General features: G+C 40.2%; 51 protein-coding genes and 1 tRNA gene (2 of these 52 only partly in view). 40 read left to right on the top strand and 12 right to left on the bottom strand.

What is annotated here, in order from left to right:
- The 27 genes from PLZ15_08560 to PLZ15_08690 form a co-directional block, all read left to right on the top strand.
- Positions 1 to 19, top strand: a tRNA-Glu gene (locus PLZ15_08560) (it extends 153 nt beyond the left edge of the window).
- Positions 20 to 92: 73 nt separating this feature from the next.
- Entirely contained in the window at positions 93 to 890 is a 798-nt protein-coding gene (locus PLZ15_08565; GenBank protein ID HOI29794.1) for a lysophospholipid acyltransferase family protein, read from the top strand.
- Positions 891 to 1,037: 147 nt separating this feature from the next.
- The gene (locus PLZ15_08570) at positions 1,038 to 3,827 is read left to right on the top strand and encodes a TonB-dependent receptor (GenBank protein HOI29795.1); all 2,790 of its coding nucleotides are present in this window, start codon (positions 1,038 to 1,040) and stop codon (positions 3,825 to 3,827) included.
- Between the two features lie 73 nt (positions 3,828 to 3,900).
- Positions 3,901 to 6,747: a T9SS type A sorting domain-containing protein gene (locus PLZ15_08575; protein ID HOI29796.1), complete on the top strand. Its 2,847-nt coding sequence runs from the start codon at positions 3,901 to 3,903 to the stop codon at positions 6,745 to 6,747.
- A 125-nt stretch (positions 6,748 to 6,872) separates the two neighbouring features.
- On the top strand, positions 6,873 to 8,525 hold the full coding sequence (locus PLZ15_08580) for a M28 family peptidase (GenBank protein ID HOI29797.1): 1,653 nt from the start codon (positions 6,873 to 6,875) through the stop codon (positions 8,523 to 8,525).
- Positions 8,526 to 9,356: a phosphate ABC transporter substrate-binding protein gene (locus tag PLZ15_08585; protein HOI29798.1), complete on the top strand. Its 831-nt coding sequence runs from the start codon at positions 8,526 to 8,528 to the stop codon at positions 9,354 to 9,356.
- A 71-nt stretch (positions 9,357 to 9,427) separates the two neighbouring features.
- Positions 9,428 to 10,108: a phosphate signaling complex protein PhoU gene (gene phoU, locus PLZ15_08590; protein HOI29799.1), complete on the top strand. Its 681-nt coding sequence runs from the start codon at positions 9,428 to 9,430 to the stop codon at positions 10,106 to 10,108.
- 162 nt (positions 10,109 to 10,270) lie between these two features.
- On the top strand, positions 10,271 to 11,212 hold the full coding sequence (locus PLZ15_08595) for an LD-carboxypeptidase (GenBank protein ID HOI29800.1): 942 nt from the start codon (positions 10,271 to 10,273) through the stop codon (positions 11,210 to 11,212).
- A gap of 199 nt (positions 11,213 to 11,411) precedes the next feature.
- On the top strand, positions 11,412 to 11,543 hold the full coding sequence (locus PLZ15_08600) for a hypothetical protein (GenBank protein HOI29801.1): 132 nt from the start codon (positions 11,412 to 11,414) through the stop codon (positions 11,541 to 11,543).
- Positions 11,543 to 12,604, top strand: coding sequence for a [FeFe] hydrogenase H-cluster radical SAM maturase HydE (gene hydE, locus PLZ15_08605; GenBank protein HOI29802.1), 1,062 nt, complete (start codon positions 11,543 to 11,545; stop codon positions 12,602 to 12,604). The genes PLZ15_08600 and hydE overlap by 1 nt, the downstream gene beginning before the upstream one ends.
- Before the next feature lie 64 nt (positions 12,605 to 12,668).
- The gene (locus PLZ15_08610; GenBank protein HOI29803.1) at positions 12,669 to 13,175 is read left to right on the top strand and encodes a tetratricopeptide repeat protein; all 507 of its coding nucleotides are present in this window, start codon (positions 12,669 to 12,671) and stop codon (positions 13,173 to 13,175) included.
- Entirely contained in the window at positions 13,175 to 14,083 is a 909-nt protein-coding gene (locus tag PLZ15_08615) for a DUF58 domain-containing protein (protein HOI29804.1), read from the top strand. The genes PLZ15_08610 and PLZ15_08615 overlap by 1 nt, the downstream gene beginning before the upstream one ends.
- 305 nt (positions 14,084 to 14,388) lie before the next feature.
- On the top strand, positions 14,389 to 17,712 hold the full coding sequence (locus PLZ15_08620; GenBank protein HOI29805.1) for a PDZ domain-containing protein: 3,324 nt from the start codon (positions 14,389 to 14,391) through the stop codon (positions 17,710 to 17,712).
- 678 nt (positions 17,713 to 18,390) lie between these two features.
- Complete coding sequence (locus tag PLZ15_08625) at positions 18,391 to 18,963, top strand: hypothetical protein (GenBank protein HOI29806.1); 573 nt, start codon at positions 18,391 to 18,393, stop codon at positions 18,961 to 18,963.
- A gap of 206 nt (positions 18,964 to 19,169) precedes the next feature.
- Positions 19,170 to 20,705 carry a hypothetical protein gene (locus PLZ15_08630; GenBank protein ID HOI29807.1) on the top strand — a complete coding sequence of 512 codons (1,536 nt, stop codon included), beginning with the start codon at positions 19,170 to 19,172 and terminating at the stop codon, positions 20,703 to 20,705.
- A 211-nt stretch (positions 20,706 to 20,916) separates the two neighbouring features.
- A complete protein-coding gene (locus tag PLZ15_08635) occupies positions 20,917 to 21,894 on the top strand; it encodes an HNH endonuclease (GenBank protein HOI29808.1) in 978 nt (325 codons plus the stop codon).
- 194 nt (positions 21,895 to 22,088) lie between these two features.
- A complete protein-coding gene (locus PLZ15_08640; protein ID HOI29809.1) occupies positions 22,089 to 22,979 on the top strand; it encodes a phospholipase D-like domain-containing protein in 891 nt (296 codons plus the stop codon).
- 194 nt (positions 22,980 to 23,173) lie between these two features.
- A complete protein-coding gene (locus PLZ15_08645) occupies positions 23,174 to 23,485 on the top strand; it encodes a hypothetical protein (protein ID HOI29810.1) in 312 nt (103 codons plus the stop codon).
- A gap of 311 nt (positions 23,486 to 23,796) precedes the next feature.
- Complete coding sequence (locus PLZ15_08650; protein ID HOI29811.1) at positions 23,797 to 24,165, top strand: hypothetical protein; 369 nt, start codon at positions 23,797 to 23,799, stop codon at positions 24,163 to 24,165.
- 25 nt (positions 24,166 to 24,190) lie between these two features.
- On the top strand, positions 24,191 to 24,604 hold the full coding sequence (locus PLZ15_08655; protein HOI29812.1) for a hypothetical protein: 414 nt from the start codon (positions 24,191 to 24,193) through the stop codon (positions 24,602 to 24,604).
- Between the two features lie 45 nt (positions 24,605 to 24,649).
- Positions 24,650 to 25,195, top strand: coding sequence for a hypothetical protein (locus PLZ15_08660; GenBank protein ID HOI29813.1), 546 nt, complete (start codon positions 24,650 to 24,652; stop codon positions 25,193 to 25,195).
- A gap of 161 nt (positions 25,196 to 25,356) precedes the next feature.
- The gene (locus tag PLZ15_08665) at positions 25,357 to 26,646 is read left to right on the top strand and encodes a tetratricopeptide repeat protein (protein ID HOI29814.1); all 1,290 of its coding nucleotides are present in this window, start codon (positions 25,357 to 25,359) and stop codon (positions 26,644 to 26,646) included.
- 140 nt (positions 26,647 to 26,786) lie between these two features.
- On the top strand, positions 26,787 to 27,254 hold the full coding sequence (locus PLZ15_08670; GenBank protein HOI29815.1) for a hypothetical protein: 468 nt from the start codon (positions 26,787 to 26,789) through the stop codon (positions 27,252 to 27,254).
- 50 nt (positions 27,255 to 27,304) lie between these two features.
- A complete protein-coding gene (locus PLZ15_08675) occupies positions 27,305 to 28,060 on the top strand; it encodes a class I SAM-dependent methyltransferase (protein HOI29816.1) in 756 nt (251 codons plus the stop codon).
- Between the two features lie 11 nt (positions 28,061 to 28,071).
- Positions 28,072 to 28,830 (top strand): NADAR family protein, encoded by a 759-nt coding sequence (locus tag PLZ15_08680; GenBank protein ID HOI29817.1) that lies wholly within the window; start codon positions 28,072 to 28,074, stop codon positions 28,828 to 28,830.
- Positions 28,831 to 28,865: 35 nt separating this feature from the next.
- Complete coding sequence (locus tag PLZ15_08685; GenBank protein ID HOI29818.1) at positions 28,866 to 29,288, top strand: DUF3788 family protein; 423 nt, start codon at positions 28,866 to 28,868, stop codon at positions 29,286 to 29,288.
- Positions 29,289 to 29,425: 137 nt separating this feature from the next.
- Positions 29,426 to 29,638: a hypothetical protein gene (locus PLZ15_08690; GenBank protein HOI29819.1), complete on the top strand. Its 213-nt coding sequence runs from the start codon at positions 29,426 to 29,428 to the stop codon at positions 29,636 to 29,638.
- Between the two features lie 2 nt (positions 29,639 to 29,640).
- On the opposite strand, the gene glmM is transcribed toward PLZ15_08690, so the two are convergent.
- Entirely contained in the window at positions 29,641 to 30,996 is a 1,356-nt protein-coding gene (gene glmM, locus PLZ15_08695) for a phosphoglucosamine mutase (protein ID HOI29820.1), read from the bottom strand.
- Positions 30,997 to 31,072: 76 nt separating this feature from the next.
- On the opposite strand from glmM, the gene PLZ15_08700 reads away from it, so the two are divergent.
- The 13 genes from PLZ15_08700 to atpC all read left to right on the top strand — a co-directional run bounded on the left by PLZ15_08700 (position 31,073) and on the right by atpC (position 47,565).
- Positions 31,073 to 31,786: an endonuclease III gene (locus PLZ15_08700; GenBank protein ID HOI29821.1), complete on the top strand. Its 714-nt coding sequence runs from the start codon at positions 31,073 to 31,075 to the stop codon at positions 31,784 to 31,786.
- A 177-nt stretch (positions 31,787 to 31,963) separates the two neighbouring features.
- Entirely contained in the window at positions 31,964 to 33,367 is a 1,404-nt protein-coding gene (lpdA, locus tag PLZ15_08705) for a dihydrolipoyl dehydrogenase (GenBank protein ID HOI29822.1), read from the top strand.
- Positions 33,345 to 34,055 (top strand): lipoyl(octanoyl) transferase LipB, encoded by a 711-nt coding sequence (gene lipB / locus PLZ15_08710; protein HOI29823.1) that lies wholly within the window; start codon positions 33,345 to 33,347, stop codon positions 34,053 to 34,055. Before lpdA ends, lipB begins: the two co-directional genes overlap by 23 nt.
- A 70-nt stretch (positions 34,056 to 34,125) precedes the next feature.
- Positions 34,126 to 36,210, top strand: coding sequence for a dehydrogenase E1 component subunit alpha/beta (locus PLZ15_08715; protein HOI29824.1), 2,085 nt, complete (start codon positions 34,126 to 34,128; stop codon positions 36,208 to 36,210).
- An 83-nt stretch (positions 36,211 to 36,293) separates the two neighbouring features.
- Positions 36,294 to 37,898 carry a 2-oxoglutarate dehydrogenase, E2 component, dihydrolipoamide succinyltransferase gene (sucB, locus tag PLZ15_08720; protein ID HOI29825.1) on the top strand — a complete coding sequence of 535 codons (1,605 nt, stop codon included), beginning with the start codon at positions 36,294 to 36,296 and terminating at the stop codon, positions 37,896 to 37,898.
- Positions 37,899 to 38,025: 127 nt separating this feature from the next.
- Positions 38,026 to 38,928: a lipoyl synthase gene (lipA, locus tag PLZ15_08725; protein HOI29826.1), complete on the top strand. Its 903-nt coding sequence runs from the start codon at positions 38,026 to 38,028 to the stop codon at positions 38,926 to 38,928.
- Positions 38,929 to 39,263: 335 nt separating this feature from the next.
- Complete coding sequence (locus tag PLZ15_08730; GenBank protein HOI29827.1) at positions 39,264 to 39,551, top strand: ferredoxin family protein; 288 nt, start codon at positions 39,264 to 39,266, stop codon at positions 39,549 to 39,551.
- Positions 39,548 to 40,618 (top strand): 3-methyl-2-oxobutanoate dehydrogenase subunit VorB, encoded by a 1,071-nt coding sequence (locus PLZ15_08735; protein HOI29828.1) that lies wholly within the window; start codon positions 39,548 to 39,550, stop codon positions 40,616 to 40,618. Before PLZ15_08730 ends, PLZ15_08735 begins: the two co-directional genes overlap by 4 nt.
- Positions 40,615 to 41,454 carry a thiamine pyrophosphate-dependent enzyme gene (locus PLZ15_08740; GenBank protein ID HOI29829.1) on the top strand — a complete coding sequence of 280 codons (840 nt, stop codon included), beginning with the start codon at positions 40,615 to 40,617 and terminating at the stop codon, positions 41,452 to 41,454. Before PLZ15_08735 ends, PLZ15_08740 begins: the two co-directional genes overlap by 4 nt.
- Position 41,455: 1 nt before the next feature.
- The gene (locus tag PLZ15_08745; protein HOI29830.1) at positions 41,456 to 42,010 is read left to right on the top strand and encodes a 2-oxoacid:acceptor oxidoreductase family protein; all 555 of its coding nucleotides are present in this window, start codon (positions 41,456 to 41,458) and stop codon (positions 42,008 to 42,010) included.
- 292 nt (positions 42,011 to 42,302) lie between these two features.
- Positions 42,303 to 45,614, top strand: coding sequence for a PAS domain S-box protein (locus PLZ15_08750; GenBank protein ID HOI29831.1), 3,312 nt, complete (start codon positions 42,303 to 42,305; stop codon positions 45,612 to 45,614).
- A 134-nt stretch (positions 45,615 to 45,748) separates the two neighbouring features.
- Positions 45,749 to 47,161: a F0F1 ATP synthase subunit beta gene (atpD, locus tag PLZ15_08755; GenBank protein HOI29832.1), complete on the top strand. Its 1,413-nt coding sequence runs from the start codon at positions 45,749 to 45,751 to the stop codon at positions 47,159 to 47,161.
- A complete protein-coding gene (gene atpC, locus PLZ15_08760) occupies positions 47,158 to 47,565 on the top strand; it encodes an ATP synthase F1 subunit epsilon (protein HOI29833.1) in 408 nt (135 codons plus the stop codon). The genes atpD and atpC overlap by 4 nt, the downstream gene beginning before the upstream one ends.
- A gap of 76 nt (positions 47,566 to 47,641) precedes the next feature.
- Here the strand turns inward: atpC and PLZ15_08765 are convergent, their stop codons facing one another.
- The 11 genes from PLZ15_08765 to PLZ15_08815 form a co-directional block, all read right to left on the bottom strand.
- Complete coding sequence (locus PLZ15_08765; protein ID HOI29834.1) at positions 47,642 to 48,253, bottom strand: superoxide dismutase; 612 nt, start codon at positions 48,251 to 48,253, stop codon at positions 47,642 to 47,644.
- 115 nt (positions 48,254 to 48,368) lie between these two features.
- Entirely contained in the window at positions 48,369 to 48,722 is a 354-nt protein-coding gene (gene erpA / locus PLZ15_08770; GenBank protein ID HOI29835.1) for an iron-sulfur cluster insertion protein ErpA, read from the bottom strand.
- Between the two features lie 11 nt (positions 48,723 to 48,733).
- Entirely contained in the window at positions 48,734 to 49,030 is a 297-nt protein-coding gene (locus tag PLZ15_08775; protein HOI29836.1) for a hypothetical protein, read from the bottom strand.
- A gap of 123 nt (positions 49,031 to 49,153) precedes the next feature.
- Positions 49,154 to 50,668 (bottom strand): NADH-quinone oxidoreductase subunit N, encoded by a 1,515-nt coding sequence (locus tag PLZ15_08780; protein ID HOI29837.1) that lies wholly within the window; start codon positions 50,666 to 50,668, stop codon positions 49,154 to 49,156.
- An 8-nt stretch (positions 50,669 to 50,676) separates the two neighbouring features.
- A complete protein-coding gene (locus PLZ15_08785) occupies positions 50,677 to 52,278 on the bottom strand; it encodes an NADH-quinone oxidoreductase subunit M (protein ID HOI29838.1) in 1,602 nt (533 codons plus the stop codon).
- Positions 52,279 to 52,374: 96 nt separating this feature from the next.
- Positions 52,375 to 54,462: an NADH-quinone oxidoreductase subunit L gene (nuoL, locus tag PLZ15_08790; GenBank protein ID HOI29839.1), complete on the bottom strand. Its 2,088-nt coding sequence runs from the start codon at positions 54,460 to 54,462 to the stop codon at positions 52,375 to 52,377.
- A gap of 3 nt (positions 54,463 to 54,465) precedes the next feature.
- Complete coding sequence (nuoK, locus tag PLZ15_08795) at positions 54,466 to 54,777, bottom strand: NADH-quinone oxidoreductase subunit NuoK (protein HOI29840.1); 312 nt, start codon at positions 54,775 to 54,777, stop codon at positions 54,466 to 54,468.
- 59 nt (positions 54,778 to 54,836) lie between these two features.
- Positions 54,837 to 55,334, bottom strand: a complete 498-nt coding sequence (locus PLZ15_08800) for an NADH-quinone oxidoreductase subunit J (GenBank protein HOI29841.1) — start codon at positions 55,332 to 55,334, stop codon at positions 54,837 to 54,839.
- A 10-nt stretch (positions 55,335 to 55,344) separates the two neighbouring features.
- Positions 55,345 to 55,899: an NADH-quinone oxidoreductase subunit I gene (locus PLZ15_08805; GenBank protein ID HOI29842.1), complete on the bottom strand. Its 555-nt coding sequence runs from the start codon at positions 55,897 to 55,899 to the stop codon at positions 55,345 to 55,347.
- 4 nt (positions 55,900 to 55,903) lie between these two features.
- Positions 55,904 to 56,971, bottom strand: a complete 1,068-nt coding sequence (gene nuoH / locus PLZ15_08810) for an NADH-quinone oxidoreductase subunit NuoH (protein ID HOI29843.1) — start codon at positions 56,969 to 56,971, stop codon at positions 55,904 to 55,906.
- Positions 56,971 to 57,671, bottom strand: the 3' portion of a protein-coding gene (locus PLZ15_08815) for an NADH-quinone oxidoreductase subunit D (protein ID HOI29844.1). The gene runs 415 nt beyond the window's last position; the window shows 701 of its 1,116 coding nt (coding positions 416-1,116); its start codon lies off the right edge, out of view; its stop codon occupies positions 56,971 to 56,973. The genes nuoH and PLZ15_08815 overlap by 1 nt, the downstream gene beginning before the upstream one ends.

Genomic DNA, 57,671 nt, shown 5'->3' on the forward strand with positions numbered 1-57,671 from the left:
TCGAATCCCCTTGGGGTCACTCTTGTCAGTGCTTGACTCATTTATTAGTTTTCATAATCTTTGTCCCATCCAAAATCGATTCATAATTAATTATGCATTCCTATAAAAGATTTTTGCCGGCTGAAGACCAGTACAAAACCGGAATTAAGAATACAAGAAGAATTTTCCCTTCTCTCTATTTTTACCTTGTCCATGTCCTCAGGATAATTCTCTACTCTAACAAACAGGCAAGAAATAATAAGTATGACGAAATTAACTGGGTTAATTCATCGCTCGATATACTTGAGAGCATTGAAAAAGCAGGTGTTAGAATTACTGTAACAGGAATAAACAACATAAAAAAAGTTGAAGGTCCGGTTGTATTCGTTTCGAATCATATGAGCATCCTGGAAACTTTTCTATTCCCCTCATTCATTCACCAGATTAAAAAAATAGTTTATGTAATTAAATCTGAACTCGCCACGTTTCCTTTATTCGGACCGATCGCAATGGCCCGTCATCCCATAGTTGTTGGAAGAGAAAATCCGAAAGAGGATTTGATGACTGTCCTGAATGTTGGAAGCGATAGAATTAAAGAAGGATTTTCTGTAATTATTTTCCCTCAGAGAACCAGAAGTAAAATATTTGATCCGGAAGGATTTAATTCACTCGGAATAAAACTCGCAAAACGGAACAACATTCCTGTAATTCCGGTTGCTATTGTAACAGACGCCTGGCAGAATGGAAAAATCATTAAGGAATTCGGTCGTATCGATCCTGATAAAGAGGTTCACATAGCGTTCGGTGAACCGATGACCGTCACAGGCAACGGAACAGAACAGCACGATAAATCAGTGCAGTTCATCCTCAATTCACTCAAATCCTGGAACAGAGCTGATCTGATTAAATAAATAACAAAACCCACTTATCCCTTCATTTTTTAAAGCTTTTTCCGCAACATTTCTTAACAATTCCTTAACACACCCTTAACATTAAGGTAATATTCAAGTCTTACTTTTGTCCCGGAGAGAAAAATTTTTAATTGTAAGGAGAGAGAGATGTACAAATCAACAAATTCATCCATGGGGTGGGTCATATTACCCAAAATAAAAAATATTTTAGTATTCCTAATTTTGATTGCAGGTCTGGCAACGGCTCAATCGAAAGGAACAATATCAGGGAAAATTATTGATGCATCCAATAATGATGTTCTTATTGGGGCTAATATAATTGTTTTAGGTACAACAACCGGGACTTCATCGGATCTAGACGGATTCTTCTCTATTAAAGGTCTGGACCCAGGTATATACTCTGTTAAGTTTTCTTTTATTTCTTACCAGTCGGTTACTGTTGAAAATGTTAAGGTAGAGGCAGGTCAGGAAACAAAACTGAATGTTCAGCTCAAGCCTGCCACTACAGAAATCAGTGAAGTAGTTGTTACTGCGGAAGCTTTGAAATCGACTGAAGGCGCGATACTCAATATTCAGAAGAACTCACTTAATATAATAGACGGACTAAGCGCAGAACTCATAAGCAAGAACAACAGCTCAGACGGTACGGATGTTCTAAAAAGAATGACAGGAGTTACAATTTCGGAAGGGAAGTATGCTTTCGTTCGCGGAGTTGGCGACCGTTATAACAATACAATGCTTAACGGATCCAATCTTCCGAGCACCGATCCGGAGAAAAAAAGTTTTTCGTACGATCTCTTCCCGGCAAGTTTGATAGAGAACGTCCTCACATCTAAAACCTTTATACCCGATAAACCTGCCGACTTTACCGGCGGATTGGTTGAAATCAATACGATAGAATTTCCTTCAAAATTCATTTTTGATATAAGTGCTTCATCGAGTTACAACACCAGATCAACATTTAAAAATGTTAATACGTATAGCGGCGGCGCAAGGGATTTTCTAGGTTACGACGATGGCACAAGACAGCTCCCTTCGCTTATACCCGGTGCAAGACTCGACAGGACATATTCGCCGGCCGACCTCCAGAAGTACGGACAGTCATTCCAGAATAACTGGAGTACTTCAACTGCAAAAGCACCTGTGAATGGAAGCTTTAAGCTCAATCTCGGCAATCAGCTCTCTTTGGGGAGCGGACTGCTCGGCTACATCGCATCTCTTACTTATTCCAGCTCTAATGACATTAAAGAGATGGAACAGGCAAGTTATACTTTTGAAGGACCGAGATATCAATATAACAGCGTTGTAAACAGCTACAATGTTATGTGGGGCGCTCTGCTTAATGTAAGCTATAAATCTGGCAGGGATCATAAAATCAGTTTCAAAAATATTTATAATCAGACTGCGGATGATGAAACAACGATATATGAAGGATTTCATAACTATTCTTCACAGTATAGAAAGACAACCGCACTAAGGTTTATCTCCCGTTCGCTTCAATCCTCCCAGCTCCTAGGAAGTCATAATTTTAATCTTCTCAACGGTTTACTGTTCGATTGGAATTTAAATTACGCGCATTCAGAGCGGGACGAACCCGATGCCAGACGATATATCTACGCACGTTATATGGACGATGAGACTGAACCGATGAGACTCCTGTTAGACCAGGGACTTTTTACAAGGTATTTCGGAAATCTGAATGACAATAATTACGGTGCCAATTTCAATTTCAGTCTTAAACCGTTCGGGAATCCGGATCTTCCTTCAATCAAACTAGGCTACACTTTCGATGCAAAGGACAGGGATTTTAATGCGCGCATCTTCGGCTTCCGTAATATCCCCGGTGGAAATTTTATGGAAGAGGATAGAATAATTCAGCAGAGTATCGATAAAATATTCGCTCCGGAAAACATTAATCCTACATTTATTGAATTGACTGAAGTTACACAGCCGACCGACAGTTACTCGGCAGAGCAATCGATTCACGCCGCATACGCTATGGTAGATTTCCAGCCGCTCGATAACGTTAAAATCGTAACCGGTGTACGATATGAAAATTCGGTTCAAAAACTTGTTTCCAAATCACGTACCGGTGAGCCGATTAATATTAACGCTAAATACAATGATATTTTCCCGAGCCTGAACGTTACTTATCAGCCGTCCGATAATATTAACCTTAGATTTGCATTAAGCAGAACTCTCGCGCGTCCTGAATTCAGAGAATTGGCTCCATTCACTTATTTCGACTTTGTTACAAATGAGCTTGTACAGGGAAATACCAATCTTAGAAGAAGCTTAATTTCAAACTATGATCTTCGCTTTGAATATTATCCTGCTCCGAGAGAATTATTCTCTGTGAGTCTCTTCTATAAAAAATTCAATGATCCCATCGAGCAGGTTCTTGTTTCTTCATCATCTTTCGATCCGATCAGAACATATGAAAACGGTAAAGACGCAAGAAACTTCGGTATAGAATTCGAATTGAGAAAAACTCTCGGATTTATGGGATCCTTACTTGACAATTTCTCCTTGATAAGTAATCTCAGCTTGATCGATTCCAAAATCGAACTGGAGGATAGAGGATTTCAATTAGCCGAACGTCCTTTGCAGGGACAGGCAGATTTCATTTTGAATCTCGGACTCTATTATGAACAGTTCGAGAGCGGTTTCTCCGCGTCATTAGTCTATAATAAAGTTGGTCAGAGAATTTCGCGTGTAGGCTTCGGCGGACTTGGAGACGTAATCGAGTTGCCCAGAGACCAGGTTGATTTTTCTCTTTCCGCAAAAATTTTCAGCAGTCTTTCAATAAAAGTCGCAGCAAAAGATCTGCTTGCTCAGGATATCAAGTTTATTCAAAAAACTCCAGATGGCGATAAACCATCGGAAATTGCTAAAAGAGGTCAGACATTCTCTGTCGGTTTCACCTACAACTTATAGAATAATAAGTAGCCGCGTTTTTGCCTGAGAATGATGACCGATGAAATGAATTTATTAATTAAATGGAGGTAAGATGAAGAAGTTGTTTCTATTTCTGCTTGTATGGATGGCGGCTGTTAGTTCTATTTATTCTCAGGATGTGGTTGTATCGGGAGATATCACCGCGAACACAACATGGACTTCGAACAATACTTATATGCTGAACGGGATTGTGAGAGTTCAGTCTGGTGCTACATTAACAATTCAGCCCGGTACAAAAATATATGGTCAGAATTCTACACAGGGTTCTCTTATTATTAAGCCGGGTGCTAAAATTATGGCTGAAGGCACTCAGAGTAATCCAATAGTATTTACAAGCGAGTTTACCAAACAAGGCGCAGTAAGACAACCTACTTACGGAGACTGGGGCGGAATTATAATCTTAGGTAACGCTCCAATTAACGTTCCGGGTGGAACTGCAGCAATTGAAGGTCCCGGTGATACTTACGGCGGCAACAATGAAAATGATAACAGCGGAGTGATGAAATATGTAAGAATCGAATATCCTGGAATAGCATACTCACTCAATAATGAAATTAACGGTTTGACTCTCGGCGGTGTAGGACGCGGAACAAAGCTGGAGTATATTCAGGTAAGCTACTCAGGTGATGATTCTTTTGAATTCTTCGGCGGAACAGTTAATGCGAAGTATTTAATCGCTTACCGCGGCTGGGATGATGATTTCGATACTGATTTCGGTTACAACGGTAAGTTGCAATTTCTACTTTCTGTACGCGATCCTCAGATTGCAGACCAATCGCAATCGAATAGTTTTGAATCCGATAACGACGGAAGCGGTTCAACCAATTCACCCAGAACAGGACCAACTTATTATAACGTAACATTGATTGGTCCGGCAGCAACAACATCATCAAATTACAACGCACTCTACAGAAGGGGAATGCACTTAAGAAGATCATCCCAGAATAAAATTTACAATGCGTTAATTATGGGTTGGCCGGACGGTGTGTTGATCGATGGAACCAATACTGTTGCTGATGCAAAAGCGGGAGTAACTTTCCTGAAGAACAGTATTATTGCTGGTTCGGTATCCGGGCATTTGAAATCCACTGATGCAGCATTCCAGACAGATATGCCGACATGGTTTACAACAACAAACAACGGACGTACATACGCTACAAACGCTGAAGTCGGTCTAGCAGATCCTTTTACAATAGCCAATCCGAATCCGATGCCTACAATTGGTTCACCTGTTTTTACCGGCGGTGCAACTCCTCCGGCCGATGGCTTTTTTGATGCTACGGCAAATTATGTAGGAGCATTCGGCTACAGAGACTGGACATCAGGTTGGAGTTCGTTTAATATAGTTGTGCCGGCAAAGCCTGCAGAAATTATTGCGGGCGATATTACGACTGATATTACACTTACCCGTGATAAAGATTATACTCTGGTAGGAATTGTCAGAGTTCAGAACGGCGGGACATTACGAATCGAAGCTGGTACAAAAATATACGGACAAAATTCAACTCAGGGTTCATTAGTTGTTAAACCGGGTGGAAGAATTTTTGCAACCGGCACAAGAGAAAATCCGGTTGTATTTACTAGTGAGTTTACAAAATCCGGTTCTACACGTCAGCCTACTTACGGCGACTGGGGCGGAATAATAATTCTTGGTAATGCACCTATCAACGTACCGGGTGGAACTGCAGCAATTGAAGGTCCCGGTGATTCTTATGGTGGAAACAATCCGGATGATAACAGCGGTGTAATGGAATATGTCAGAATTGAATACCCCGGTATTGCTTATTCTCTGAACAACGAAATAAACGGATTAACTTTTGGCGGTGTGGGACGCGGAACCAAAATTGAACGTATTCAGGTCAGTTATTCCGGCGACGATGCCTACGAATTTTTCGGCGGAACCGTCAATGCAAAATACCTGATTGCATTTAGAACATGGGACGATGATTTCGATACTGATTTCGGTTATAACGGTAAGTTACAGTTCCTGTTAGCAATAAGAGATCCGCAGATTGCAGATCAATCGCAATCGAACGGATTCGAATCCGATAACGACGGAAGCGGTTCAACCAATTCACCCAGAACAGGACCAACTTATTATAACGTAACATTGATTGGTCCGGCAGCAACAACCACATCAAATTATAACGCACTATATAGAAGGGGAATGCACCTTAGAAGATCATCACAGAATAAAATTTACAATGCGCTTATTATGGGCTGGCCTGACGGAGTACTAATAGATGGAACCAACACAGTAGCTGATGCGAAAACTGGAGTAACATTCCTGAAGAACAGTATTATTTCAGGTTCGGTATCGGGTCATTTGAAATCGACCGACGCGACATTCCAGACGGAAATGCCTGCATGGTTTACAACCACTAACAACGGCCGAACATATGCTACAAACGCTGAAGTCGGCCTGGTAAATCCTTTCCATGCGACTCAGCCAAATCCTTTTCCGCAGCCTAATTCGGTTGTATACACAGGAGCAGCTACACCTCCCAATGACGGATTCTTTGATGCTACGGCAACATTTATTGGTGCTTTCGGATACAGCAACTGGGCGGCAGGTTGGAGTTCGCTCGAATTCATTTCGACAGACCTGAAAGATGAAGGAAACGGGATTATTCCTGACAAATATGAATTATCTCAGAATTATCCGAATCCGTTTAACCCTTCGACTTCAATCAATTTTTCAATTCCCGCAGCTGGAAATGTTAAACTCGCTATTTATAATGTCCTCGGTCAACAAGTAGCCGAACTAGTTAATGATTATAAGCAGGCAGGTTCCTATACATTAAACTGGAACGCAAATAATCTTTCAAGCGGTATTTATATCTATCGGCTGGAATCCGCCGGACAGGTAATAACTAAAAAGATGACACTATTGAAATAATTCTCTCTCTCTCCCTCTTCTCCGGGCGTCGTAAGGCGCCCTTTTTTTTATTCTCTTGGAGATCACTTTTTCATCATTAACTCATTTTTACTATTTTCCGAATGAGTTTAAGTTTGATGAGATAAATGAAGTCAGGATATTTAACAATACTTCTAATTTTAATTCAGCAGTTTCTTGGCTTTGCCCAGGTTAGAAATTCTGTTATTGATCCGTCTCAATTCAGCAGTTCCGAATTTTTTCGCCACGTTAATTTTTTAGGAAGTGATCTTCTCGAAGGCCGGGGCACAGGAATGAACGGAGGCAATCTGGCAGCCCGTTATCTGGCACTTGAATTCAACAGGATCGGACTCAAACCTGTCGGAAACGATAATACCTTTTACCAGAATATCCCGATGCACGAAAGCAGAGCTTTACCTTCCTCAAAATTGATTCTTCATTTTAATTCTACTCAATCCGATCTGAATCTATTTGATGATTATCTACTTTATCAATCCGGGTCTCAGAATTTCATACCGATACCTACTCCCCTTGTGTTTGTTGGATACGGCATAATTGCACCCGAGTATGATTACAATGATTATCAGTCGGTAGATGTTGAAGGCAAGATTGTTGTTTTTATAGATGGCGAACCTTACTCCGAAGATGAGGATTTTTTCCAGGGGTCTTTACCCTCTGTCTACAGTTATGCGGAGTCAAAACAAAGGATTGCCATTTCCCGGGGCGCAAGAGGTAGTATTTTAATACCCGAGTACGGAAACGATAAAAAAAGTTTCTGGGAAAAATTGAAGAAGGATTTTTCATTCGAGAGTATTTCGCTCGCATATTCCGTCTCTTCAAATTTCAGCGCAATCATAAATTATGAAGCCGCTGTAAAACTCTTTAATAATTCCGGCTATTCTATTGAAGAGATCCGGATGATGCAGGCCGGAAACAGGATTAAAAGTTTTCCTCTTTCTACCAGTTTGTCATTTAAAGGTCATTACCAGACAAGGGATTTCATTGCCCAGAATGTTATCGGTATGATCGAAGGGAATGACCCGATGCTGAAAGACCGCTACATAATCGTAACAGCTCATTACGACCATCTCGGAATCGGCCCTGCTGTAGACGGCGATTCGATCTACAACGGTGTCTTCGATAACGCTTCGGGTACTGCGGCACTTCTCGAGCTTGCTTCGTATTTCAGCAGGAACAGTTTTTTACTCCGCCGGTCTATTGTCTTCCTTCTTCTTACCGGTGAAGAATCCGGACTTCTCGGTTCCCGTTATTATACCGATAATCCGGTCTTTCCTCTTTACAAAACTGTTGCTAATGTAAATATCGATGGTATTGCTTCGTTCGATAATTTTAAAAGTATTATTGGTATCGGTAAAGAATATTCCACTTTAAAAAATTTTCTTGAGAATACTGCCAATAGTCTGACCCTTGAAATAACTGGTATTCCCCCTCAGTTTGCATACAGCGAATCTTTTTCAAGATCAGATCAGGTCTCATTCGCTAATGCGGGAATCCCTTCGATTCTTGTTTCAGAAGGACTCGACTATGCAAATCTGAGCAGGGAGGAAGGATTTGAAAAATATCTGGAATACTCAAAAAAATATTACCACACTCCCTTCGACGATCTTAATCAGAAAATAAATCCTGATGCTGCAATACAGCATATTACAGTCCTTGCATCATTGATAATTGATCTATCACAAAACGAAGTGGAACCCGAGTGGAACAGGGGTACCCCTTACCTTAACATCCGGCTCAGGTCGATAGCGGAGAAGAGATAGATGAAGATGAGAATAGTTTTTTTGGTCATTCTTCTTGTGATGTTTGCCGGATGTTCCGCAACTCCTGTTCAGGTTGCCTCGATCCGGATAAAAGGTTCCGATACGATGTATCAACTTACAAGCATTCTTGCCCAGGAGTATATGGAACAGCATCCGGGAATCTCTGTTTATGTTGACGGCGGCGGAACAACATCCGGCGTGCGGTCTCTTATTAAAGGTGAGATCGATATTTGTACAGCGTCTAGAAATCTTGAGCCGGAGGAAGTTAAACTCCTTGCGGATAATTTCGGATCGATCGGTATAGCTTACCTTATCGCAAAAGACGGGCTCTGTATCTACCTCAATAATGATAACCCGGTTAGCAATCTATCCGTTGAACAGCTGCGCGATATTTTTTCATGCAAAATTAATAACTGGAAGGAACTCAGCGGAAATGACATACTTATTGAAAGAATAAACCGGACACCAAGTTCCGGGTCCTATCTCTACTTTAAAGAACATATTCTTGAAGGAAGCGAGTATTGTGAAAACAGTTCGGTTGGACTTACTACCGAGGGTGTCATCTCCCTCGTGAGAAAGAATCCCGCAGCTATCGGTTACGGAGGTATTGCATTCAAATCCGGTGTAAAATTTGCGGCGATTAACAATGTAATACCGAATGAAGAGACAATCAGGAACGACCGTTACCCGATTACCCGTTATCTCTACTTTTATACACTTAACCAGCCGTCCGGCCCGCTCAAGGATTTTATTGATTGGGTCTTGAGTCCTAAAGGTCAGAATATTATTAAGGAGAACGGATTTATTTCTCTCTTCGAAGTTAAGTTCTGATTTTCTTATTTGAATTACTTATTCCCAATGAAATTATTAAGTTTGCTATGAAAATTGAAAAGGATCTATAAATGAAACCGAATCTGAGTCAGGAAATTGAAAGCTTAAAAACGAATTTGATCAAGATGGCATCCATTGTTGATGAACAGGTTGAAAGAGTAATTTATGCTCTCGAGACTGGGGAAGTTGATCATTGCAAAGGAATCAAAACCCGTGACCTTGAAGTGGATGCATACGACAACCTGATCCAGACTCAGTGCGAAAATCTTTTAACACTCTTCAGGCCGCTCGACTCTGATCTGAGGTTTATCCTCTCCTCGCTTATTATTAATAATCAGCTCGAACGCTGCGGCGATATAGCTATAAATGTTGCGCAGCATCTTAAGAAAGCTAATGCGCAGAACGAACTGATTATCGAAAGCAGAATTTATGAGATGGGTCAGAATGCCCGCAAGATGCTCAAGCAGTCGATCGACTCATTCATTCACCAGGATTCCGATCTTGCAATGCTCGTAATTCAGAGCGATGATAAAGTCGATCAGCTTAACCGCGATACATTCAAATTCCTCATTAAGAAGATGGAGACGGATATAAAACTAATTGAACCCTGTTCGCATCTTCTTATTCTTACTAGGAATCTTGAGCGGCTTGCCGATCATGCGACCAATATTGCCGAGAACCTACTATTCTTTGTCGATGGCCAGATAATAAGTCACCGCAAGAATATCGATAAACTGCCGAAGGTTGAATAAGTCCGGATAGCTCAAAATCTTCTTTTTCAGCCTGAATTCTAATTATTTGCCGACCTATGATCCTCCTCAAATTTACAGGCCGGAAGATCAAATTATTTATCCGACTAATTTATTTTAATTGAATGAATTACTATATTGAACACGAGTTACTTGACATAGTTGATGCGAATAATCAAACCAAAAAAACTGAAACCCGGGGACGTGATTGGAATTATTTCCCCGGCATCTTCACCTGACGATCTCTCCAAAGTAAACCGCGGCGTTCAATACCTTGAAAAACTCGGATATCGTGTTGAAGTCGGTAAACATGTCGGTATTCAGGAAGGTTATTTAGCCGGTACTGATCAGCAGAGAATTACAGACATCCATTCGATGTTCGCTAACAAACTTATTAAGGCAATCTTCTCAATCAGAGGCGGTTACGGCTCCGGAAGACTCCTCGATAAACTCAATTACAACCAGATCCGCAATAATCCGAAAATATTTGTCGGGTACAGCGACATCTGCGCGCTTCAGATGGCGTTATTTGTAAAATGCGGATTAATAACATTTGCCGGACCGATGGTGGCGGTCGATTTCCACGACGAGGTGAGCAAGTTCACCGAAGAAGTTTTCTGGCGCACTATCACTTCCGATAAGAAGATTGGAAAGCTTTCTAATCCGCGCAACGAAAAATTCTACGTTCTCAATAAAGGACGGAGCTTCGGAAGAATTATCGGCGGCAACCTTAGCGTTTTAACTTCGCTTATGGGGACGGAATACCTTCCTAAACTGAAAGATTCTATTCTGCTTCTGGAGGATATTAACGAAGCTCCATACAGGATCGACAGGATGTTTAATCAATTGCGGCTCGCGAAAATATTCAAGCAGATAAATGGAATTGTGCTCGGTCATTTCGTTAATTGTGTTGAAAGCGATCCCGAAAAGAAATCATTCTCGCTCAACGAGGTTGTAATAGAGTATTTCCAGAAGCTTGATCTTCCTGTGATTTATAATGTAAAGCACGGCCATATAAAAGAGAATCTTACTATTCCGTTCGGAATCCGGTGCGTACTTAATGCTTCAAGGGGATATATTGAAATTCCGGAAAGCGCGGTTAGCTGAAAATCTCTAAAAAGCTGAATTGACTGGAATTTCTCAATTTGCTTAATATGTAGAATAACGAATTCGGTTTATTCTCTTTTTTAAGAAATCCCTGAAAATTCAGCGTCTTTTGCAATTATTTTCACTCCTTTTTCAACTGGTATATTTGTTGTTCATTTGTCCGGTAACCCTGACTCTTAAAGATTAACCGGAATTTCAAATGGAATTTATAAACAGAAAATATATCCGTTCACTAATCAATAATCCTGAACTTAAACTTCAGAAAGAATTAATTCTCTTTGCGCCTCTTGATTTAACGAATCAGTCTGTTAATAAATTTATTTGCTGCTGATGGATATTGAAAAACTTTTACATAGCGACCAGCTGACAAGAGATGAAATAATCTTTCTTCTTAGTCTCAAGGAGAAGGAGGAGATCGAACTTCTCTTCAAGAGGGCAGACGAGGTACGACAGGAATTCTGCGGTGATGAAGTCCACCTCCGCGGTATAATCGAGATCTCGAATTTCTGCGACCAGAATTGTTTCTACTGCGGATTACGTGAAGATAATTATAATCTCGAACGCTACCGGATGACACCAGACGAGATAATCGAGACCGCGCACCTGATCCATAATTTCGGTATACATACAATCGTACTTCAATCCGGTGAAGATCATGTTATGGATACCGACCTTATCGCTTATATCATCTATTCGATCAAGCAGAAGACCGACGCCGCTATAACACTCAGTCTCGGTGAAAGGGGATTCGACGAGTACCGCACATGGAAGATTGCCGGAGCGGACCGTTACCTCTTGAAACACGAGACAGCCAATCCAAAACTTTACGAAGCATACCATCATAAACAGAAACTTTCCGAGCGGCTCGCTCATTTAAAATTTTTGAAAGTGATCGGTTATCAGATCGGCTCAGGAAATATGATAGGGCTTCCGATGCAGACAATTGATGATATCGCAGATGATATACTCCTCTGTAAAGAACTCGATCTCTATCTTGCCGCGTTCGGGCCATTCATTCCTTCCCCTCATACGCCGTATCAGTTGAAGAAACCGGGGAGCGTTGAGCTCACTCTCAAGACTATGGCGGTAGCACGGCTTGTGCTTAAGAATATTCATATTCCCGCTACAACTGCGCTTGCAACTCTTGACGAAGAGGGAAGAGTAAAAGGATTGAATGCCGGCGCGAACGTTGTTATGCCCGATTTCACCCCAAATCCCTACAGGGATCAATATCAGATCTATCCGGACCGTAAGTGCGTTACAGATGATCCGATGAAGTTGAGGCCTACTCTTCAATCCCAGCTCGAATTGATAGGAAGGCGTATCTCTTCATCCAGGGGCGATTCACTCAAATTCACACCCCAGCAGATTACAAACTGGTCGTTCAAATAAATCCCTTTTATTGATTGACCGATTGATTGTATATTTCCACCACAAAATTTAACGGAGTTAAAAGATGAGAAACAAATTTCTTCTTTTTTCAATGATGATCTTCATTTTCAGTTTCTGCAGTTCGATAAATGATAAAGAGGTTTTCGATAAAGCGGCGAAGGACCTTAGCGAACAGAAATACCAGGATGCGGTCGACGGTTTTACACGAGTAGCCGATGAAGCGCCGGGAAGTGATTATGCGCCGCAGGCTCTTTTTGAATGCGCCAAGATCTATCACATGGAACAGATACCCTTGCTTCCTAAAGAGGAGTCGCTTAAGAAAGCAGTTGAATATTATAAAAGAATCTACGCTGATTACCCGGATTTTAAAGAAGCTCCCCCTTCCATGATGATGACCGGATTTATACTCGCGAACGAACTGAATAAGAGTGAAGAGGCAAAATCGGTCTATGAGGAATTCCTGAAAAAATATCCTGGCGATCCACTCGCCGGCTCCGTTAAACTCGAACTCGAATCGATCGGGCTTACTCCGGATCAGATTCTTCAGCAGAGACTCGAAGGCACAAAATAGTGTCGGTTAAAGCAAAGGATTACAGAAAGTTTCTCGATCCTTCCGTAATCTCAAAGATCAAATCGCTCGAGCTGAAAGCTAGGATGATTGTGGAAGGTTTTATGGTCGGACTTCACCGTTCGCCTTACCACGGTTTCAGCGTTGAGTTCAGCGAACACCGTCCCTATATGCAGGGCGACCCGATACGCAATATCGACTGGAAAGTTTATGCGAAAAGGGAGAAATATTTCATAAAGCAGTTTGAGGAAGAGACCAACCTGATCTGCAATATCTTCGTGGATATCAGCAGGTCGATGCAGTTCAAACACACATCGGACGTTTCGAAGCTTGAATACGGAATCACTCTCGCCGCGGCGCTCAGCTATATTATGATCAATCAGCAGGATGCTGTGGGGCTTACTCTCTATTCCGACCGGGTTCACGATTACCTGCCGCCCAAATCGAACAGGGTCTACTTAAAAACTCTTCTTACTGCGCTCAACCGTATTAAACCTTCAGGCGCTACGCAGACTTCCAAATGTCTCGATTCGGTTGCAGAAAAAATAATAAAGCGCGGACTAACAATAATCATCTCCGATTTTTTTGACGATCCCGATTCGATTATCTCAGCTTTAAAACAGATTCATTTCAGGAAGAATGAAGTAATTGTTTTCCAGGTTCTCGATCCGGTTGAAAAGAATTTCGGGTTCGACAGGGATTCGATTTTTGTGGATCTTGAAACCGACGAGAAGATTACAACACAGCCGCATCATATACGCAAAGCATATCAGCAGGCGATGGCCGAATACCTTAACCGGCTCAAGAGCAGCTGCCTCAATTACGGAATTGAATATAATCTGATTGAGACCGATCAGCCCTTCGATAAAGCGATTATCGCCTACTTCGCAAAACGACAAAGAATGGGGTAGGAAGGGAGTTCTGGATTAGTGGTTCTTGGTTCTTTGTTCGTGGTTCTTAGTTCACCTTAGAAAATGCGGGGCCGGCTTGGTTCGTAGATCTTAACTTTCGTCAGGATGACACTGTGCCTGTATTCCCCATAAATTTTCCTATTACATAATATTCTAACTCTTCGTAACTTTTAATCAATTAAAAGAGTCAAATAGACATTCATCCTGAACAATTTGTGATAAAATCCTATTTCTTATGTTTACACAAGTCTCTCGAAAAAAACTTCATCAATTTCTTTTCGTTAATATATCTTAAGGAGCATTTAATGAAAAAACTAAACCAATCATTTACACCGGGCAATTTGCTATTCAGATTGTCCGCGGTTCTAATTTTAATTTTGTTCATATCAGCTTCAGTCTACGCGCAGGGAACGCGTCTTCTGCGTCAGCCGGCTGTCAGTTCCGAAAAAATTGTATTTGCATACGGCGGAGACCTTTGGGTTTGTAAGCTGGATGGTAAGGATCTTAAAAGGTTAACAAGCACACCTGCTGTTGAAAGCGATCCTCATTTCTCGCCCGACGGGAAAACGATTGCCTTCACTTCAAACAGGTCCGGAATTAGTGCCGTCTATGTTATGTCTGTCGAAGGCGGGGATCCAGTACGGCTCACCTGGTATCCTGCATCCGCAACTGCACTCGGCTGGACTCCGGACGGAAAGAATATTCTCTACTCATCCAACCGGGAAACCGCGCCTACTGCTTACGACCGGCTCTGGCTTGTTCCTAAAGACGGCGGCTATTCAACGCTTCTCTATAAACAGTGGGGAACAGACGGCGCGTTTTCGCCCGACGGTAAAAAAATTGTCGCGGACAGAATCTCGCGATGGGATAAAGAATGGCGCAATTACAGGGGCGGACAGAATTCTTCCCTTTACATACTCGACCTCGATAATATGAATGAGGTCCTGATACCGAATGAAAAAAGGACGATCGATATTCAACCTGTCTGGCTCGACGACATGATCTATTTCCTTTCCGACAGGGACTGGATTGTAAATATCTGGTCTTATTCACATAAGTCAGGCGAACTGAAACAGGTTACAAAGTTTACAGGAACGGATATTAAGTGGCTCAATGCCGGCGCAGGAAAATTAACTTTTGAACGGGAAGGATATATCAACATACTCGATCCGAAAACCGGAAACGTTAAGCAGCTCGAGATTAATGTAATAGGCGATTTCCCGTGGGCAGAGACTAAGTGGGAGGACGTCAGCAGTTCGGTTAATTCCGTTTCTCTTTCGCCAACAGGTAAACGCGCTTTAATGGAAAGCCGCGGAGAAATTTTTACCGTCCCGGTTAAACACGGCAATTCAAGAAATTTAACTAAGAGCTCCGACGCTGCTGATAGATCGCCGATCTGGTCTCCGAAAGGTGATAAGATCGCTTGGTTCTCTGATAAAGATAATAAAGGATATAAATTATTTATCGCCGATCAGGACGGGCTCTCGGAACCGAAAACCCTTTCGATCGGTGAATCAAAGTTCGTGTGGATTCCATCTTGGTCGCCCGACGGCAAGTATATCGCATTCTGCGACGATGAGGTGAGAATACAGGTAATAGAAATTGAAACTGGCAAAATCACAACTGCAGATGTTGGCGGCAATAATATTGAGAGAGGTAATAACGGAATTACTTGGTCGCCCGATTCCAAATGGCTTGCGTATTCAAAATCGGGTTCCAATAATTTCAGGCAGATCTTTGTCTGGTCCCTCGAAACAAAAACATCTAAACCCCTTACAGATCCTTTCGCGGATTCATTCTCGCCTTCATGGGACAGGAACGGAAAACAGTTATACTTCCTCGCGAGCACCGATGTGGCTCTCGCTTCCGGATGGGCTAATACATCCGCAATGACAGCCGATCCGTCCTACGCGGCATACCTTATAAATTTAAGAGCTGACGATCAGTCACCTTTCAGTTTAAGAAGCGATGAAGAAAAAGAAGTAAAAGACAAACCTGAAAAAAACGGCAAGGAGAATGAAAAGAAAACTGATGATACAAAGGCAGCCGCTGCAAAACCCGACAAGGCGGAAAAGAAAGATACCGCTCTCGTTAAAATTGATTTCGGCGGAATTGAGAGAAGAATAATTCCTCTTCCTATTCCGGCAAGATCATACCGGTTTACTTTAAGCGGGCCGGAAGGTTCTGTCTTTATCGCAGAAATAATCCCTAACACTCCCGGATTCCTTCTTAAAAAATTCTCTCTCGAAAAAAGGGAAGCTGAGGACTTTATTAAATCCGCGCGGCAGGTTTCAGTTTCCGCCGACGGTAAACAGATTCTCTTCCAGGAAGGAACTACGTGGAAGGTAGCCGGAACAGCAGCTCCGGTAGGAACAGGAGGCGACCGCCTGAACATAAGTCTGAAAATGAACCTCGACCGTCTCAGCGAATGGAATCAGATTTTTGAAGAGGCATGGCGTTACGAGAAAAATCATTTCTACGATCCCGGTATGCACGGGCGCGACTGGGATGAAGTATACGACCGTTATTCACCGTTGATTAAATATGTGCGTCACCGTGCCGATCTTAATTATATTATCGATCAGGTGAACGGCGAATTATCCGTGGGTCACAGTTTCGTAGGCGGCGGAGATTATCCTAATGTTGATGAGAACAGGACAGGTCTGCCGGGCGCGGATCTTATTCCGGAAAACGGGCGCTGGAAGATTGCGAGAATATTTACTTCCGAAAGCTGGAATCCCGAACTCTCGGCTCCGTTAGATAAACCGGGCCTCAAAGTGAAAGAAGGGAATTACATAGTTGGTATTGACGGAAATGAAATAACCGACAAAGTAGATCCTTACAAATATTTCGACGGCACCGCAGGAACGCAGGTGGTTCTGCACATAAATGATAAACCCGAATTCGAAAATTCCTGGGAGGTTATTATTCAGCCGATCGCTTCCGATAGGGGGCTCCGCCAGCGGGCGTGGGTTGAGGATAACAGGAAACTCGTTGATAAATTATCGGACGGCAAACTCGCATACGTATGGGTCCCTAATACAGGAGGACCGGGAGTGATATCATTCAACAGGTATTTCTTCGCTCAGCAAGATAAAGAAGGCGCCGTTATAGACGAACGTTTTAACGGAGGCGGACTGCTCGATGATTATATGGTTGATCTAATGACGCGCTCACTCCGCGCCGCGCTTACAAATGAAGTTCCGGACGGAAAACCGTTCCGGCTCCCCGCAGGAATTTTAGGCCCCAAAGTATTGCTGATAAATGAACTCTCGGGCTCGGGCGGCGACTTCTTCCCGTGGGTCTTCCGTCAGCAGAATGCGGGTCCGCTCATCGGTATGAGAACGTGGGGCGGATTGGTTAAATCATCAGTGCATTACAGGTTTGTGGACGGAAGCACAGCTACCGCGCCGGATAATGCCGTATTCGACCCGATTAATAAGAAATGGATTGCGGAGAATGAAGGTGTCCCGGCTGATATTGAAGTCCGCCTCGACGCTAAATCGTTATCGGAAGGAAGGGATGTTCAGCTTGAAAGGGCTGTAAAGGAGACGTTGGAATTGCTCAAAGAGAAGGGAAGCATTAAAGTTGAGAATCCTCCGTATCCAAAACCCGCTGTAAAGAAATAATTGTTCAAAACGAAAGCCCGCTAATTCGAAAGCGGGCTTTTATTATTATCTGCGTTAATCAGTTTAATCTGCGTCATCCGCGTTCTATCAGGTGGATAGAACGCCGATGATCCTTCGCTCCGCTCAGTATCATACGCGGATTCAGCGGATCATCGCTGATTAAGTAAATTGATGAAATCCCGAAATCGGTAGTCTACTGCAATCAACCAATCATCCAATCATCCAATCAAATGTTTAATTGTTCTTTTCAACCAAGCTTACACCGAACTTTTTGCGACATGCCCAGAACAGTTTTAATCTTTGCCTTTTCCGTCTTCTGTCTTCCGACTTCTCGCTTCCCGCCCTCATGCAACTTTTCCCTTGCAATTCATAAGTTGAAATTTTAACTTGCTTCAGCATTCAGAGGGGTTCTTAATGCCTTACACTTCTTCCGCATGTCTTCTTACTTATCAATTCTCCTTTTTCACCGCAGCATTTTTAACAGCTTCCTTTAGAACAAAAAAGATATTACAAATAGATGTCTCTCTTTATACCAATAGCAGCAGGTTCAGCAGATCTTATATAGAGTGATTTGTTGGATTGTTTGTTATACCAAAATAAATCTCGATAACATACAAAAAAGCTATCGGGGACAATCAGCATAAGTATATGTTATACCACTAAATTGTATTAGAAATTATGAATGAAGCTGAGTTACGAAATCAGTTATTGAACAAAATGCAAGAATTCAATTTTGAGCAATTACTAATTGATAAAGAAGTTCCTATTCCTTATAAACACATCTATCTTCCAAATAAAAAGCACAAATTAGAAATATGGTGTTTCAAACAAGATATAGTTATTTATGAAAAATTGTTTGATAAAATTATTGGTTATCGAGATGCAAAAATTTCAGCAAATGGTAATGAATTAATTAATGTTGTATTAGAAAAGGATAATGCACAAAATACTCACCACGTTGGTTTACCATATATCATTATCGAAACAAAATACAAACAGCCGAACACACACGAGATTTTGACTTACTCTCAAAAAGTTCAGATGATAAAAACCATATTCCCTTATTGTCGTTTCGTATTTCTAATCTTTGGAAGTGTATCAGCTAGGACTTATCGACACGGACTTTATTTTGATAAGATTGTAAACATTATAAATATAGATGATGGAGTAGAAGTAAATAATTTCATCCAATTAGTAAAAGAATTACTTTTTGAAGTCAAAGAAGATATTAGAAAATTAAATAGTAACTAAATGTGGTATAACCCGTTCTTCAAGCCGACCGCATCTTTGATACGGCCGTTTAAAGTAATATAAAGTAGGTTGACAAAACTTTGTCGCTCTTTGAAGTAGGTTAAAAAGAAAAATAAATTAACAATTATTGGTGTTCGTTTTTCAAAGTTGCATCGCTGTTATTGGCGGCAACTTAAATACAATGCCGTTATACACTATAGGTAAATATGGCCGATCATAAGAAATTAGAATTTCCTTCAAATGATTTAAAGAATCATTTTCTACCTCAATTTTTGGAAAATAGATATAATGTAATTGATAGTTCACCAACTGACAATTATATATTAATTAGTGATGATTATCGTGGCCAAGCACTCTATACAGAAATTTTTGATAAGAACAGCAAAATTGATTATACGGATATTGTTAAGGCATTTACAAATTTTCCTTCATATAAGTATCCATTCCCGACCATCACTTATAATAAGTGTTTAGAAATGGTAAAAACATTAGATGGTGGTTATACTCATAAAGAAATAGATCAATTTAAAAAAGGAATATTTTATTGTGATACCAAATATTTAGAGGATTTATTAAAGGTAGCATTTAAGGATGTTTTCTTCAACAAATTCCCAGAAGGAAAAATAATTTCAGTGAGGTTGGACTCACTTTATTATAAAAGAAGCGGTATGATCAGAGGTATGTATGCATTAAATCATTACCCAGATATCAAATCAAAAATTACAGACTTTAATGGATTCAATACATTAAAAAACTGGCTTATGATCGAAAGTCACGAAATATTTAGTAGTGTCCTAGGATTTGCAGAACATTTTTCCTTCCCGTTCGTTACAGCATTTCATGCTAATTACAAAATCGGATTGTATTTCATATTTATTCCAACAATACCCGTTGAATATAAATTGGACAATTATCCAAGAGATATTATGGATTTTATTAGGACTGATTCAGATTTTGGTAAACAAAAAATAAACAACCTTGATTGGACAAATGAAAATTTATATGCAAAATATTGTTTCAAGCATTCTCCATCCTTTAACGAATCAGAAGAGTTTATCATCTGGGCTGTTGACAAATCCAATAATTTTATTAAAAGATATCTTGATATTAACAACTTCACAGAGGCAAAAGATCTAAGTAAAATTGATCCTATATTCTCATTGGAATATAATCTATCATTATTGCACCTTATCAAAATATGCTTATCTATACTATCCTCACACAATAGTTACTTCAACAAAAGTATAACTTTCCAAGCTGCTGACTTATTAAGTGAGTTAAGTAATTATAACCAGTACGGATTACCTAGTAGTGTTGATTTTTTCAAAATGCTATTTAATAAAGATAAAATAATTCCAGTTATCGAAGGTGTTTTAAATAATTCTCAACTTTCATTTAGAAATAAACTTATCTCAACTGTAAATCATCTTTATAATAATCTTAATGAAACGATAAAAAACTCTGTGTGGTTGGATTATAGAATAAATGGGAACGATATAATTGTTAAAGACAAATCGTTAACAAATGATATAAACGAGGACATATCATTATTTACTAGTAATGTAATCAGAGTTTTGAGAAATACTCACCACGGTTATTTCAGTAGAAATGATCAGAATAAACGACCATCTAGATATTTATCATTAGTTGACGGAAATATTCCAGATTCATTCTCATCCTTAACACTATTCTGGTTACTATGTTTATTAGAAGATAGGAATTCGTTTATCGGTTCTCATTAAAGCGTATAACAAGTTCTTCAAGACCGACTGCTTTAAACCTTGCGGCATTGCTGTTGTTATTAAGTTGGATTACAAAACTTAGTTGCTCTTTGAATGTGGTTAACAAAACATATTAATAAATAATTATCGGCATTGGTTTTCAAAGCTGCATTGCTGTGTTGGGCGGCGGCTTAAAAACCACACCGTTAGCCCTCATTAATTTGGAAATATTATGAGATCATTTTTTCACCATGTTGGAGAAGTTGGGGCAAATCGAGATTTCCCGAGAACTGTATTTAAAAGTAGATTAATTACAGAAATAGCAGATTCAATACCTAATGATAATCCAGCAAAATATCATCTTATCAGTCAATTAACAGCGTCTTTCCCTTATGGAGAAGCAAATTGTTGGGGCGTTCCCCGTGGCGCTAAACGCGTAATAAACAGTCTGCAAACTGGGGATTTAGTTCTATTTGTTAAATCATTACATATGCCGGGTGAAATACCAGCGATGTGTATTGTTAATGTTTTTGAAAAAATTGAGCTGCCAAAATTATCAATAGCTTTGTGGGGGGAAGACAAATTCCCTTATATCTTCTTCTTCAAAACAGAAAAAATAAATCTAACTTGGATGGAGTTTATAAAATATTTGAACTATAGACATAATTATGATCCAAGAGGTACATTTTGTTTTGTAGCTGAAAATAAGTTAAAACGTTGGAGTGGCAGTTCTGGATTTCATGAATATTTAATAAAAAAACACTTAGTTGCTGATAATCCCCAAATTAATGGTAGTTTAGTAAATGAACCATCTCCTGACTATAGTTTATCTACTACTCTAGCTTTTGATATAGGTGAAGCTTCTAATTCTACCATTCGTGATGAAAGTGTCATTTACCGGATTTTAAGAGATACATCTAAGTCAGCTCAAATTAAAGAGCTATATAAGAATCGTTGTCAACTTTGTGATCAATGTTTGGAAAACGACTTTAAAACAAAAACTTACTCTGAAGTGCATCATATAAGACCATTAGGGCAACCCCATAATGGACCAGATATTATTGAAAACATGCTGTGTGTTTGTCCGAACTGTCATGCTAAACTTGATTATGGATTCATAAAATTGGAGAAAAGGAGAATCAATTATTGCGATCAGCATGAAATAAACGATGAGTTTATAAACTATCATAATAAATTTATATACAAATAATTTTTGGGCTAACCAGCAACTCAAAACCGTCTGCTGTAGTCGGTCGTAATATTTGCTGTGTTACTTTATAGTGAAAGGAGTTTTAAGAAGCAAATAAATAACATAATCAGTAAAACAAAAAACGTTGGTATCGTAAACTGTTCTGCAGCGGTTTAGTTACCACGTCGTTAGCCGCAAAACAATTAGTGAGAAAAATGGTCACATTTATTGATAATAAAAATATCTTACTAAAAGATTTCTTAAAAGAACAATTCGATAATTCAGTGGAAGCTTTGTGTGCTCTGGCATTTATTCGTCAGAGTGGTGTCAATATGCTTATCCCATTTATAGAAAAATTTATTGAAAGGGGGAATTCAGTTTCAATTATTTTTGCAAATGATTTTGGTGCTACCGAAGCTGAGGCAATTAGAACTTTGAAAGAAGTTGGGGTGAAATTAAAGTATTACTCAAATCCCAGAACCAGTTTTCATATTAAATCCTATATTTTCAAGAAGTCGAATTATGGTTTAGCAATCATAGGCTCATCCAATTTATCTGCGAGTGGATTATCGTCTGGAAAGGAATGGAATGTTTGTGTAAAATCAGATGAAATAAACTTTGTTACTATTTTACAAGAGTATGAACAACTATGGGCATCTGAATATTCAAAAGATATTTCTGATCAAATACTATCAAAATTGGAGAGTCAAATTCAATCTGATGAATTAAAAGTAACTCTTCACGAAGAAGATCAATATCCTCAACCATCAAAGTTAATTAATATAAATTCATCCAAAGACAATAAATTAAATTATGTTATTACAAGAAAACCAAGCTATCATACTACTTGGTTTTTCCAGATTTATAAGAATCAATTAAATCGCCGATATCAAAGAGGCGAATTTTTTGTGGTTGTAATCTGTGATTTGAATTCAGAATATGAAAGAGTATTTGCAATTCCGTATAGCTATTTAAAAGAGAATGTATTGCCTTACGCCCATTTAGAAAATAATGATAGATATCTATTCAATGTAAACAAAAGCACTTATGTTTTTAATTGGTCTCGTAATGTTAAAATGGATGGTCGTAAATTTTTAATAAAATAAATTCCCAACATAGCGGCTAACAAGTTCTTCAAGCCGACCGCATCTCTGCCTTCGGCAGAGTAATTCGTTGCGGCCGTATGAAGTGAAATATAATTCTTTTTAATAAACTTACTTTATTCTTCAACTCTTCTTCTATACAATGCAGAGTGCTTATAAATGAATTGATTTCATGATTTTAATTAGGGGGGGGTATCATGGTAATCGTTAACAAAAGTTCTGCAAGAAAACTTATGTACCGTATTAATATGAATCCGCTGATCTCAATACCCTTGTATTCACTCTATTATTTAACCGCTTTTTACATAATATCGGATAAGTTAAACTGGTCCTGGTTAACTGTACCAAGATCAATTATGCTTGGAACATTTTCCGGCCTCTTCTCCCGTTATGTACTTTATGGGGAAGGATACAACAGGAAGAAGAGAATTAAAATCCTTATATGGATAATTGTCGGAGTGGTATTAATCGGAGTAGCGGCGGATCTATTTTTAAAAAGAATTACATAAGAGTAAAAAGCTGAATATATTTGATCAGTAAAAATTATTTTATCGGCCGCTTCCGGTAAAGCAGCTGAGTTGTAAATATAAAGTTTAGTTTTTCAGAATAAGTTCGTTATTAAAGCTGATTTGTAACCCGCAAAAAAACGGCGGGCAGGAACGAAGTTGATCCCGCCATTAAGATTGGCGGGCAGGTTTAAAACAAAAAGGTATTTGCCTAAAGCGTCATTGTCCCATAGGGATTCCTACGGAATAGTTATGTGCGGCGCTTTGGTTGAAGCGCTTTTAATATTCCATATTACTTTATCATTAATTTAAATATGATCGCAAAAGAAAAACTTCGCAATCTATTATTCGTTCTATCCGGTGCACTGGTTCTTATGTTGAAGCATAATTACAGCGGACCATACACGGAAATTGTTAAAAGCTATTCAGGGAATTTAGCAGTCTCATTTGCCGTCTACTTTATAATCTCTTTCAGTTCTGATACGTGGAAAAAGAATAGATTCATTACAGCGTTTATTGCTCTGCTTGCAGTCGAATTATTCGAGATTACCAACGGCTTCGGCATTATGACAAATGTATTCGACCCAATCGACCTGCTTGCCAACCTGATAGGCGTCGGTCTTGCTTTTGGATTAGACTTTCTTCTAAACAGGAGTTCTTCAAATCGTACCGAAGGGAAATAATAGTGAGAGCCAGTCAGATAACCTTATGAACAGACCCGTAAAAAATAGACAGATTATTCTACCCGCAATTGCAGGACTAATTATAATAATTCTCTTTGCGGTAGGTTTCATATGGCTTTATACAAGTTATAAAGGTGAGGAATTTCTTTCTTTAGCTCCGTACTGGATTTATTCTTACCTCGGTGTTACGTGTTTATATTCGGGATTCTTTACGGCACGATTCGCAAAAGCGAAAGGGAGGAAGATACTGTTGTGGGGATCCCTTGGTTTTCTCCTTACACTCATATTCACTATTACAATTCCCGGCCTCCTCTCGCCATTAATTCCGTATGAGGGTCCGGAGATATTCGCGGGTCCGGCAATACTCGCGTTCCTCGCGCCGGTTCTATCGGTGATAATTACATTACTTCTAATCTCCATCCGTAAAAAGGAGAATTAATTACATCAAATGCTTACAAAAAAGCTTCTTACAGCAAGGTGAAATATGAATAATCAGGAATACTTAATTGAAGAGTACAAGTCTTTACGCGAGGAAATCAAAGAAACTAAGTCAAGAATTTTTAAAACAATGGCTTTCGGTTTGTCAATTGTCCCGGCAACAAACTTTCTGGCTATGACCTACGAGCTGGATATTATCCTATTTACAACACCTATTCTGGTTATTGTATTAGCATTATTATACCTGTCAGAGAACCATGGTTTGATGCGGTGTGGAAGGTATATTTATTACGAGATTGAAAAAAAGATCGGTGAGGAAATAGGATGGGAACACTGGCTGGAAAGAAAAAGTCATTACGACCCAAGGAGTGTGGATAAACTTCTGTCAATTTCCTTCTATTTACTTTTCTTCGTTTATTTCAGTGCATCAGTATATTTGGCTTATTTAAGGGCTACGTTGCTTTTTTCATTAATCGCTTCGGCTCTTATTATTTCATTTTATGTGGCGATTGGCATCTGGTTTTTAATTTATCTTTTAAGGACAATAAGAGTTTCTACGCGTACAAAATTCGACCAAACAAAACTGCCGTGAACATTCTATTTTGAATCAGGAATGCGTTGAATGTATTGTACGATTTCCGGTAATCTAATATTGTTTGCTAATTCGGTTTTAATAGCTAGATTAATACTGGAATTTAGAAGTGACAAAGAATATTAGAATATTATGATATTTTTTATCAGACGGATAAATTTATGACGCGGTGTTTTGGAAGGACAAAAAATTTCAAGCGGTGTACCCGTCAGAATGTCTTTCTCTTCTGTAAAACTCATAGGTCCCAGCCGTTCTGGTGGCTGGTTTCGCTATTCAGTATTGCTGCTACTGTAATAACTGTTCTATCCGCTTTCAATTCCGGAATTGACCCGATTTCGGAATACACACGAGGATACACTTATTATGAGAACAAAAACTATGAAGAGGCAAGAAAATCCTTTCAGGATCTCTTCGACTATAAAACAGAATACCCAAATGCGGCCTATTATCTGGGCCTTGTGTTTCACAAATTGAACCGTCATAAAGAAGCATTGCTGACCTGGGAATTTGTTCCTGCGCTTGAGGAACATTACAAACTTAATTTTTTAAGGGGTTTGAGCGCGTTAACAATTCAGGATTATCAGCATGCTGAGGAATATTTTACCAAAGCAATACACGAGGTTAAACCTTATGATCAGATCCTTTTCTGGCAGTCGAGAATGTATGCCCTTTATTCTAAGATGAACAGAAACCTTGATCCGGCAATAATTCAGAGCGTTATCGAGTATTGTGAAATAGTAGACAATAATATAACACTCCATAGCAGCGGGACAGTCCGCGCGAATACAAAGATGGAACTTGATTTAACAATCTTTGGAACTTTGCTGAGTCAAAAGCAAAATTGTTTTTTCCTGCTAAATGAATTGTTGATTCGACTCTATTCTAAAAAAGAATACCACCTTGCTTTTAATTGTGCAATAAGGGCAGGAAACTATATGGACGGGCCTTTTACTACACCATTAGATATCAACCCTGAGTACTACAAGAATTATCTTCTGAATTTATCTAAGATACTGAAAAATATTAATAATGATTTTAAAAGTGATTTTCTTGCCAACGAAACAAAACTGTATAATTTGTTAAATAGAATTAAAGAGTCGAATAAAAGTATGCCGCAGATTTCGGATATCGCCCTTACGATTCGTTCAATTTACTTTGATATGCCGAATCCGGAAACCATCAAGCAGGGTGATTTTTACGTGACCTATGAGTGCAATGTTCAGGATGATAAAGGTATTGCTAGGTTTAAGATAGATCCTTTGCCTTTTAGCAAGGAAATAGTAGAAATGAATGCCGGGAATTCTAAGACGTATTCCTTTAATAGATCCTTTTTAATTGAGAAAGGGATGCTGATTGATAGAAATATTAAAATGAAAGTAACCGCTGTAGATAATGAAGGCGGAATAACAAGTGAGGAAATAATTCCTTCTATAACGGTAAAGGATTTTTAGCAATAGAAAATCTAATGAAAAATAGAAGTGTTGCCCAAAAGCGGTTTTAATATTTCAATCATATTTTTAATGCTTTATTAGTGTGCGTTGAAATTATTTGCTGCCGATCTTTCTATTATTAATCTTCCAGAAGCGTTTATATGTTAATGAAGAATCCGGATATATCTAAGAACCATTCAATTCTTGTTGATCTTATCGCTCCTTGCGGAATGAACTGCCGGCTCTGCTGGGGATTTATACGCGAGGAGAATAACTGTCCGGGCTGCCTCCGTAAAGAACTCAACGGAACAAAGAAATCCGAATACCGGTCCACCTGCGTAATAAAAAACTGTCCTCATTTAAAAAGAAGCGGGTCTCTTTACTGTTCTGAGAGATGCGGTAAATTCCCGTGCAGAAGATTGAAGCAGCTAGATAAGCGCTACATGACAAAATACGGAATTAGCATGATAGAGAATCTTACAATTATAAATGAAAAGGGGATCAGGTATTTCATACGTAATGAAAAATTGAAATGGGCCTGCAAAGAATGCGGCGGATTAATCTGTGTTCACAAACCGGCATGCATATGGTGCGGAAATAGTAGAAATTTGCCTGGGAAGGCCGGGTAATGTTGAATTGTATCGGCGGAAATAAATCTAAATAAATATCGGGTGACAAAATGAGTTCTGACTGGATTGCATATAACGAATTAGCTTGGGTGGACGACCTGCTTTCAGATCCGGATGAATACAGTGAGGAAGTATCAATTTATAATGATCTGATAAAAAGGAATTCCCGCCGTCTGCCTGAGACACTTCTTCATTTCGGAAGCGGGGCCGGCGGTCACGATGCATTTTTTAAGGAGCATTTTAATGTAACCGGAGTTGACCTGAGTACAGGAATGCTTAACAAAGCCCGCGCACGGCATCCGGAGATCGAATATATTGAAGGCGATATGAGGACCGTCCGCCTCAACCGGCTCTTCGACGCAGTTGTAATACCGGATTCTATCGATTATATGGCATCTGAGGAGAATCTTAATCTGGCGGTCATGAACGCATCACGGCATCTCAAACCGGGTGGAGTGCTACTTATTGTTGGAAAAACTTTCGAGACTTTCAGTAATAATAATTTTGCCTACACAGGTGAGAAAGACGGAATCCATTTAACCGTGCTCGAGAATAATTACATCAATCCTTATAAACCAGGTACTTACGAAGCTGCAATCTTCTACCTGATCCGGAAGGAAGGGGAGCTTACTGTCCGCTCGGAGATCCACCATCTCGGATTATTTCCGGAATCGGTTTGGGATAAGGCCTTTGCAGACGCAGGTCTTGAATTAAAGAAGGAACCTCTGAACGGATTATACCAGAAGAATCTTCTCGGCGAAGGGGAATACCCGTTAACGATTTTTCTCGGCATCAAACCTGAATAAACTTTTTGCAGATGAATCTAGATTACATTGAAATAATAACTAAGAACCACGAACGAAGAACCAAGAACCAGGATCATATGACTTTACGCGATAGAAAATTTTTCTTGTTCATTCTTTCGATTCTTTTACAACTTCTATTTCACAGTTGCACTTCAGAACATCAGGATGCAAAACTTATTTACCCTGAACACTGGTGGACTCCGGTTTATGATGAGAACAAACCTGCTTGGGAGATATTGCCTCAGGAGGCATTGCCGGGCGAGGTGATACTATCCAAAAGAAATGAGTTAGGACTCCTTTCCAATTTCGCACCCACGCCATTTGAATACCGGGGTAAGCGTTATGCCAGTCTTGAAGGATTCTGGCAGATGATGAAATACCCCGAAGGCCCGGAAGATCCCCGTTCATTATTCCCGGGGATCGAATGGAAATATACACGCGATCAGGTCTCGCAGCTTGCTTCTTTCGAAGCAAAGCGTGCGGGCGACCTTGCTGAAGAGAATATGCGGAGGATCGGAATTACATGGGTGACTTTTGAAGGAAGAAAATTTGAATACAGATCGGAAATTCCGGGTGAACATTTCAGATTGATCGTCGAGGCTATGCGGGAAAAGGTTGCTCAGAATCCTGATGTGAAGAGGGTGCTCTTATCGACAGGTAATTTGATTTTAAGACCCGACCATCATCAGGATCCCGAATCGCCGCCGGAGTGGAGATATTACGAAATACTTACGCAGATAAGAGATGAATTGAAACGTGAAAATAAATAATAGCGGAAGTGAGATTTTAATTAACGGAATAAATTATGGAAACTAAATTACTTACTGACAGCAGGGAATATCCCACAGAAGAAATTATCTTTTCTCACATCGGAAGAAGCAAATCGTTATGGAATTCTCTTTTCACAATTATTAAAACAGATTACCCTCAGATTTCAACCGAGTGGCGTTATTATAACGACGGTAAGAGCTGGCTTTTAAAAGCAATACAAAAATCCAAAACTATCTTCTGGCTCTCGATTGTTAAAAGCTCATTCCGGACGACTTTCTATTTCGGCGACAAAGCTGAAGAGTATATCCTAAGAAGTAGAATTTCTCCGGACTTAAAAAAGCAGTTTAGAGAAGGGAAGAGGTTCGGTAAGATCAGGGGGATAACAATCCTCTTTAAGACGAAGAAAGAGATCGATTACGCAATTGAATTGATAAATCTTAAACTGACTCTGAAATAAAAATAATTATTTAAAACTGCATAGTAGTTTCCCCTCTTTAAAAAGGAGGGAGATAACCATGTATTTTTTTAATAACTCTAATAAATTCAATGCGTCTCAATATTTGAAAATTTTGAATTTATGGGGGGAATTAAATAATGCTTAAGAACATTTCTCAAAACGGATTTGCACTTTTAGGTGCCGGATTATTCTGTATGACGGTCTCTTCGATCCTCGAACGTTTAACTGTGTACGGATCTTTCGTTGATTTTACTATAGGACTATTTCACGGAACTGCGGTAGTTGCATTCGGGGCTTCAATCTATTTCAACAGCAGAAGGAAAGTCCCGGTTAAAAACAGAGAAGAATAGATTTATTTTTGCAGCTGTGTAAGCTCTACTAAATAAAGTTCTGCAAATTTCTCCGCATCATCTTTCGATTTTGCTTCTACAATACACCTGATAATAGGCTCTGTATTCGATTTGCGCAGGTGAACCCAGTGATCCTCAAGATCTATTCTGAGCCCGTCGTCCAGATTAGTTTTAGCCGTCTTATACTTCTCAACCATTTTTCTTAGAATTTCATCGGGATTGGCGCTGCCGATTTCTATTTTCTTTTTTACAATGAAATACTCGGGAAGCGATTTTTTCAGCCGGCTCATCTTGCATCGCGCTTTCGCAAGATGCTGCAATGTAATTACAGTCCCTACGAGCGCGTCCCTTCCGAAATTCACATCGGGTACTATTACGCCGCCGCTCCCTTCTCCTCCTATGACGGCATCAACCTCTTTCATCTTCTTAACAACATTTGCCTCTCCAACAGGCGCGCGGAAAACTTTGCATCCGAATTCATTTGCCACATCATCTACTGCGCGTGTAGTTGAAAGATTAACAGCAACATTTCCTTTCTTCTTAGAGAGATAATACTTGACTGCCTGAGTGATCGTATTCTCCTCGCCGAACGGTTCGCCTTCTTCCGTAATCAATACCAGCCGGTCTACGTCGGGATCTACTACAATACCGATGTCGGCTTTATGCTTTCTCACTGCTTCCATTGTCTCGGTCAGATTTTCCGGGATCGGTTCCGGCAGCCGGGGGAAGACGCCGTTCTTTTCGCAGTTCAGCTCGATAACTTTACATCCGAGTTTCTTTAGAAGTTTGGGCATCGAATATGCACCGGCACCGTTAACGCAATCGAGAAGAACCCTGAACTTTCTGGTTTTTATTTTTTCGACGTCGATATGCTTCATATTGAGCACGGCATTGATATGATTATCAAGTCCTTTTGAGTAATCTGTAACATTCCCCAATTTATTCCACGGCGCAAAATGCCTTGTTGCTTCGTCCATCTTTTTCAGAAAATCAATATTCTCTTCGGGACTTAAAAACTCACCTTTACTGTTCAGAAGTTTGAGTGCATTCCATTCGTTCGGATTGTGGCTTGCGGAGATCTGTATTCCTCCGGCAGCGTTAAGGTGCTTTACATTGAACAGAACTGTTGGAGTTGGGCAGATGCCGATATCGATAACATCATTTCCTTTAGCGGTGAGCGTACCCACTATCAGATTTCTAACCATACCTCCGGAAATCCTTCCGTCACTTCCTAATACAATTTTTCCTGAACCGCAGAAATCGGCAAACGCAGCGGTTGAGCGGACTATCACTTCAGGATCGAGTCCGTCGCCTACGATTCCCCTGATACCCGAGATGCTTATCATCAATGTCGGCATATAACCTCTTCAGATATAATTCAAAAAGAAATCACGGATAAATTTAATAACTTTGACCTCAAAAATATCCTATTAAATGACCGAAAAGAAAAAATTTATTAGCAAAGTAAACCGGCTTCTTATAAAGCGTTTCGGAATTCCAGATAGGCAGAATCCTCTACCGGATCCGCTCGATACTCTTATAGCTACCATTCTTTCCCAGAATACCAACGACAATAATTCATACAGGGCTTACAAAAACCTGAAACAGAAATTCCAGGACTGGGATCAGATTCTAAATGTTAAACGTTCAGATATCGAGAGGATTATAAAAGTAGCGGGACTTTCAAAACAGAAATCAGCAGCAATTAAAAATGTAATCGAAGAACTCAATTGTAGGAATGATCTTAATTTGAGGAAAGTAAAACAGCTTGAGAGTGAAGATGCAATCGGATATCTCACGCAGTTTAAGGGGATTGGTGTTAAAACAGCATCGTGCGTACTTCTCTTTTCACTCGACCGGAATATTTGTCCGGTTGATACGCATGTTCACCGTACGGTTAACCGACTGGGAATTTTAAGCGAAAAGACTCCCGACAAAACTTTTCATTCGCTGAACAAAATTCTTCCGGAAGGAATAGCTCATTCATTTCACACAAATCTGATCAAACTTGGCAGGGAAATCTGCAAGCCGGCAAACCCGGCCTGCGCATTCTGTCCGGTCGAAAAAATCTGCCGGTATGATAAGAAGAATTTTTCGGGTTCTTTGGGTAAGGTCAGGAATTCTTTTCTATTATTGGATAATGTTTAGTAGGACGAGGATACTTCAGAGCCGGAACGGCCGAACAGATATTGGGGGATTTTAAATTGAAGAATATGAACGAATGGTACAGAATCTCTGTTAAATTCAAAAAAGAGCTTAAGTTTGTTTTAAGGGCTTAGTTGATTATATTTCCAGGCCAATTCTAAAATCTTTTCGGTGAAAATAATGGGAAAACAGTACGAAATTGCGGTTTTAGGCGGCGGTCCCGGCGGTTATGTCGCAGCAATTAGAGCCGGCCAGCTCGGTTTCAAAACAGTTGTAATTGATAAGGACAATCTGGGCGGTGTCTGCCTCAACTGGGGATGTATCCCAACCAAATCTCTCCTGAAGAATGCCGAGATATTCGACCTGATGAAAAATCACTCATCCGATTTCGGTATAACAGTAGAAGGACTCTCATTCGATTTCAACAAGATAATAAAGAGGAGCAGGGACATTTCAGACCGGATAACAAAAAATGTGGAACTGCTCGTTAAGAAAAATAAAGTTGACAGAATCCGCGGATTCGGAAAGATTGTATCGAAGAATCAGATCGATATTTATGACAATGATGGGAAGAAAACCGATTCGATAAATGCCGATAGGATAATTATTGCTACAGGCGCCCGTCCCAAAACTTTCCCGTCGATTCCGGTCGATAGAAAAAACATCATTACTTCAACAGAAGCGATGATACTCGAGAAGCAGCCGAAAGACCTTATTGTAATCGGTGCCGGCGCTATCGGTGTTGAGTTCGCTTATTTCTATTCTGTTCTCGGTACAAAAGTTACTATTATTGAAATGATGAAGAACATTCTTCCAATTGAAGATAAAGAAGTTTCCGAGACTCTCGAAAAGAATTTTAAGAAGAGAGGAATAGATATCTATACATCTACTAAAGTTGAAAAGGCTGAAGTAACTAAAGATGGAGTTGCTGTAAAAGTTGAAAAGGATGGAAAGAAGATTGAATTGAAAGCCGAAAAGGTTTTAAGTGCTATTGGCGTTACGGGGAATATAGAAGGATTCGGATTAGAGGAATTGGGAGTTGAGATTGAAAGAAATCATATCAAGGTTGACAAAAGCACATATCAGACTAACATTCCGGGTATTTACGCAATCGGTGATGTAATCGGCGCGCCATGGCTCGCTCACGTAGCAAGTGCCGAAGGTATTCACTGTGTTGAAACTATTAAAGGATTACACGCAGCGCCTGTTAATTACGAAACAATTCCGGGATGTACTTATTGTATTCCTCAGGTTGCGAGTGTAGGAATGACAGAAGCCAAAGCCAAAGAAGCCGGATATGAAGTAAAGATCGGCAAGTTTCCGTTTATGGCGAGCGGAAAAGCATTCGCTGCGGGTGAACGTGACGGATTTGTCAAACTTGTATTCGATGCTAAATACGGGGAGCTGCTCGGTGCCCATATCATTGGTCCGGAAGCAACCGAACTTATCTCCGAGCTTACTCTTGCAAAATCGATGGAAGCTACATACGAAACAATTGTAAAGACAGTTCACGCGCATCCTACATTGTCGGAATCTGTAATGGAAGCGGCAGCAAATGCATATGGCGAATCAATCCACATATAGAAAATTCGATTACAGCGACCTCGGCCTTGTCGATTATAAAGTAGCCTGGGATTTGCAGAAGGAAATTTTTAATCTCCGCCTTCAAGGTGAAATAAACGATACGTTCTTCCTGCTCGAGCATCCCCATACTTATACGCTCGGCAAAGTTGCTGACAAAGAGAATCTGATCAGCAATGAAGAACAGCTAAAGGAACTCGGAGTTAATGTTTACGAGATCGACAGGGGCGGCGATATTACATATCACGGTCCGGGGCAGATTGTAGGCTACCCGATTATCAGCCTGAACGACTGGAAACAGGATACTCATGAATATCTGCGCGGTCTAGAAGAAGTAATAATGATGACGTGTATTGAATACGGAATAAAGACGGAACGTAATCCGAAGTATACGGGTGTATGGATCGGTCAGAGGAAGATTGCCGCAATCGGAATTAAAGTGAGCAGGTGGATTACAATGCACGGATTCGCGTTTAATATTAATACCGACCTTAATTATTTCGGCGGAATAATTCCCTGCGGTATTAGAGATAAAGAAGTAACATCTTTGCAAAAAGAACTAGGCAGAGAAATCAGTCTAACCGAAGTGAAAGAAAAGCTTGTTGATAATTTTAAGAAAGTCTTCGGCTACGATCATTTTACAACCCGTGAAAAAGAAGGTTATTTAAAAACATTAATCACTCTTACTTAGAGTCTTTGTGAATTAACGGTAAATTTATTTTACTGGAAAAACACCTGGACAAAAAAACAGAGGTAAATCGATGGCAAAAGAAAAAACAGAAGCGGTAATCGATAAATCAAACGGAAAAACTCCTACGGGCAAGATTGATTCATTCGGCGGTATGACCAAAGATGAATTGATGAACGCACTCAGGATAATGAGCGTTTCAAGGTCGATCGACAATAAAGTAATGACGCTTATCAAACAGGGTAAAGCATTCTTTCTAATCTCCGGTGCCGGTCACGAGGCAACTCAGGTGGCTTTCGGGCTAGCAATGCAGAAGGGTGTTGATTGGGCTTATCCTTATTACCGCGACATGTGCTTTTCAATTTCAGTGGGAACAAAGCCGGAGGATCTCTTCCTCGCGTTCCTCGGCAAAGCTGACGATCCTTTAACAGGCGGACGCCAGATGCCTTGTCACTGGTCTTCTAAAGAAGCAAACATTCCTACTCAGTCGAGTCCTACAGGCACTCAATTTCTTCAGGCGGTAGGTACTGCCCTTGCAATGAAAAAGAAAGGAATCAATGGAGTTGTTTACGTTAGTGCCGGTGAAGGAACGACTTCTCAGGGTGAATTTCACGAAGCGGTTAACTGGGCTTCGCGCGAAAAGCTTCCGGTAGTATTCGTAATTCAGAATAACAGGTGGGCTATCTCTGTTCCGGTTCAGGATCAGACAGGCGGAAAAAATGCCTCGGTCTCTGAAATGATGAAAGGATACGAGAATTTATTGAGAATGGAAGTGGACGGAACAGATTTCCTGCAGGTCCATGCAGTCGCTCAATCGGCATTCAAGTATGCACGCCAGGGTAAAGGTCCCGCTCTTGTCGAAGCACATGTAGTGAGATTGTTTTCGCATTCATCATCGGATGATCAGAAGAAATACCGTCCAGATGATTCCCTTCAGGAGGATTTGAAGAAGGATCCGATCAGAATGTTTGCGGAAAAACTTATCAGCAAAGGCGTTCTTACAGAACTGGCTTACGAAGAATTTAAAAAAGAAATTAACGACCATGTTACAGAAGCAGCCGACTGGGCATTAAAACAGTCCGAGCCGGATCCAAAGACTGCCGAATTATATGTTCTGGATGAATCAGGAAAGCGCGACCGTCTCGAATACGAAAAGCTGATGCATGAAGGAAGTCCGGTTGTAATGGTGGATGCTATCAACCACGCTTTACGCGAGGAGATGGACCGTAACGATAAGATCTTTGTCTTCGGTGAGGATGTTGCAGACGGGAAGGGAGGAGTCTTTACTGCAACTAAAGGACTCTCAACAAAATTCGGAAACGATAGAGTCTTCAATTCTCCTCTTGCGGAAGCGAGCATAGTAGGAGTTGCAACCGGAATGGCTCTGGCAGGATTGAAGCCGTGCGTCGAAATTCAGTTCGGGGATTATATCTGGCCCGCGTTTATGCAGTTCCGCGATGAGATAGTAATGTACCGTTACCGTTCGAACAATCTCTTCGAAGCTCCAGTAGTGACCAGAGTTGCTGTTGGCGGTTACATTCACGGCGGATTGTACCACAGTCAGAATATCGAAAGCTTCTTCGCCCATATGCCGGGGATTTTAATTGCTTATCCATCCAATGCCGCAGACGCGAAAGGCCTGCTTAAAACATCTTTACGTCTTAATGATCCTGTTCTGTTCCTGGAGCATAAAGGTTTGTACCGGCAGAGTTATTCAACATCTCCGGAACCGGATGCGGATTATCTGGTCCCGTTCGGTAAAGCGAAAGTAGTTAAGGAAGGTTCCGATCTTTCTATCATTACATACGGCGCAATGGTGCACGAATCGAATTTCGCGGTTAAAAAACTTGAAGAGGAAGGCTACTCGGTCGAAATAATCGATCTGAGGACAATCGCACCTCTCGATGTTGATGCTATTTATAAATCTGTTAAGAAAACGGGCAAGGTAATTGTGATTCACGAAGATACTCTCACCGGCGGATTCGGAGCCGAGATCGCCGCACTAATTACGGAAAACTGTTTTCAGTCTCTCGATGGTCCTGTAAAAAGAATCGCAGCAAAGGATACACCTATTCCTTACGCGCCTACTCTGGAATATGCGGTGCTGCCTACGCGGGATAGAATTTACAGAGAAGTAAAACAATTGCTGGAATACTAAAATCAGAAAAAATATTTTTTGATATTCAATTTTGAGATTCTTCGTTCAGCCAAAACGGAAAGAGGAATTACAAGGGAGAAAAAATGAAAGTTGAAATTGTGATGCCGAAAATGGGGGAGAGTATTAATGAAGGTACTCTCATTAAGTGGCATAAGAAAAAAGGGGACCGTGTTAAGAAAGACGAGATTATTTATGAAATCAGTACCGATAAAGTCGATACCGAAATACCCAGTCCGGAGGACGGAGTTCTGGTAGATATAAAAGTTTTTGAACAGGAGACCGTTGAAGTCGGCTCGGTGGTAGCCGTTATTGATACCGATGGAGAATCTGCACCGCTTCCGAAAGAGGAGAAGAAAGAGGAGATTCCATCAACTACTCAGGTAGGCGGCGATCTCGTAGATGTTCCGATGCCCAAAATGGGTGAATCCGTTATGGAAGGAACGATAATCAAATGGCATAAAAAACCGGGCGATTCAGTAAAAAGAGACGAGATAATTTTCGAAATAAGCACCGATAAAGTTGATACAGAAGTCCCTTCGCCTGTAGACGGCACAATCTCTGAAGTTCTTTTTAAAGAAAATGATACGGTTGAAGTCGGAGTAGCTGTTGCACGAATTCTTACTACAACCGGAATCTCCAAACCGAAAGAAGCCGTTAAGGAAACGGTTCAGGAGAAAAAAATTGAAAAGCCGGCGGAAACAGTTCAGCAGACTATTTCCAAAACCCAGCAGGCACCGCAAGCCCAGTCAGGCAGCAGGTTTTATTCTCCGCTTGTACTCAACATCGCAAGTACCGAAGGAATTTCGATGGCTGAACTTGAAATGATTCAGGGTTCCGGAATTGGAGGAAGAGTATCCAAGAATGATGTGATAAACTATCTGCAGAATAAAAGGTCGGGCAAGTCCGCAGTCGAATTCAAAGTTGATCAGATCAAACCGCAGGCCGAACAGAAATTTGAACAGCCATCATTCTCTCATGGTGAGCGTGTTAAACTGATTCCGATGGATAATATCCGGCAGAGGATTATGTATCATATGGTCAACAGCAGAGATACTTCCGTTCACGTTACTGCCATGATAGAAGTTGATATGTCGAGAATTCATAATTTTATTGAGAAGCACCGGAATGAATTCCTTCAGAAGGAAGGATTGAAACTTACGTACATGGCATTTATTACTTATGCTGCAATAAAAGCCTTGAAAGAGTACCCCATGATGAACGCTTCGATAGACGGTAATAACATCGTTGTTAAAAATTATATCAACCTCGGAATTGCCGTTGCCGTGGAGCCGAACGGACTTATTGTACCTAACATCAAGAATGCGGACGAAAAAAATATTCGCGGATTAGGCAAAGCGATTACGGATCTTGGCAACCGCTCGCGCACAAAGAAGCTTGTTCCGGATGATATAATGGACGGCACATTCTCTATTACCAATTACGGTGTATTCGGATCGCTTTTCGGAACGCCGATTATCAATCAGCCCGAAGTCGGAATTCTCGGAGTCGGTGCCGTTACTAAGAAACCGGTTGTGGTTGAGATCGACGGAATGGAACATATTGCGATTAAACCGATGATGTACCTTTCTCTGAGTCACGATCACAGGCTTGTAGACGGAATGCTAGGCGGAAAATTCCTTAAATCGGTTAAAGATACACTGGAAAATTTTGACACTAACATCGTTTAGTTTAAGAAAAACAAGATTATGAACAGGATCATGATCAGGAACAGGATCAAGATCAGGAACAGGATCAAGATCAGGAACAGGATCAAGATCAGGAACAGGATCAAGATCGAAAATAGCGGGACGGAAAATGATTAATCAACATCAGAAAAAATTTGCGGAAGAGATTGAGAAAGAAAGGCCTGAATTAGGTAAGAGACCCGACTGGCTGAAAGTTAGATTGCCGAGCGGAGAAAATTATAAAAAGGTTTTCGAGCTGATGCGAAAAAGCAAACTTAATACTGTTTGCGAGGAAGCTAAATGCCCAAATCTTGCAGAGTGCTGGAACAGAAAGACAGCCACATTTATGATCCTCGGCGATACGTGTACACGAAGCTGCGGCTTCTGTAATGTTAAAGTCGGTATGCCTACAGAACTCGATCTCGATGAACCGCGCAGAGTTGCAGAATCAGTTGAGTCGATGGGACTCCGCCATGCCGTCATAACATCGGTTAACCGGGATGAATTGAAAGACGGCGGCGCTTCAATATTTTCAGAGACAGTCCGATTGATCCGCGAAAAAATGCCTCAGACAACGATTGAAATTCTGATACCGGATTTTAAAGGTGAAGAAGAATCATTTGAAATTATTATGAAAAATCCTCCCGATATTCTCAACCATAATCTTGAAACCGTTCAACGGCTTTATCATGCTGTAAGACCACAGGCGAAATATGAACGGAGCCTTGAGTTAATAAGATGGTTTAAAGATAAAGGCTTACGTACTAAAAGCGGAATTATGGTAGGAATCGGAGAAACCCAAGAGGAAGTATTCGAATTAATTAAGAATTTGTATGATCATGGTTGCGAGATAATGACGATAGGGCAGTATCTTCAGCCGACAAAAAACCATTTACCTGTTCACAGGTTCGTAACGCTCGATGAATTTCAGTCATACAAAGTTTTCGGTCTGAAGACCGGTCTTAAGGCTGTTGAATCATCGCCTTTAGTCAGGAGCTCATATCATGCAGATAAACATGCTGAACTGGTTTGACAGTTTCCGATTCAATAATCAAATAATTCCGATTTTCTCACTCTTTTTACGAAAATCCTGAATAATTCTCATTACTGAAAACCAGAGAATTGGTCTTTATTCAAATTAAGAAACTCAGGAAATCACACCCGTTTTTTAATAAATAATCCTTATTTTTCATCAGTAATAATTGGTAATCCGTTTCACTTTTTGGCACGTAAGTTTCTATATTTTCAGCAAGAAAAACAGAGCAGAATGCCAAGAATTCTAATCGAAATAAAAAAAATTGTAATTCACCCGAAGGGTTATAGATAATCTATAACCTTTTTCGTTTTAAATAACTGATGAGGTAACAAATGGCAAAAGTAAAAGGGGATATTTTAATTGATCTCGAGAAGTGTAAAGGGTGTGAACTCTGCGTTGCAGCCTGTCCGCAGGAATCCCTTGAACTCTCCCGTAAATTAAATTCCAAGGGTTATCATTATGTGGTCAAAATAGAAGATAATTGTACAGGTTGTACTAACTGCGCGCTCGTTTGCCCTGAAGGCATTATTAAAGTCTACAGGAAAACAGATAAGAAAAAAGAACAGATAGCAACCATAAGTAATGTAACCGGTGACATAACAGTAACGGTGCAATCATGAAAGAATTAAGATTAATGAAGGGGAATGAAGCTCTCGCAGAAGCAGCAATCCGTGCCGGATGCGATGCTTATTTCGGCTATCCGATTACTCCACAATCGGAAGTACTGGAATACCTTGCTAACGAAGCCAAGAAAAGAACCGGAATGGTTGTTCTGCAGGCGGAAAGTGAAGTTGCTTCAATCAATATGATCTATGGTGCGGCCGGTACAGGAAAAAAAGTTATGACTTCCTCCTCATCACCCGGAATAAGTCTTATGCAGGAAGGGATCTCATACATTGCCTGCGCCGAACTTCCGTGTCTGCTTGTGAATGTTGTGAGAGGCGGCCCGGGATTAGGAACAATTCAGCCATCGCAGGGTGATTATTTCCAGGCAGTTAAAGGAGGCGGCCACGGTGATTATAGACTGATAGTTCTTGCCCCTTCCACAGTTCAGGAAATGGTGGACCATGTTAAACTCGGATTCGAACTTGCATTCAAATGGCTTAATCCTGTTATGATTCTCGCCGATGGTGCGCTTGGACAGATGATGGAAAAGGTAGAGCTTTTTCCGCAGATGGAGAGAACCAACGAAATTTATTCGTGGGCAACTACCGGTAAAACAAAAGATAGAGAAAGATCTATTATCACATCGCTTCATATACAGCCGGATAAAATGCAGGAAATAAATATTCATCTTCAGAAAAAATATAAACAGATTGTAGAAGAAGAGATCCGCTATGAAATGACAGGCTGCGAAGATGCTGAACTTGTTCTTGTAGCATTCGGATTGGTTGCAAGAATTTGTGAGAAAGCAGCAAGCCTTGCCAGAGAGAAAGGAATTAAGGTCGGAGTTTTCAGACCCATTTCATTATTCCCTTATCCATACACCGTATTGAATCAGCTGGCTGATAAAGTAAAAGGATTTTTAACAGTAGAAATGAATGCAGGGCAGATGGTTGAAGATGTCCGGCTTGCAGTTAACGGAAAAATCCCTGTTGATTTTATCGGAAGGATGGGCGGAATTATTCCGACTCCGGAAGAGATATTAAAAAAGATAGAAGAAATTCATGTAGGAGAAATGGTATGAACGAGAAGAGAATGATAGAAGAGGAAAAACACTACGAGAATATGATTGCAGAAGAGAGTGTCTGCACAAGTGATAACCTCGTTTACGAAAAACCCGAAACTCTGACTGATACCCCGATGCACTACTGTCCTGGCTGCGGTCATGGCGTCGCTCACCGGCTTATAGCAGAGGTTATAGACGAGTTAAAAATTCAGGATAAAACGATCGGTGTTGCGCCCGTAGGATGTTCCGTATTCGCATATAATTATTTAAATATCGACATGACCGAAGCGGCTCACGGACGAGCATCTGCAGTTGCTACAGGTATTAAACGAGTCCTCCCCGATAAATACGTCTTCTCGTATCAGGGTGACGGAGACCTTGCTGCAATCGGGACAGGTGAAACTCTTCATACGTGCAACCGGGGCGAAAACATTCTGATAGTTTTTATTAATAACGGAATTTATGGTATGACAGGCGGACAGATGGCGCCTACTACACTCGTCGGTATGAAATCTACTACAACACCGTTCGGCCGAGAAATAGAAGTAATGGGAAATCCGCTTAAGATTACGGAATTAGTTGCGCAGCTCCCCGGAGTTTATTACTGTACACGCGTTGCAGTTAATACTCCGAACAATGTCCGCAAAGCTAAGAAAGCTATTATGAACGGATTCAAGTACCAGGAATTGAAGAAAGGTTTGAGTTTTGTTGAAATAGTTTCCAACTGTCCTTCCAACTGGAAAATGACACCGGTTGAATCGAATAAATGGATGGAGGAGAATATGCTTCCATTCTATCCGCTCGGAGATATTAAAGTACCACAGAACCCGCCCAAGGCGGATAAGGAGAATTGATATGACAGAAGAAATTATCATTGCAGGATTCGGAGGTCAGGGTGTATTGTCGATGGGTCAGATCCTCTGTTACGGCGGAGTAATCGAAGGTAAAGAAGTAAGCTGGATGCCTTCTTACGGTCCGGAAATGAGAGGCGGAACAGCAAACTGTATCGCAATTATCAGCGATACCAGAATCAGTTCACCGATACTTACAAAGTTCGATACTGTAATTGCACTTAATCAGCCCTCGCTCGATAAATTTGAACAGGCAGTAAAATCCGGAGGACTCTTAATTTATGAAGCCAGTACAATTCTAAATCCTCCAACAAGAACCGATATTGAGATTGTTCCGATCGAAGCTGCTAATGAAGCAACAAAACTGAATAATTCCAAAGTAATGAATATGATTATACTCGGTGCGCTTCTTAAAAAGAAACCTGTTATAACTTTCGAAAGTGCGCTCGAAGGATTAAAGAAAGTTCTGCCGGAAAGATATCATAAACTGATTCCTCTTAATAAATCTGCAATGGAAAAGGGGATGGAACTGGCAGATGTGATAACTGCAAATTCCTGATCCTATCACTTAATAAGAATGCCCACATTTATTCAAGGTCTCTTTTCGAGACCTTGAATTCATATCAAACTTGACTATCAGAGTAAAAAATATTCCTAAAAGTGATTGAAAAATTTTACTTGGATATCCGATAATAAAGTGATAAAAGTGACGGGTCTAACATAATATCAGCCCGGTAATTATTATTATCTAAATAGGAATTCTGGAAGACAGATTTTATACAGGTCAGATTTGCAGTTTTTAAAATCTGTTATAATTGTTTTTTTCATTTCGTAAATTATATTAGTGATAGATGATAGTAATTGAACTTATATATAGCCTTTCTCTGCTTGTGGCGATGATTATTCTTTCCGGATTTATAAATGAAAAATTCGATAGAGAAGATTTAACAGCGAAGATTCTACAGGGAATACTCTTCGGCACAGCGGCATTTATTGGAATGCTAAATCCATTCGAACTTGAGAAAGGTATTTTTTTCGACGGTAGAACAATTGCAATAAGTCTCTGTACATTTTTTTTCGGTCCGGTATCGGGAATTATTTCTCTTATCCCACCGCTCGTCTACAGAGTTTTTGCAGGCGGTCCCGGGATCTACATGGGGATTGGTACGATCCTTTCTTCGTTTCTTATAGGGGCGCTTTTCCTTAAGAAGAAGAGATCTGCAAAGTCAATTGATAATCTCGACTTTTATCTGCTCGGATTAATTGTACATATTATAATGCTGCTGCTAGTATTCACGCTTCCGTCAAAGAATATTTTACCGACATTAAAATCACTTGCATTCACAATTATTGCAATCTATCCGCTGATTAGTATGCTGATAAGCAAAATACTACTGGATCAGGAACAGAAGAAGAAAGCATTTCATACAATCAAACAGAACGAAAAGCTGTTCCGCACCACTCTTTATAGTATCGGGGACGGTGTTATAACCACAGATACTGAAGGTAGAGTTCAGCAGATGAACCGGGTTGCCGAATATCTTACCGGATGGCCGGAATCTGATGCAAAAAATAGTTTGCTGGATGATGTCTATACTGTTTATGATGACAGTAAAAGAATCCGTTCTGAAAGCCGTCTACGGTTTATACAAAAACCGGATTCAAATACAGGCCGTGAATCTTCAGCCATACTTATTTCTAAGTCGGGAAATGAGATCCCTGTTTCTGACAGCGGTGCACCAATAATTGATGAGAAAGGTGAAGTGATCGGTTCCGTCCTGATTTTCAGGGACCAGACTAAAGAAATGGAGAAGCAGCGTCTGCTTGCAGAAAGCGAAGCCAAACTTAAGCGGGCCGAATCGATTGCCGGTACCGGAAACTGGGAGATTGATTTAAACACGGGTCTGATCTACGGTTCGGATGGAGCTCAGAAAATATACGGTGTCAACAGGGATTCTTGGAAATTATCCGATATTCAGAAAATACCTCTTCCGGAATACCGTGAAGAATTGAACAAAGCTCTTCTAAACCTTATCCAGAATAATGAACCATATGATGTCGAATTCAAAATCAAACGGGGGGATGGCAAGATTCTTAATATTCACTCGGTTGCCGAATACGATAAAGAAACTAATAAAGTATTCGGGGTTATGGAAGATATTACGTATAAGAAAGAAGCGGAGATAAAATTAAAAGCTGACGAAGAATTGTTCAGAGCAATCTCAAATCTTACGATGGATTACCTTTTTTCTACATCGCTTAGTGAAGAAGGCAAACTGGTTCATAACTGGTTTGGCGGTGCATTCGAAAAGCTGACCGGTTACTCATTCGAAGAATACAGGGAAAGAGGAGGTTGGATGTCGATGCTCCACCCCGAAGATATTGAAGTTGATAATAAGGCGATGCAGAAATTGTTTAAAAACGAAAATGCCGTTACAGAAGTAAGAACAATCCACAAAAACGGAAGTGTTGTCTGGGTCCGTGTCTATGCTAAACCGGTCTGGGATAATGAAAAAAACAGGCTTAAAGGGATTCAGGGAGCCGTCCAGGATATAACCGAATTTAAACGTTCTCAACTTATTCAGCAGATTCAGTATAATATTGCCAATGCTGTAACAACCTCTATTAAAACAGCAGAGCTTTTTGCAATGGTTCGAAAGGAACTTTCTCAATTAATGGATACGAAAAATTTCTTTGTCGCATTCTATGATGAGAAAACAGATACTCTTAAAGCTGATCTGGACAGAGATGAAAAGGATGAGATCGGAACCTGGTCGGCAAAAAAATCTTTGACGGGGTATTTGATCAATCAATCAAAAACACTCCTGCTTACTAAAAATGAGATAATTGAATTGAGTAATAAAGGTGCAATAGAACTTGTTGGTTCCTTGCCCGAAGTCTGGCTTGGAGCTCCGCTCAAAATAAACAGCAAAGTTATCGGGGCTGTAGTAATCCAGAATTATCACGACCGCAATGCTTATGATCAAACGAGTCAGAAAATCTTCGAGGTAATAGCCAACCAGCTTTCATTATATATCCAGAGGAAGAAAGCTGAAGAGGATCTGCTGGTTCTGGCAAGGGCAATTCATCAGAGTCCCCTCACAATTATTATTACCGATACTTCCGGCAAAATTGTCTATACAAATCCGAGCATTACAAAATCGACCGGTTACAGTATAGAAGAGGTAATAGGTCAGAATACAAGAGTATTCAGTTCTAAACACCACCCGCCTGAATTTTATAAAAATTTATGGGAGACAATTCTGTCCGGCAAAGATTGGGAGGGAGAAATTCTAAATAAAAACAAGAAGGGAGAACTCTTCTGGGAGCATCAGATAATTTCACCCGTGATAAACGAAGAAGGAATTACAACCAACTTCATAGCATTGAAAGAGGATGTAACTGAAAAGAAGAATATGATAGAAGAGATTATTAGAGCTAAAGAAAGGGCTGAAGCTTCCGAAAGATTAAAAACAGAATTTCTGGCGCAGATCTCACATGAAATCAGAACTCCTATAAATATTATGTCCAGCAACGCACAGTTGATTAAGGATGAAGTGGAGAGCTTTATAGATGAGGAAGTACTCGGACTTTTTTCAAGCATAGCACGCGCATCACACCGGATGATTAGAACAGTCGATCTGATACTTAATATGTCTGAACTCCAGACCGGTGCTTACAGACCTGTGTATAAGGAGATAAATCTGGATACCGACATACTGCAATCACTGCAGATCGAATATCTTCATCTTGCTCAAAGCAAAAAGCTTACGATTGAGTACATCTGTGAAACTGAGAATCCTATAATTGAAGCCGACGAATATAGCGTTATGCAGATTTTTGCAAACCTGATTGATAATGGAATTAAATATACAGATGCCGGTAAAATTTCGATCAGGCTTTTTGAAAATCAAGCCTCGGAAAAAATTGTTGAAATTAAAGATACCGGTATCGGCATGAATAGAGATTTCCTTGAAAGAATTTTTGAGCCGTTCGTCCAGGAGGAACACGGATATACGAGATCCTTCGAAGGGAATGGTTTGGGATTGGCGCTCGTTAAAAATTACTGTGAACTTAATAATGCCGAAATAGAAGTTGAAAGTGAAAAAGGATCCGGTTCAAAATTCAGGGTTACATTCAGGAACAGGGTGCCGAATATCTGATTCTTCTGTAAAAATTAGTTAATTCAACTTCCCCTTATCGTTAAAAATGCCTTCAGAATAACAGTATATCACTTTGGAAATAAGCTCATTTCTTTCTAATTTTACACGCAAAATTTTGAATTTTAGGGAGAAAAATGGGACTGAATCAAGGTACAATCATTCAGGTTATCGGACCTGTAATCGATATAGATTTTGAAGGCGGAAAGCTTCCAAATATTTATAATTCAATCAAAATTCCAAGAAAAGATCTGGAGGGGAAGGACCAGGAATTGATTGTTGAAGTCCAGCAGCACCTCGGCGAAAACCGGGTTAGAACCGTTGCTATGGATTCAACGGATGGACTGGTCAGAGGTATGAAGGCTTTCGATACCGGCGAACCGATCTCCGTTCCTGTTGGACCCGAAACTCTCGGCCGACTTATTAATGTAATTGGAGAAGGGATCGATGGACTAGGAACAGATATTAAAACGAAAAAACGTTACGGTATTCACCGCCACTCTCCTAAGTTCGAAAATCTTACTACAAAACAGGAAATGTTCGAAACCGGTATAAAGGTAATCGACCTTCTGGAACCTTATACAAAAGGAGGTAAGACAGGACTGTTCGGAGGCGCAGGTGTAGGCAAGACAGTTATTATTCAGGAACTGATTCACAATATTGCAAAGCAGCATGGCGGTTATTCGGTATTTGCAGGTGTAGGTGAAAGAACTAGAGAAGGAAACGACCTCTGGCTCGAAATGAAGGAATCGGGTGTATTACCGAAAACAGCGCTGGTATTCGGACAGATGAATGAACCGCCGGGAGCCCGTTTAAGAGTTGGATTAACCGGCCTTACTATTGCAGAATATTTCAGAGATGAAGAGGGAAGAGACGTATTATTATTTATCGATAATATTTTCCGTTTTACACAGGCAGGTTCGGAAGTTTCCGCTCTGTTAGGCCGTATGCCTTCGGCAGTTGGATATCAGCCGAATCTGGCAACTGAAATGGGAGAATTACAGGAGAGGATTACTTCAACTGCAAAAGGATCGATCACTTCAGTTCAGGCGATTTACGTACCTGCGGACGACTTAACGGATCCGGCTCCCGCAACTGCATTCTCGCACCTCGACGCAACAACTGTGTTGAGCAGGCAGATTTCCGAGCTTGGAATTTATCCCGCGGTAGACCCTCTTGATTCAACTTCTAGAATTCTACAGCCGGATATAGTTGGTAACGAACACTATTCAGTCGCTAAACAGGTAAAAGAGATTCTACAGGCTTATAAAGACCTTCAGGATATTATTAATATTCTTGGAATGGATGAACTTTCCGACGACGATAAGGTGACCGTCCGTCGGGCAAGAAGAATCCAGAGATTTTTAAGTCAGCCTTTCCATGTTGCAGAGCAGTTCACAGGATTCCCGGGTAAATACGTTAAGCTCGAGGATACAATCAGAAGCTTTAAGGAGATACTCGAAGGAAAGCACGATAATCTTCCAGAGCAGGCATTTATGTATGTCGGTACAATTGAAGAAGCCGTTGAAAAAGCGAAGACCCTGGCATGATAAAAGAACTGAATGTTGAAATAATTACTCCGTCTAAATCGGCATTCGCCGGCAAGGTTAAATCGATCTCCCTACCAGGTACGCTTGGAAACTTTCAGGTCCTTTTTAATCACGCTCCTTTACTAAGTACTTTTGAAATCGGCAGAATTAAAATTGTTGATCTGAATGATAAAGAATCCGAATACGCTACCGGCGGAGGTACAGTAGAGGTTCTTGCTAATAAAATCCTAGTTCTGGCCGATAGTTTTGAATCGAAAGAGGATATTGATATTGAGCGTGCTGCAAGATCGCTTGAAAGAGCAAAGGAGAGAATTGCTAATAAGAACAGAGAGAAGATTGATGAAGTAAGGGCTGAAGCTTCATTGCAGAGAGCACTTAACAGAATTAAATTTGCCGGAAATTAAGTGAAGTAAAAAATACAGATTCAAATAAAAAACCCCGCATGCACGGGGTTTTTTATTATAGATTATTGTTTTCTTCTTATTTAACTGAAGCGAATCTCTTTGCAACTGCATCCCAGTCAACAACATTCCACCATGCATTCAGGTAATCAGGTCTGCGGTTCTGGTAATTGAGGTAATACGCATGTTCCCAAACGTCAATTCCTAGTACCGGGAATCCTTTCACATCGGCAACGTCCATTAATGGATTATCCTGATTCGGTGTAGAAGAGACTACAAGTTTTCCGTCGGAAACAACCAGCCATGCCCATCCTGAACCGAAACGGGTAGCGCCCGCATTATTTACAAGATCTTTGAATTTATCGAATGAACCGAATGTGCCGTTAATTGCGTCGGCAAGAGAACCGGTTGGAAGACCGCCTTTATTGGGGCCCATAATATTCCAGAACATTTCGTGGTTATAATGGCCACCGCCGTTATTACGGATAGCGGCAGGGAGTTTGGACATCATGCTGAACATTTCTTCGAGAGTCTTTCCTGACAGGTCTGCATTCCCCTCAAGGGCTTTATTCAGGTTGTTAACATAAGCAGCGTGATGTTTACCGTGATGTATTTCCATAGTTTTAGAATCTATATGCGGTTCAAGTGCATTAAAAGCATACGGAAGTGGTGCTAATTCAAACTTACTCATTTTATTACTCCAATCTATTTTTTGATTTAATTTGTTTGTAATACCTTCTATTTTAGTCATACCGCCTGCTATAGTCATAAGACCGAGCGATGTGATAAAGTTTCTTCTCTTCATTTTATACTCCGAAAGATTCACCGCAACCGCAGGTTTTTGTCGCGTTGGGATTATTGAATACAAATCCTCGACCATTAAGACCATCGCTGAAATCGAGTGTAGTGCCGGATAAATAAAAAAGGCTCTTGCCGTCTACATAAATTTTAATACCCTCTTTTTCGATAACAGTATCGCCTTCCTTCAATTCCCCATCAAAGCCGAGCTGATAAGTTAATCCTGAACAACCACCGCCTTTAACTCCAACCCGTAGTGCAAAATCTGAAGGGATAGCGTTCTCTTCTTTTATTCTATTTATCTGTTTGACCGCTTTTTCCGTGATTTCAATATCATTTTGAATTGCAGATGCCGAGCTCATATTTAGATCCTTTAATTTATCGCAGCTTCTGAACTATTAACAACCTTATTTACTAAAAAATTCACTTTCCAAGTATTATTTCCGACTTTTTTTATTTCATTTGTTTGTTCAAGGAAATCGGTGAATTCAATTGCAATCTTTTCACACTCTGAATAACGCAGAAATTTCTCCTTTCTTTCGAAATAACTCTTTACTGCATATAAAACATCCCTTAAAAAAATATTCGAATTGTTGTAGACCGGGTATTTCTCTTTCATAAAATTGATGAAAATCTCTTTGTTCGATTTCAATTCGTTCAAATATTCCATGATAATTCCTTTCGTTGATTTAGTAGGATTAGATTAAAAAATGAAGAAAAAGACTCAAACTAATTTAATTGAGGGAAAAAGTAAAAAAGCTGAGATAAAAACGCAAGAATTGTAATTAAGTTCTTATAGACCCAGAATTACCAGACAGCTTTTTGCCAGATCGACCATCGGCGTAAAATAGATTCCGAAAACCAATACCGGAATAACCAGTACGAGCACGAGAATCCTGTTCCCGAAAGATGGAATAATAGCCGGAGTTGATTCTCCCGGTTTTGTAAGGTACATATGTTTTAACACTCTTACATAGTAATAAAGGGAGACAACGGAATTTAACAAAGCAATTATTGCTACAACAATCATCTTTGCGTCTACAAGTGCAATAAAAAGATAAAGCTTGCCGATAAATCCGGCTGTAGGCGGTAATCCTGTTAATGATATCAGGAAGATTGATAGTGCGACTCCTAAGAGTGGTGAAGTATATCCGAGTCCGTCATAATCATCTATCTCTTCGGAATTTGTCTTGTTGGCAATTAACATAACAACAAGGAATGCGCCAAGATTCATAATAAGATAAACAATAAAATAGATCAGGATTGCAAGGAGTCCCTGGTTGGAAAAGACCACAAGACCAAGTAAAATATATCCTGCATGGGCAATACTTGAATAGGCAAGCATTCGTTTGAGATTACTCTGCCACAGGGCCGAGAAATTACCGAGTGTCATTGTCAGAATTGAGATGGCAATTAGAATTGACTGCCAGTCGAAAACGTCGATTAAAGACCAGTTTCCGTTTTCATCTATGTAGGAAACAAATGTGGTTTTTACGAAGCGGATCAGCAGAGCAAATCCAGCAGCTTTGCTAGCTACAGAAAGAAATGCAGTAATTGTTATCGGGGCGCCTTCGTAAACATCCGGAGTCCAGAAATGGAAAGGGACTGATGAAATTTTATATCCGATTCCGGCAAGTATCAAAATAATTGAGAAGGATAGTGTAAATAGATTGATATGCGGTCCCTGGATCAGCGAATTGATTACATAAAGATTAGTACTTCCTGTCATTCCGTAAACTATTGAGATTCCGAAGAGCATCAAACCTGATGAAACCGATCCGTAGATTAAATATTTAAGTGATGCTTCACTGTTTCTGTCCCGCAGTTTGGTAAATCCGGCAAGTACATATGATGAAAGAGAAAGTAATTCAAGCGAAAGATAGATCAGAATTAAATCGGTTGCCGAAATTAAAAAGAGCATGCCCAGTATCATTCCGAAAATCAGAGCGTAATATTCCCCAATTCGTCCCTGAATTTTCTGTATCTCATCGGAAGAAATGGAGAAGAAAAGGATTAGAAGGGAAGAGGCGATTACAATCAGTTTGAAAAACACACCGAAAGAATCAACTGTAATTAATCCGTAATCTCTTATCGATTGATTAGAGGATTGGAAACCGAATCCGGAAATACTGAATTGGTTAATTACAAAAGCACCGGTTACAGCAATACCGATTCCGGCGATATAGGGAATCAACCGTTTGTCTTTATGAAAGATCAGGTCTGCAAGTACAAGAATTATAAGTCCCGCAGATAAAACGATTTCCGGAAGGATCAGGTTGATCGATTGATATAAATTGTTAAGTTCCATTCTCTAAACTAAAATCCGTTTATTGAAGTTGCTGTGAAATTTGTATGTAAAAAGTTTACTAATGTATTTACCGAAGTATTCATAATATCGAGCATAGCAGACGGATATACGCCCAGGAAAATAATAACGATTGTTAGAGGTATAAACATTACATATTCCCTGAATTCAATATCCTTGAGTGAAGCCCATTTTTCGTTCAATGGACCGAAGAAAATTCTTTGTAATGTCCAGAGCATATAGCCGGCACCAAGCAGAATTCCGAGAGTGGAAAGCATTGTAAGAATTCGTATACTTTCAACTCCGAACGCTCCTACAAACACGAGTGCTTCTGAAATAAATCCGCTCATACTCGGTAAACCGATTGCTGCAAAGAATGCAACTGTAACAAATACGGTGTAGACTGGCATCTGGGTAGCTAGTCCGCCGAAATCATTCAGACCTCTTGTATGAGCACGGTCGTATACAACACCAACAATCAAGAAGAGCATTGCCGTTATAGTACCGTGATTGAACATCTGGAATATCGCTCCGTTGATACCGGTTGTTGTAAGTGATGCCATACCTAACAAAACATAACCCATATGCGAGACTGACGAATAAGCAATAAGTTTCTTGAAATCCTTCTGCGCAAGAGCGACGAGCGCACCGTAAATAATATTAACCATACCGAACATTGCTATCCACCACATCAGGTCGCGTGTAATATCGGGGAAGATTGGGTAGCTGATTCTGAGGATTCCGTAGGTTCCCATTTTAAGGAGCACACCGGCAAGTATTACAGAAATTGGGGTGGGTGCTTCAACGTGAGCGTCGGGCAACCATGTATGGAACGGGAACATCGGTATTTTAATTGCGAAGCCGACGAAAAGTGCAAGGTATGCAATTAACCTGAGATTATTAGGATTGAGTGGAGATAGTATTCCATCAGCTGTGTAATTCCCTGAATTCATCAATTGTAAAATATTGAATGTAAAGACTTTAGTACCATCTGCTAATGTTTCTGTTGTACTGAAGTAAAGGCCGATCATTACAAGAAGAATGAAAATACTTCCGAATAGAGTATAAATGAAGAATTTTATTGCGGCATATTCTTTTCTTGGTCCGCCCCAGATTCCGATCAGGAAGTACATCGGGAGCAGCATTAGTTCCCAGAATATATAAAAGAGGAAAAAGTCGAGGGCAACAAAGACACCCATCATTCCGGTATCGAGCAGCAGGAAGAGTGCAAAATAACCTTTAAGTGAGTGATTGATGTTCCAGGAGGAAATTGTTGCAATAAATGAAATAAGAGCTGTAAGAAGAACCATCGGCATACTCAATCCGTCGATACCAATGAAGTAATCGATCTTAACAGTACCGAGCCATGAAATGCCGCTTATCTCAATCCATCTGAACTTCTCTATGAACTGGAACGACCTCTCTTCATAGACTCCTGCGGCGGAATAATTATAATTTATTAAGAGGATAATGGCTAACACAACCTGCAAGGCCGTGATTATAAGAGTAGTATACTTAATTGTATTAGCTTGTTCCTTCTTGAGGAAAAGAATAATTATCATCCCGAGGACAGGGAGGAACGTGATAAATGTTAATATCGGAAATCCCATCATAATGACTAACCTATATTTTTAATTTTTTTATGAACACTTCCGGGCATTGTGGAAACTTAAGATCCGGAATGGTTTATCAAAATCATTTTTATAAAATCAAAATGGCTTAAAGAACAATAAAAGCAGAATAACCGCAAAAACTACAAAGACAAGATATGTCTGGACTTTTCCTGTCTGCAGTTTTCTTAAAGTAAATCCAACAAATCCGCTCAGAAATGCAGTGAAGTTTACGAATCCGTCGATCACGAATGTATCGAAGAGACCGCTTATGTTAGAAATAAACCTTCCGAGCCATGCGGAACCGTTTACAGCACCGTCAACAATTTTATTATCAAACCAGGATAAGATTTTTGCAAAACTAAGAGTTCCGCTGATTGCGGTTGCATCGTAAGCTTCGTCCAGATACCACTTGTTTAGTGAAAAATTATAAAGCGGTTTAACTTTCTCCGCCATTTTATCTGAACTGATCTTTTTCCATTGATAAATAATGAACGCAAAAAGAATTCCTAATCCTGCAAGTATAATAGATAATGCCATAGCCGGGTAATGAGCCCAGTGCATAGTTTCAGTATATAAATTTGAGTGAACAACTTCACCGTGAGATTCAACGCCGGGCAGATCGCTCTGCATAAATTCGAATCTTGTATTCTCAGGCACTACCGTATGCGGGGTCTTTACCCAATCTTGCATGAACCATCCAGCATCGGGGGAGATAGGATTAGGCGTGTACCAGAAGAAAATTGAAAGAGTCGCAAGTACAGCGAGTGGCGCAACCATAACCCAGGGTGATTCATGTGCATGATCATATTTGTGATGATCCCGGGCTTCGCCATGGAAAGTGAGTATTACAAGTCTGAACATGTAGAATGCCGTCATAGCAGCTACGGTAAATCCGATAACAGGAATGAGCCAGTGACCTGTAAGCTTGCCGAATGCCATTGTACCGGCAAGTATTCCGTCCTTACTTAAAAATCCTGAAGTAAGCGGTATTCCGGAGATCGCAAGAGTTGATATCAGGAAAGTAGCATAAGTAAGCGGAAGTTTTTTCCTGAGTCCGCCCATATTGCGGATATCCTGTTCGTGGTGCATTGCATGAATAACCGATCCTGAACCGAGGAACATACATGCTTTAAAGAAAGCATGTGTTACCAGGTGGAAGAATGCAAATACGTAAGCTCCGACACCGAGAGACATTATCATATACCCTAACTGGGACACTGTTGAATAGGCAAGAACTTTTTTGATGTCATTTTGTGTAAGCGCTATTGTCGCAGCTACAAGCGCTGTGAATGCACCTATTACAGCAATAACCAGCATTGCATCGGCAGTTAGCATTACAAAAATTCTGGTAACAAGATAAACACCCGCGGCAACCATTGTAGCGGCATGTATTAACGCACTGACCGGAGTGGGACCTTCCATAGCATCGGGCAGCCAGACATGAAGTGGAAATTGAGCGGATTTTCCGACGGCTCCCATAAATACTAATATACCGGCTGCTGTTAACCAGGCTTCGCTGTTGAACGGGAGATTACCTTGAGAAATCTGGGCAAAGATTGTGTCGAATGTAAAAGTTTTGTAATTGGTGAAGAGAATCAGTATGCCAATAAACATTCCGATATCGCCGATTCTGTTTACGATGAAAGCTTTTTTAGCGGCATCGGCAGCAGATTTCTTTTCGAACCAGTGACCGATCAGCAGATAGGATGATAATCCGACCAGCTCCCAGTAAATGTACATCATTAAAAGATTATGCGTAACTACAATTCCTAGCATCGAAAATGTAAAGAGACCGAGATTTGCGAAATAAAGTGTATATCTTTTGTCGCCTTTCATATATTCGATCGAAAAGAGATGAACCAGCATGCTGATGAGGTTAACTACAAAAAGCATGATGGCAGTAACGTTATCGATCTTTATCCCCAGTTCAATATTTATTACACCGGAAAGGGGAGCGGCGCCAATTGTAATCCAGTTAAATGCAGCAACGATATCCTGATCGATAAAATAATTGAGCTTGTAAAAGAGTATAGCCACAGATAATAGAAAAGCCGAAGAAATGATTGCGACTTCCAGGAAGTATAATTTCGGGATTTTATTACCCAGCAGAAGCAGAATAATAAATCCTGCAAGCGGTAAAAATAGAGTTATTATTGTTAACGTAGTTAAAAGGGATTCAGTCATAACCTAGTCTTTTAAATTATCTATTTCATCTATGTTTACATTTGAAAATGTCTTGTAAATATTGAGAACTATTGCAAGGGCAATAGCTGCTTCAGCAGCAGCGAGAATTATCACAAAGAGAGCAACAATTTGACCGTTGATTCCGAGATTTCCATATTTAGAAAACGCAACGAAATTTATATTGGCAGCATTCAGAATAAGCTCAACTCCCATCAGAACCATCACAGCATTCTTTCTTGTAACAATTCCATAAATTCCCAATGAAAATAAAATTGTACTTACTACCAGAAAGTGTATTAATCCAACCTGTAACAATTCAATTCTCCTTAAATTCTATTTTGTTCCGGAATCCGACCGGAATAACAATTACAATTTTATTCTTTTTCCCGCCGTGCAATCGATGCTGCACCGATAAGAGCAACCAGCAAAAGCATTCCGAGTAATTCAAAGATCAACACATAATTTGTAAGCAGTTCTTTTCCGATAGCATACGTCGTAGTAACAGGGATTTCACCAGGCTGAGATTTCCATTCAGTCCAGACCATTATGGAGACAAGAGCACCCAATAAAATTCCAACACCTATTGCAGCAGGCAGAAGGTGAACAGTTCCGGTTCTGATATCTACATCGGTAATCTTATTGGTAAGCATAACGCCGAAGAGGAGCAGAATTAAGATGCCTCCCACATAAACCATGATCTGAACAATCGCAAGAAAATCGGCCCCGAGCAGAACGTAGATTCCGGCAACTCCGAAAAATGTGAAGAGAAGTGAAAAACCCGAGTAAACAATATTACGTGTTGTAACTACTACAAAGGCAGAAGCGATTGTAATAATTGCAAAGAGAAAAAATATTATATCGTAGAGTGTCATATTCTATCTATTAACTTGCCGGTTTTTGTTCGTCTTTTGGTTTAGCAGCTGCTGCTGCTTTCTGAGCTTCCTTTTCAGCTGTAAACTTTTCAAAATTAATTCTCTTTTCCTCGGCTTCACCTTCAGTTAATGAAGCGAATTTATAAACAAGATTATTTCTGTCGTATTCAGAAAATTCAAAAACATCCGTCATATAAATACATTCGGTAGGGCAGGGGAAAACACAAAGCTGACAATAACAGCATTTTGCAAAATCGATATTAAATTTTGTTACCCATAAAGCTTTTTTCTTACCGTTGGATGTAACTCCAAGTTCTTCTCCCGGGATACTTTTTACGGTTTCAATCTCAATACAGCTGACAGGGCATGCACGCGAGCATTGATCGCAGCCGATACAATCGTCCATGTTTACGTAGAGCCTGTTTCGTTCTCTTTCGGGCAGTTTGAGTTTAACTTCGGGATATTGAATTGTAACAGCAGGAGTAAACAGATGTTTGAAAGTAATTTTCATACCGACAAGTACGGTATATATCCCGAGCCATGTATTTTTGAAGTATTGCTTCATAATATCACAATAATGAAATAATTCCGATTACAATTAAATTTACGAACGCATAAGGTATCAGATATTTCCAGCAGAGACTCATAAGCTGATCAACACGCAGTCTGGGTAAAGTCCATCTCAGCCACATCTGAATCAGGATGAAGAACCAGCCTTTAGCAAGGAACCAAAAGGCCTGTTCGAATGGAACTAGCCATTCTATTCCGAGTGAATTTCCGAGATACCCGAACGGCGAATGATATCCTCCGAAAAATAGAATCGAAACAATTGCAGAGACCGCAAACATATTACCGTATTCGGAGAGCATGAACATTGCCCATTTCATTCCGCAATATTCCGTAAAGTATCCTGCAACAAGTTCGGATTCTGCTTCCGGAATGTCGAAAGGTGTTCTGTTTACTTCGGCAAGTGTACTGATAAAAATAATTATGAAACCGACAACCATGAAGGGAATTAATAAAAATTTTGCAATACCGAATCCGGCGCCGCCGAAGATATGCCAGTTCCAGAAATATGCAGTCTGCATTTCACTTATTTTATCGAGACTTAATGAACCGGTTATCATAACAATAGAAAGAACTACTATAGCTGTTGGAATCTCATAGCTTATGATCTGGGCAGCAGAACGCATTGCGCCTAACAGTGAATATTTATTGTTGGATGACCATCCAGCCATAAGTATTCCGCCGACAACCAGACTCGAAATTGCTATAACATAGAAGAGTCCTACTTCCGCTTCGCTTCCGATCAATTTGCTGGAAAAGGGGATTGCAGCATAAGCAGCAAATGAACCGGTGAAAACGAGGACCGGTGCTATGTTGTAGAGTTTGCTGTCAATATCCTTAGATGTAGCGTCCTCCTTCTGAAGCATTTTAACAAAATCTGCAACAGTCTGGAATAATCCGAAAGGTCCTGTGCGGTTGGGTCCTACACGGTCTTGAATCCATGCAGATACTTTTCTTTCCAGATAGACGCCAATCAGCGCAACTATTAATACGTTGACCAGTGGAAAAACGGCAACGAAAAGAGTTGATATTATCGTATTACCTGTTAAATCGTAAAAGTACTGATACATTATCTATCCACTTCTCCCAAAACTATATCGATACTTCCGAGTATTGCAATCACATCTGCAACAAGATAACCCTTGCACAACTCGCCAAGTATCTCAAGATTAACAAATGATGGAGCTCTTACTTTTACCCTGAACGGATTAACACTTCCGTCGCTTATTATAAAATAACCCAGCTCGCCTCTCGGGTTTTCTACGCGCGTATAAACTGTTCCCTTTGGCGGTTTAATTCTTTTTGGAATAGCCGATTGAACGTCACCTTCCGGAATATTATCAATCGCCTGTTCAATTATTCTCAGGCTCTGTTCCATCTCCCGGATTCGGACATAGTACCGGTCCCAACAGTCGCCTACCGTCCCCATCAATCCCCGGCCGACAGGAATTTCAAAATCGAACCGGTCATAAATTGAATAAGGATCTTCTCTTCTGAGATCGAAATTAATACCGCTTCCTCTCAGTGTCGGTCCCGATGCACCATAATTGATTGCTGTATCGACTGGAAGAACGCCGATGTTTGCGGTACGTTCGATAAAAATTTTATTATAGCTTAGAAGATTGTCGAGTTCAACAATTGTCGGTTTGAAATAATTGCAGAATTCTTTTGTCTTGCGAACAAAATCCGGGTGAATATCATGTGAAAGTCCGCCGATCCAGATATAATTGTAAAGCATTCTCGCGCCGCAGGTCTCTTCTATAATGCTGA

This window comes from Melioribacteraceae bacterium (assembly GCA_035362835.1).
Taxonomy (GTDB): domain Bacteria; phylum Bacteroidota; class Ignavibacteria; order Ignavibacteriales; family Melioribacteraceae; genus DSXH01.

Excerpts from the sequence above, each read along its gene's own strand:
- PLZ15_08610 (HOI29803.1), top strand. The coding sequence starts at position 12,669 with ATGAGAAACAAATTTCTTCTTTTTTCAATGATGATCTTCATTTTCAGT.
- PLZ15_08640 (HOI29809.1), top strand. The coding sequence starts at position 22,089 with ATGGTCACATTTATTGATAATAAAAATATCTTACTAAAAGATTTCTTA.
- erpA (HOI29835.1), bottom strand. The coding sequence starts at position 48,722 with ATGAGCTCGGCATCTGCAATTCAAAATGATATTGAAATCACGGAAAAA.
- PLZ15_08575 (HOI29796.1), top strand. The coding sequence starts at position 3,901 with ATGAAGAAGTTGTTTCTATTTCTGCTTGTATGGATGGCGGCTGTTAGT.
- PLZ15_08570 (HOI29795.1), top strand. The coding sequence starts at position 1,038 with ATGTACAAATCAACAAATTCATCCATGGGGTGGGTCATATTACCCAAA.
- glmM (HOI29820.1), bottom strand. The coding sequence starts at position 30,996 with ATGCCGACATTGATGATAAGCATCTCGGGTATCAGGGGAATCGTAGGC.
- phoU (HOI29799.1), top strand. The coding sequence starts at position 9,428 with ATGAAACCGAATCTGAGTCAGGAAATTGAAAGCTTAAAAACGAATTTG.
- PLZ15_08600 (HOI29801.1), top strand. The coding sequence starts at position 11,412 with ATGGAATTTATAAACAGAAAATATATCCGTTCACTAATCAATAATCCT.
- nuoL (HOI29839.1), bottom strand. The coding sequence starts at position 54,462 with ATGACTGAATCCCTTTTAACTACGTTAACAATAATAACTCTATTTTTA.
- PLZ15_08690 (HOI29819.1), top strand. The coding sequence starts at position 29,426 with ATGCTTAAGAACATTTCTCAAAACGGATTTGCACTTTTAGGTGCCGGA.
- PLZ15_08645 (HOI29810.1), top strand. The coding sequence starts at position 23,174 with ATGGTAATCGTTAACAAAAGTTCTGCAAGAAAACTTATGTACCGTATT.
- PLZ15_08625 (HOI29806.1), top strand. The coding sequence starts at position 18,391 with ATGAATGAAGCTGAGTTACGAAATCAGTTATTGAACAAAATGCAAGAA.
- PLZ15_08785 (HOI29838.1), bottom strand. The coding sequence starts at position 52,278 with ATGATGGGATTTCCGATATTAACATTTATCACGTTCCTCCCTGTCCTC.
- sucB (HOI29825.1), top strand. The coding sequence starts at position 36,294 with ATGAAAGTTGAAATTGTGATGCCGAAAATGGGGGAGAGTATTAATGAA.
- hydE (HOI29802.1), top strand. The coding sequence starts at position 11,543 with ATGGATATTGAAAAACTTTTACATAGCGACCAGCTGACAAGAGATGAA.
- PLZ15_08580 (HOI29797.1), top strand. The coding sequence starts at position 6,873 with ATGAAGTCAGGATATTTAACAATACTTCTAATTTTAATTCAGCAGTTT.
- PLZ15_08585 (HOI29798.1), top strand. The coding sequence starts at position 8,526 with ATGAAGATGAGAATAGTTTTTTTGGTCATTCTTCTTGTGATGTTTGCC.
- PLZ15_08675 (HOI29816.1), top strand. The coding sequence starts at position 27,305 with ATGAGTTCTGACTGGATTGCATATAACGAATTAGCTTGGGTGGACGAC.
- PLZ15_08730 (HOI29827.1), top strand. The coding sequence starts at position 39,264 with ATGGCAAAAGTAAAAGGGGATATTTTAATTGATCTCGAGAAGTGTAAA.
- atpD (HOI29832.1), top strand. The coding sequence starts at position 45,749 with ATGGGACTGAATCAAGGTACAATCATTCAGGTTATCGGACCTGTAATC.
- PLZ15_08665 (HOI29814.1), top strand. The coding sequence starts at position 25,357 with ATGACGCGGTGTTTTGGAAGGACAAAAAATTTCAAGCGGTGTACCCGT.
- PLZ15_08655 (HOI29812.1), top strand. The coding sequence starts at position 24,191 with ATGAACAGACCCGTAAAAAATAGACAGATTATTCTACCCGCAATTGCA.
- lipA (HOI29826.1), top strand. The coding sequence starts at position 38,026 with ATGATTAATCAACATCAGAAAAAATTTGCGGAAGAGATTGAGAAAGAA.
- PLZ15_08670 (HOI29815.1), top strand. The coding sequence starts at position 26,787 with ATGTTAATGAAGAATCCGGATATATCTAAGAACCATTCAATTCTTGTT.
- PLZ15_08805 (HOI29842.1), bottom strand. The coding sequence starts at position 55,899 with ATGAAGCAATACTTCAAAAATACATGGCTCGGGATATATACCGTACTT.
- PLZ15_08595 (HOI29800.1), top strand. The coding sequence starts at position 10,271 with ATGCGAATAATCAAACCAAAAAAACTGAAACCCGGGGACGTGATTGGA.
- atpC (HOI29833.1), top strand. The coding sequence starts at position 47,158 with ATGATAAAAGAACTGAATGTTGAAATAATTACTCCGTCTAAATCGGCA.
- PLZ15_08620 (HOI29805.1), top strand. The coding sequence starts at position 14,389 with ATGAAAAAACTAAACCAATCATTTACACCGGGCAATTTGCTATTCAGA.
- PLZ15_08700 (HOI29821.1), top strand. The coding sequence starts at position 31,073 with ATGACCGAAAAGAAAAAATTTATTAGCAAAGTAAACCGGCTTCTTATA.
- lpdA (HOI29822.1), top strand. The coding sequence starts at position 31,964 with ATGGGAAAACAGTACGAAATTGCGGTTTTAGGCGGCGGTCCCGGCGGT.
- PLZ15_08775 (HOI29836.1), bottom strand. The coding sequence starts at position 49,030 with ATGGAATATTTGAACGAATTGAAATCGAACAAAGAGATTTTCATCAAT.
- PLZ15_08630 (HOI29807.1), top strand. The coding sequence starts at position 19,170 with ATGGCCGATCATAAGAAATTAGAATTTCCTTCAAATGATTTAAAGAAT.
- PLZ15_08740 (HOI29829.1), top strand. The coding sequence starts at position 40,615 with ATGAACGAGAAGAGAATGATAGAAGAGGAAAAACACTACGAGAATATG.
- PLZ15_08750 (HOI29831.1), top strand. The coding sequence starts at position 42,303 with ATGATAGTAATTGAACTTATATATAGCCTTTCTCTGCTTGTGGCGATG.
- PLZ15_08680 (HOI29817.1), top strand. The coding sequence starts at position 28,072 with ATGAATCTAGATTACATTGAAATAATAACTAAGAACCACGAACGAAGA.
- PLZ15_08765 (HOI29834.1), bottom strand. The coding sequence starts at position 48,253 with ATGAGTAAGTTTGAATTAGCACCACTTCCGTATGCTTTTAATGCACTT.
- PLZ15_08565 (HOI29794.1), top strand. The coding sequence starts at position 93 with ATGCATTCCTATAAAAGATTTTTGCCGGCTGAAGACCAGTACAAAACC.
- PLZ15_08635 (HOI29808.1), top strand. The coding sequence starts at position 20,917 with ATGAGATCATTTTTTCACCATGTTGGAGAAGTTGGGGCAAATCGAGAT.
- nuoH (HOI29843.1), bottom strand. The coding sequence starts at position 56,971 with ATGTATCAGTACTTTTACGATTTAACAGGTAATACGATAATATCAACT.
- PLZ15_08745 (HOI29830.1), top strand. The coding sequence starts at position 41,456 with ATGACAGAAGAAATTATCATTGCAGGATTCGGAGGTCAGGGTGTATTG.
- PLZ15_08685 (HOI29818.1), top strand. The coding sequence starts at position 28,866 with ATGGAAACTAAATTACTTACTGACAGCAGGGAATATCCCACAGAAGAA.
- PLZ15_08650 (HOI29811.1), top strand. The coding sequence starts at position 23,797 with ATGATCGCAAAAGAAAAACTTCGCAATCTATTATTCGTTCTATCCGGT.
- PLZ15_08735 (HOI29828.1), top strand. The coding sequence starts at position 39,548 with ATGAAAGAATTAAGATTAATGAAGGGGAATGAAGCTCTCGCAGAAGCA.
- PLZ15_08660 (HOI29813.1), top strand. The coding sequence starts at position 24,650 with ATGAATAATCAGGAATACTTAATTGAAGAGTACAAGTCTTTACGCGAG.
- lipB (HOI29823.1), top strand. The coding sequence starts at position 33,345 with ATGGCGAATCAATCCACATATAGAAAATTCGATTACAGCGACCTCGGC.
- PLZ15_08800 (HOI29841.1), bottom strand. The coding sequence starts at position 55,334 with ATGACACTCTACGATATAATATTTTTTCTCTTTGCAATTATTACAATC.
- PLZ15_08780 (HOI29837.1), bottom strand. The coding sequence starts at position 50,668 with ATGGAACTTAACAATTTATATCAATCGATCAACCTGATCCTTCCGGAA.
- PLZ15_08715 (HOI29824.1), top strand. The coding sequence starts at position 34,126 with ATGGCAAAAGAAAAAACAGAAGCGGTAATCGATAAATCAAACGGAAAA.